This is a genomic window from Stenotrophomonas sp. STEN087 (assembly GCF_056759115.1).
The window spans coordinates 1-48940 of sequence record NZ_JBRRCR010000027.1 but is presented as its reverse complement, the minus strand read 5'-3'; the positions used below and the strand labels follow the sequence as shown (position 1 = coordinate 48940).

Here is a 48940-nt window from a genome sequence, read left to right as displayed (position 1 = left end):
GGCCCGGCGGGGGCACGGGCGCGGGCCGGGGCTGGTGAAACACCGTCCCTGGGGGGGTCGCCGGGCTTACAACACGGCGCTTTATTGGGCCGCGGGGGGGGCGGGCCCCGGCGGCGGCGTGGACCGCTGCGTTGCGCGGTCAGTTGGCCAGCTGGCAGGTGGCCGGCTTGGCGGAGGTGAACAGGCCCGGGGTGGCCCATTCCGGGTGGTCGATGAACGGGTTGCGGTTGCCCTGGAACGAGTAGATCACGTCATTTCGCGCACGCTCGGCATCGTCCGGCGGATCGGACAGGTGCCAGTCGATCAGGGTCGACAGCAGGCCCATGTAGGCCGGCGAGCTGCTGGTCTTGACGATCTTGCTGCGGTCGTCGGTCAGTTCCAGGTCCGGTTCGGACTGGCCGGTGGCCGCATCCTTGCCGCCCTCATAACGGATGGCCATGTACATCACCGCACGCGCCATGTCGCCCTTGCGCTTGCCCCACACCTCGAAGGTGCCGGTGTTGCCGTCGGGGGTACGCACCCAGTTCGAATTGCCCGGGTAGCCGCCGCTGCCGCCGCCCTGGCCGTTGTTGGCCTCGGTGGCGCGCTCGCCGCAGTTGGCATCGCACTTGCCGAACGGCTTGTTGCCGCGGTCGGCATTCCACTGCGCATCGGTCAGGTACAGCATGTGGGTGTCGGTGTACGGGGCGTACGGCAGGCCCTTGTCGCCGGTGGTGCTGGCAAAGCCCAGTGAGTTCGGCCAGGTGTGCTCGCGGTTGTAGGTCAGGCCGCTGCCCGTGCCCGCACGGCTGCTCACCTTGGTGTAGCTGTGGTTGCGGTAGGCGTCGAGGATCTTGCCGCTGTTGTTCGGATCTTCGTCGGCGATTTCCAGGATGGTCCAGGTGCTGGTGCCCGAGCCGCTGTACGGGTAAGCGGTGTGGCCCTTGATGGTCTCGTGCAGCGAGCAGCGCAGCTGGCTCGGGCTGGAGGTGTTCACCTTGGAGTAGTAGCCCGCCGGGGTACCTGGGTTGCCGGGATTGCCGGGGTCCGGATTGCCCGGGTCCGGGTTGCCGGTGGTGCTGGCCACGGTGAAGGCGATGCGGCTGTCAGCGGCCGGGCGTGCGCCCTGGCTGTCGGTGATGCGCGAGGCGCGGATGTCGAAGCGGCAGGCCTCACCGGCCACCAGGGCGGTGTTGGTCGACAGCTTCACGGTCTTGCCGCTGGCCGGCCAGGTCAGCGGCACGCTGCCGGAGGTGCCGCAGCTGAGGGCGAAGGCGCCGCTGGCCAGGTTCACCGTCTCGCTGAACACCACTTCCAGATCGGCCGCGGCCGGGAAGGTGCTGCTGCCCTGCGCCGGAGTGGTGGTGGTCACCGACGGCGGGGTGTTCGGGCCGCCCGGGGTGCCGCCACCGCCGTTGAAGGTCTGGTTGTTGTTGCAGCGGCCGAAGGTCTCACCGGCCGACTCGGCCCAGGTGAAGTGGGCGTACTGGCTGCCGCTGCCGGTCAGCTGCAGCGAGGTGCCCGGGGCGGTGCTGTTGGTTTCGGCAACCGGAATGTTCTGGCTGGTCATGCCGGCGGCGGGGCCACCGGAGGCGGTGATGGCGCCCTCGTAGCTGAGGAACTGGACCACCTTGCCGCTGGCGTCGACCAGGGCGATGCCGTCGTTGGGGCCGTTCTGCAGGCCGTTGGTCGGGTAGGTGACCACGGCGATCGTCGCGCTGCCGCAGCCGGCGGCGCTGCCAGCCGGGACCAGCTTGTTGTCGTAGACCACGGCGGCCGAGGCGTTGGCGCCGTTGTACAGGTACAGGCGGTAGCCGGACAGGTCCTCGCCGGCGGTGGCGACCACTTCGATGGCTTCGCCGACGTCACCGGCCGGGGTGCTGTCGTCGTAGTGCAGTTCGTTGATGAAGACCTCGGCCTGGGCCGGCGCGGCGACCAGCGCCAGCAGGCAGGCGGCGGCGAGCGGGGACAGCAATCGCATCGACTACTCCTTGTGATTGGGAATGCCGGGCGAGCCTAAGGCCGAACGCGTGACACTTTGTCGTAACTGAACGCCAGATATCTGGCACTGAGACGCAGTTCACCAAAATTGCCGAAACCCGTCGGTGCGCGCATCTGTTCGCCGCCGCAGCGCACCGTCGAAATTTTTTCTGCGGCGGGGCTTGAAAGGCCCGGGCACAGCTCCATCTCTGTCCTGCTCCCGACCTGTCGGGTTTTTTCGCGAGCAATGCTGGCAGTCACCTGGGGTGAGTGCTAACATCGCCAGACTTTTTTAGACCAATCAATAACTTAAGAGGTCTCACATGAGCATCAAGCCGCTGCACGACCGCGTTGTGGTCAAGCCGATCGAAGCCGACGAAATCTCCGCCGGTGGCATCGTCATTCCGGATTCGGCCAAGGAAAAGTCGACCAAGGGTGAAGTCGTCGCCGTCGGCCCGGGCAAGGCCCTGGACAACGGCACCTTGCGCGCTCCGTCGCTGAAGGTCGGCGACAAGGTCATCTACGGCCAGTACGCCGGCAGCTCGTACAAGAGCGAAGGCGTCGAGTACAAGGTCCTGCGCGAAGACGACGTGCTCGCCATCATCGGCTGAGCCTCGGCGCGACCTGCTTTCCTGTAAGACATCCCTTTTCGTCGCCGGGCCCGGCCCGGCGCAAACATCGAGGTAATCGCAATGGCTGCCAAGGATATTCGTTTCGGTGAAGACGCCCGTTCGCGCATGGTGCGCGGCGTCAACGTTCTCGCCAATGCCGTCAAGGCCACCCTGGGCCCGAAGGGCCGCAACGTCGTGCTGGAAAAGAGCTTCGGCGCTCCGACCATCACCAAGGACGGCGTCTCCGTCGCCAAGGAAATCGAACTGGCTGACAAGTTCGAGAACATGGGCGCGCAGATGGTGAAGGAAGTTGCTTCCCGCACCAACGACGACGCTGGCGACGGCACCACCACCGCCACCGTGCTGGCCCAGGCCCTGATCCGCGAAGGCGCCAAGGCTGTGGCCGCCGGCATGAACCCGATGGACCTGAAGCGTGGTATCGACAAGGCCGTCGTGGCCGCCGTTGCCGAGCTGAAGAACATCTCCAAGCCGACCGCCGACGACAAGGCGATCGCCCAGGTCGGTACCATCTCGGCCAACTCGGACGAGTCGATCGGCCAGATCATCGCTGACGCGATGAAGGAAGTCGGCAAGGAAGGCGTGATCACCGTTGAAGAAGGCTCGGGCCTGGACAACGAGCTGGACGTGGTCAAGGGCATGCAGTTCGACCGCGGCTACCTGTCCCCGTACTTCATCAACAACCAGCAGTCGCAGACCGCTGACCTGGATGACCCGTTCATCCTGCTGCACGACAAGAAGATCTCCAACGTCCGTGACCTGCTGCCGGTGCTGGAAGGCGTTGCCAAGGCCGGCAAGCCGCTGCTGATCGTTGCCGAAGAAGTCGAAGGCGAAGCGCTGGCCACCCTGGTCGTCAACACCATCCGTGGCATCGTCAAGGTCGTGGCCGTCAAGGCTCCGGGCTTCGGCGACCGTCGCAAGGCGATGCTGGAAGACATGGCCGTGCTGACCGGCGGCACCGTGATCTCCGAAGAAGTTGGCCTGTCGCTGGAAAAGGCCACCATCAAGGACCTCGGCCGCGCCAAGAAGGTGCAGGTTTCCAAGGAAAACACCACCATCATCGATGGCGTGGGTGACAAGGCTGCCGTCGACGCACGCGTCGGCCAGATCAAGACCCAGATCCAGGACACCTCCTCGGATTACGACCGCGAGAAGCTGCAGGAACGCGTGGCCAAGCTGGCCGGCGGCGTTGCCGTGATCAAGGTCGGCGCTTCGACCGAAATCGAAATGAAGGAAAAGAAGGATCGCGTCGACGACGCCCTGCACGCTACCCGTGCAGCCGTTGAAGAAGGCGTGGTCCCGGGCGGCGGCGTTGCTCTGGTCCGTGCGGTCACCTCGCTGGCTGGCCTGAAGGGCGCCAACGAAGACCAGAACCACGGCATCCAGATCGCCCTGCGTGCGATGGAAGCCCCGCTGCGCGAAATCGTGGCCAACGCCGGTGAAGAACCGTCGGTCATCATCAACAAGGTCAAGGAAGGCACCGGCAGCTTCGGCTACAACGCCGCTACCGGCGAGTTCGGCGACATGCTGCAGTTCGGCATCCTGGACCCGACCAAGGTGACCCGTTCGGCGCTGCAGAACGCTGCCTCGATCGCTGGCCTGATGATCACCACCGAAGCCATGGTTGCCGAAGCTCCGAAGAAGGACGAGCCGGCCATGGGTGGCGCGGGTGGCATGGGCGGCATGGGTGGCATGGGTGGCATGGGCGGCATGGACTTCTAAGTCCACGCGTTCCCGACGTAATGAAAAACCCCGCCGGAAGGCGGGGTTTTTTTATGCCAGCAGATCACGCCGTGCGTGGATGAACCGCCTGCGGCCTCAACCGCGCAACGCGCGCCGATCCAGCCAGACCTTGGCGATGAAAAACGTCGGAACACCGCCATACAGCACGCCCTTCACCCAGGGCAGCCCCAGCTGGTAGGCAATCAACGCCCCTGCGGCCATGCCGACCAGGCCGATGGCGGCCGCCCTGCGCTGGCGCTTCAGCTGCTGCATCTCCTCCTGCTGGCGCGCGGCGATCTGGTCACGCCGGTCGTCGGGCTGCATCACGGCGCTGGCAATGGCATCGGCTTGCGAAGGGGTCATGCGGGGTCCAGAGAGACGGGGGTCTGGTTCTTATACTGCGCCGCCCGCCAAGGTCGCGTAAATCCCGCGCCGCCTGGGTCCAGCACCCAGTAGATCCACGCCATCCGTGGATGAAGCACTACCGTCTTGGAATCCGCCTCCCTCCAAACTATGATTAGCCGCCTAATCACATCGGTGGCCGCAATGCTGGAAGCAAAACACACCGCCCTCATCGACGAAGCCGCCCGTCGCGGCCACGCCAACCTGGCGCAGCTGCGCCTGTGCTTCCAGCTGCTTTCCCTCTCCACCGCCATCGACCGCGACTGCGCCACCCGCCTCGCACCGCATGGCCTCAGCGAAGGCCGCTTCATCGTGCTGTTCCTGCTGCATGGCGCCGGCGGCACACTGCCCCCGCACGAGCTGGCTGAACGCGCAGGCGTCACCCGCGCCACCATCAGTGGCCTGCTGGATGGCCTGCAGCGCGAAGGCCTGCTGCAGCGCAGGCACGATGCCGACGACGGTCGTCGCCTGCAGATCGTGCTGACCGCCCGCGGCAAGCGCCTGGCCGAGGAACTGTTCAACCAGCACACGCAGTGGATCGGTGGACTGTTCAACGGCCTGGACGCCAGTGAACAGGCGCAGCTTTCACATCTGCTGACCAAAGTCTGGCAGCACACCGACAGCGGTCGGGACGCGACGCCGTGAGTCAGGCCATCAGCGCGGCGCGGCAGCACGAACTCGACACCGGTCTGGTCGCCAGCACGCATCTGGCCGAGTGCCTTGCGGTGGACTTCGCAACGTTGCTGCAGACGGCTGCGGCGCTGCCAGACGCCGCCGTGCAGCGCATGCGCGATGCCGCCAACAAGGGCATCACCCAGCGCATGGCCCTGGCGGCAACACTGTTGCGCGAAGCGGGGCAGGGCGATGTCACTCACTGGCAGTCGCATCCCTCCGACACCGTGCGTGGTTGGGCCTGTTACCTCATCGGCAGTGATGCCACGTTGGGCCTCAGTGAGAAGCTGCAGGCGATGCAGCCACTGGCCGATGACGCGCACTTCGGCGTGCGCGAATGGGCCTGGCTGGCGGTACGAGGCGACCTCGTAGCCGCGCCGTTGCAGTCGCTGACGCTGCTGCTGCCGTGGACAAGCGCAGCCTCGCCCTACCTGCGCCGCTTCGCCTGCGAAGCACTGCGCCCGCGCGGCGTCTGGGCCACCCACATCGCGCTCTTCAAACAACAGCCGCAGCACGCGCTTCCGCTGCTGGAAGCACTGGCCAACGACCCCGAGCGCTACGTACAGGACTCCGTGGGCAACTGGCTCAACGATGCCAGCAAGACGCAACCCGAGTGGATGCGCGACCTTTGCGCGCGCTGGCAACGCGAGCACAGCAGCGCAGCAAACGCGTACATCCGCAAGCGCGCCCAACGCTCCCTCCGGTAACGCCGCCCGCTAACCGGCAACGCCACCACGCCGGTAGTGCCGGCCGCTGGCCGGCAAACCCATCAACCCAAGGAAGGCCCCAATGCCCCACATCCTCATCGAGCACTACACCGCCACTACCGCTTGGGCAGCACTCCCGCCCGAACAGCGCAACGCCTTCTTCGCCCGCATCGGCGCCGGCATACAGCAGTTCGACGCGGCGCGCATCACGCCGTTGGCCATGGGCCGGATCGCGCGTGATGTACCGCATGGCAGCGTCGAACAGTTCTACGCCGTCTGGCAGTGCGCTAGCCGCGCCGACGCCGATGCACTGGTCGCCGGCATCAGCGCCACAGGCTGGCATGAGTACTTCACCACCACCAACACGGTAGGCGCCGTGGATGCCATGCCGCAGCACCTGCAGGACCTGACTGCGATCTGATCCGGCCACCCATGCTGTTGCCATGACGCAATGGCGGCACATGCGCCTGTCACCGATACGCGGTAAACATGACGACTGCCCATGTCCACCCGCAGGGAAGTCGATCATGCAGAGCAAGCTCCAGGTCACGCTGTACGGAACCCTTGGCGACAGCCCGGCACTGCAGTTGCCCGGGCTGGAAGGGCCGTCGGTCGCCATCCTGGAATCTACCCTGCGGCAGCTCGTCTCCGATCTCTACACCGCCCGCTCCCTGCTCAACCCCGAGCAGCTGGACGAGGCGCAGAAGGAACTGGACCGCGTGGTGGAGCGCTGGGTGGACATCCACGAAGGCCTGCTGCTGGATGTGGAAGTGCACGGTAAACGCTGACGCGGCCACTGCCTGAACAGCTCCCGCAGTTGCCGATGAAACATTTTGCACTGCGCAAAAGCTGTGCTATCAATACACCCCATGAACGCCGTCCACGCCAACTTTTATTGGTATTACTTTCCGAAGCCCCAGGCGGAGGAAGGACTGCGCTCACCCTGAAGAAACCTTCAGACGCATTCCCGAAAGCCGCCAGCGAACCTGGCGGCTTTTTTCGTGTCGCCACGCTGCGGACCCCCAACGTTCCGGAGAACCCCGCAATGCCCCCGCACACCGACGACCTTCGCATCCGCACCATCGAACCGCTGACACCGCCCGCCCAGCTGCTGGCGATGCTGCCCTGTGACGATGAAGCCTCCGACACCGTCAGCGCCTCGCGCGCGGCCCTGCACGAGATCCTGCATGGCCGTGACGACCGCCTGGCCGTGGTGGTGGGCCCGTGCTCGATCCACGACCCGCACGCCGCCATCGAATACGCCCAGCGCCTGAAGCCCCTGCGCGATGCGCTGGCCGGCGAACTGGAAATCGTCATGCGCGTGTACTTCGAAAAGCCGCGCACCACGGTGGGCTGGAAGGGGCTGATCAACGACCCGGATCTGGATGGCAGCTTCAAGATCGACAAGGGCCTGCGCATTGCCCGCGGCCTGCTGCGCGACATCAACAAGCTGGGCCTGCCGGCCGGTGTCGAGTTCCTCGATGTGATCTCGCCGCAGTACATCGCCGATCTGGTTGCCTGGGGCGCCATTGGCGCGCGCACCACCGAAAGCCAGGTGCACCGCGAACTGGCCTCGGGCCTTTCCTGCCCGGTCGGCTTCAAGAACGGCACCGACGGCAACGTCAAGATCGCGGCCGATGCAGTGGGCGCAGCGTCCAACCCGCATCATTTCCTGTCGGTCACCAAGCAGGGTGGCACCGCCATCGTGTCGACCACCGGTAATCCGGATTGCCATGTGATCCTGCGTGGCGGCAAGCAGCCGAACTACGACGCGGCCAGCGTTGGCGAGGCCTGCCAGGCGCTGGCCAAGGCCAAGCTGCCGACGCGCCTGATGATCGATGCCAGCCACGCCAACAGCCTCAAGAACCCCGAAAACCAGCCGAAGGTGATCGAGGACATCGCCACCCAGCTGGAAGACGGCGAACAGCGCATCGTCGGCGTGATGGTGGAAAGCCATCTGGTCGGCGGCCGCCAGGAACTGGTGGAAGGCCAGCCGCTGGTCTACGGCCAGAGCATCACCGATGGCTGCATTGATTGGGACACCACCGTGGACGTGCTGGAGCGCCTGGCCGCTGCCGTGCGCGCCCGTCGTGAAGTAAAGGTGTCCGAAGCCGCTTGATCGCGGCACGTGTGTGGATGGCGGCCAGCGCCTGCGGGGGTGCGGCCGCGATCAGGGTCGGTCGGAGTTGGAGGCCGACCCGTCCGCACCGGCGATGCGCCTGGCGCTGCGTAAGTGCGACAGCGCCAGGTACATCGCCGGGGTGGTGACACCGGTTCTCTGGTAGATCCACGCCACGCGTGGATATGAGCCACAATCCGGCATCCTGTCCCTTCGGCTGCCGCCATGAATGAACTGCTCATCCCTGACGCTGCACAACGCGACGAATCGTCCGTCGAGATGATCCGTGTGTGGATCGCCGAACGCGGGCTGCATGCTTCGTTGAAGGTGGGGCTGTATGAGGATCGTCCCGACATCCAGGAAGAACGTGCCTGGGGCCGGATCCTCGCCGATGTTGCCCAGCACGTGGCCGATGCGCTGGTGACCAGCCAGGGCATGGACCGGGACGCTGCCATCGCGGCCATCAAAGCGGCATTCAACGAGGAGCTGCAGGCGCCATCCAGCGGCCGGTCCGGCGGGTTCGTCGTGCGCCACTGACCGTAGATCCACGCCATGCGTGGATGAACCGCCCGCAATCACCGCTTCGCCCGAATCCTCGCCAACGCCAGATACATCGCCGGCGTCGTGTACAGCGTCAGCCACTGGCTGACCAGCAACCCGCCCACAATCGCGATGCCCAGCGGCTGCCGCAGCTCCCAGCCCTCGCCATTGGCCAGCATCAGCGGCAGCGTGCCCAGCAGCGCCGCCAGCGAGGTCATCAGGATCGGCCGCAGGCGAAGCCGTGCTGCGTCCATCACCGCGTCGTGCGCGCTCAGTCCACGTCGCTCGCCGGCCAGGGCGAAGTCCACCAGCAGGATGGTGTTCTTCATCACCACGCCCACCAGCAGGAACAATCCAAGCAGCGCGATCAGGTTCAGTTCGTTGCCGAACACCCACAGCGCCAGCAGCGCGCCGATGCCGGCCGAGGGCAGGGTGGACAGGATCACCAGCGGCTGCAGGAAGCTCTCGTACAGGATGCCCAGCACCAGGTAAACCGCCAGCGTGGCGCCCAGCACCAGCCACAACTGCCGCGCGCGCAGGCTGTCCAGGCCACCGGCTTCACCGGATAGCTTGGCCTGCACGGTGCGTGGCAGCATCAGCTTCGCCATCGCGGCGTTGATCGCCTGCGTGGCCTGTTCCAGGCCCACGCCCGGCGCCAGCGAGAACTGGATCCAGATCGAGGCGAACTGTTCGCTGTGGTAGATGCGGTCCGGCGCCATGCCGTAGCGCCAGCGGGCGATGGTCGACAGCGGAATGCGCTGGCCGCTGCCGTCCACGACCTGCAGGCGCGCCAGCGTGCCCGGGTCCTGGGTGTGCTTCGGGTCCAGCTCCATCACCACGCGGTACTGGTTGAGGCTGTCGTACAGGGTGGCGACCTGGCGCTGGCTGAAGGAGTTGTTGAGCATGTTGGCCACGGTCTTCAGGTCCACGCCATGGCGCGCGGCGGCCTCGCGGTCGATGTCCAGCACCACCTGGCGCATGCCGGCCTCGCCCTGTGCTTCCACATCCACCAGCTCGGGCAGGGCGCGCAGCGCAGCGCCGACCTTCGGGGCCCACTCGCGCAGCGGCGCCATGTCCGCCGACAGCAGCTGGAACTCGTACTGGCCGCTGCTGCCGCCGCCTTCCAGGCGGATGTCCTGGTCGACCCACAGGTACAGGTTGCCGCCGGGCAGTTTGGGCAGGCGCGCGCGCAGGCGATCGATCACCTCCTGGCTGGACACCTTGCGCTCGGCCAGCGGCTTCATCTTGATCATGATGAAGGCGTTGTTGACCCCGTTGCTGCCGCCGATATAGCCGATGATGTCCTCGATGGCCGGGTCGGACAGCAGCAGCTTGCGGTAGGCATCAATCTTCGGCTGCATGGCCTGGAACGAGAGACCATCGTCGCCACGAGCGAAGCCGCGCAGCTGTGCGGTGTCCTGCTTGGGCACCACGCCCTTGGGCACCTGCTGGAACAGCCAGGCGTTGAGCGCGATGACCGCCACGAAGGCCAGCAGCGGCCAGCGCAGCCGTCGCAGGCAGGCCTGCAGCGTGCGCAGGTAGGCGGCGCGCACGCGCTCGAACAGCGCGTTGCTGCCACGCTGCCAGCGCGAGGCGTGCTGCGCGTCATCGACGAACAGGCGCGCGCACAGCATCGGCACCAGACTCAGCGCAACGACCACCGACACGCTCATCGCCGCCACCAGGGTCAGCGAGAATTCGCGGAACAGGCGCTCGACGAAATCATCCAGGAACAGGATGGAGACGAACACTACGGCCAGCGCCACGTTCATCGACAGCAGGGTGGCGCCCACTTCGGCTGCGCCGCGCACGGCGGCCTGCCAGCGGTCGGCGCCCAGTTCGCGATGGCGGGCGATGTTTTCCAGCACCACGATGGCATCGTCCACCACCAGCACCGCGGCCACGATCAGCGCCATCAGCGAGAGCGTGTTGAGCGAAAAGCCCATCAGCGCCACCAGCGCCAGCGTGCCGAACAGCACCACCGGGATGGCAACGCTGGGCACCAGCGCCGCGTGCCAGTGGCCAAGGAAGCCAAGCACCACCAGCACCACCAGGGCGATGGCCAGCACCAGGGTCAGTTCGGTTTCGTGCAGGGTCGCGCGGATGACCGGCGAGCGGTCCATCACCAGCCGCATGTCCACGCTGGGTGGCAGCAGCGCATGCAGCTGCGGCAGCTGCGCCTGGATGGCATCGACGGTGGCGATGATGTTCGCGCCGGGCTGGCGGCTGACGATCAGCAGCACCGCCGGGCGTTCGTTGTGGAAGCCGCTGGCGTAGCGGTCTTCCACGCCATCGGCCACCACCGCCACATCGCCCAGGCGCAGGGTGCGGTCGTCGCTCACCTTCAGCGCCAGCTCGCGGTACTGCGCGGCCTGGCGCAGCTGCAGCGGCGCTTCCAGCTGCCACTGCTGGCGCTCATCCCCCACCGCACCCAGCGGGCGCACGGCGTTGGCGCGGCTGATCACCTGGGCCACGTCTTCCAGTGCCAGGCCGGCCTGGGTCAGCGCATTCGGGTCCAGCGACACGCGCACCGCCGGCAGCGCACTGCCGCCCACCTGCACTTCGCCCACGCCTGGGACCTGCGACAGCTTCTGCGCCAGCACGGTGGAGGCCAGGTCGTACAGCTGGCCCGGCGGCAGCGTGTCCGAGGTCAGTGCCAGCGCCAGGATCGGCGCCTGCGAGGGGTTCACCTTGCGGTACTGCGGCATGCCGGGCATTCCGCTTGGCAGCTGCCCGCGTGCGAGATTGATCGCCGCCTGCACTTCGCGCGCGGCCTCGTCGATATCGCGGCCGAGCACGAACTTCAGCTCGACCGACGTCTGGCCCTGGGTGCTGGCCGAATCGATGCGCGAGATGCCGGGCAGGCTGCCGAGGGCGCGTTCCAGTGGCGTGGCCACGGTGGCGGCCATCGACTCGGGCGAGGCACCGGGCAGGCTGGCGCTCACTTCGATGGCCGGGTAATCCACCTGCGGCAGCGGTGCCACCGGCAGCAGGCGCAGCGCCAGCAGGCCGGCCAGCACCAGCGCCACCGCCAGCAGGATCGTCGCCACCGGTCGCTGCACGCAGGCCTGGGCCAGGCGTGCGATGGGGCTCATGCGCGCGCCTCTTCAGGCGTGGCGAGGGTGACCGAGCGCCGGCGCTGCAGGCGGTCGAAGGCCAGGTAGATCACCGGCGTGGTGAACAGGGTCAGCACCTGGCTGACCAGCAGGCCACCGACCATCACCCAGCCCAGCGGCTGCCGCAGTTCCGCGCCCGAACCACTGGCCAGCATCAGCGGCACCGCGCCGAACAGCGCGGCCAGCGTGGTCATCAGGATCGGACGGAAGCGCAGCAGCGCCGCCTGGTGGATCGCCTCGCGCGGGGTCATGCCACGCGTGCGCTGCGCGTCCAGCGCGAAGTCGATCATCATGATCGCGTTCTTCTTCACCAGGCCGATCAGCAGCACGATGCCGATCACCGCGATCAGGTCCAGGCTGCGTCCGCTCACCCACAGTGCAGCCAGCGCACCCACCGTGGCCGAGGGCAGGGTGGAGAGGATGGTGATCGGGTGCACGAAGCTCTCGTAGAGCACGCCCAGCACGATGTACATCACCACCACCGCGGCCAGGATCAGCCACAGCGTGGACGACAGCGAACTGCTGAACGCCGCCGCCGCACCTTGCAGCCGCAGTTCGATGCTTTCGGGCAGGGCGATCTGCGTGCGCGCCGCTTCCACGGCGGCGGTGGCTTCGCCCAGCGAGGCCCCCGGTGCCAGGTTGAACGACAGCGTGGCCGCCGGGAACTGGCCGACATGGTTGCGCAGCAGGGCCGCCGGCCCGAGTTCTACCCGCGCCACCGCGCCCAGCGGCACGGTCTGGCCATCGCTGTTGCGCACGCGCAGGCCGCTGATGGCATCGGGCCCGGGCTGGCGCGACGGATCGGCTTCCAGCACCACGCGGTACTGGCTGGCCTGGGTGAAGATGGTGGAGATCTGACGCTGCCCGTAGGCGTCGTACAGCGCATCGGCCACGGCTTCCACGCTCACGTTCAGGCGCGCCGCCGCATCGCGGTCGATGTTCACCCGTGCCTGCCGGCCCTGCATCTGCAGGTCGCTGGCCACATCGCGCAGTGCCGGCTGCTGGCGCAGCGCCTGCAGCAGCTTCGGTGTCCAGGTTTCCAGCGTCTGCTGTTCCGGCGTGGTCAGGGTGAACTGGTACTGGTTGCGGCTGATGCGGTCTTCGATGCCCAGCTCCTGCACTGGCTGCAGGTACAGGGTGATGCCGGGAATCTTCGACACACGCTGCTGCAGCCGTTCCATCACCACGGCGGCGCCGTCGCGGTCGCCATGCGGCTTCAGTTCGATCAGCAGGCGGCCGGTGTTGAGCGTGGCGTTGTTGCCGTCCACGCCGATATAGGACGACACGCTGGCCACCGCCTCGTCGGCTTCGATGGCCGCCGCCAGCGCCTGCTGGCGCTCGCGCATGGCCTGGAACGAGATCGCCTGCGGGGCCTCGCTGATGCCCTGCACCAGGCCGGCATCCTGCACCGGGAAGAAGCCCTTGGGCACGGCGAAGTACAGCGCCACGGTCAGCGCCAGCGTGGCGACGGTGGCCAGCAGCATCAGCGGCTGGCGCTGCAGCACCCACTGCAGCTGGCGGTCGTAGACGGCGATGATGCGGTCGAAGACATCTTGTTTCGGGGTCAGATCCCCTTGGGGCTCTGACCCCTTCGCATGCGGCTTGAGGAAGCGCGCACACAGCATCGGCGTCAGCGTCAGCGACACCAGCAGCGAGATACCGATCGCCACCGCCAGCGTCACCGCGAACTCATGGAACAGCGCGCCCACCAGGTCGGCCATGAACAGCAGCGGGATCAGCACCGCGATCAGCGAAACAGTGAGCGAGACCAGGGTGAAGCCGATCTCGGCCGCACCCTTCAGCGCCGCCTCGCGTGGGCTTTCGCCTTCTTCCAGGTGGCGGGCGATGTTCTCCAGCATCACGATGGCATCGTCCACCACGAAGCCGGTGGCGATGGTCAGCGCCATCAGCGTGAGGTTGTTGAGCGAATAGCCGGCCAGCAGCATCACCGCGAACGTGCCGATCAGTGACAGCGGCACCGCCACGCTGGGAATGAGCGTGGCCGGCAGGTTGCGCAGGAATACCCAGGTGACCAGCACCACCAGACCGATGGCCAGCACCAGTTCCTTCTGCACGCCGCGCACGGAGGCGCGGATCGATTCGGTGCGGTCGCTCAGCACGTTCATCTGCACGCCGGCCGGCAGCGTGGCCTGCAGCTGCGGCAGCAGCGTGCGCACCTGCTCGACCACGGCGATCACGTTCGCGCCGGGCTGGCGCTGGATGTTCACCAGCACCGCCGGCGTGGTGCCGCTCCAGGCGGCCAGCTGGCGGTTCTCGGCACCATCGGTAATGGTCGCCACGTCACCCAGGCGCAGCGGCGCGCCTTCGCGCCAGGCCAGCACCAGGGAGCGGTACTCATCGACGCTGCGCATCTGGTCGTTGGCATCGAGCATCACCGCGCGGATCGGGCCATCGAAACTGCCCTTGGGCAGGTTGACGTTGGCTGCGGCAATCGCGGTGCGGATGTGGTCCATGCCCAGGTTGTTCGCGGCCAGCGCAGCCGGGTTCACCTGGATGCGCACCGCAGGCCGCTGGCCACCGGCCAGGCTGACCAGGCCGACGCCGGGCAGCTGCGCCAGGCGCTGCGCGATGCGCGTATCCACCAGGTCGTGCACCTGCGGCAGCGCCAGCGCCTGCGAGGTCACCGCCAGGGTGAGGATGGGCGTATCGGCCGGGTTGACCTTGCGGTACACCGGCGGCACCGGCAGATCGCCGGGCAGGAAGCTGCCAGCAGCGTTGATGGCCGCCTGCACGTCCTGCTCGGCCACGCCCAGAGACACATCCAGGCCGAACTGCAGGGTGATGACCGAGGCGCCGCCGGAACTGGTGGACGACAGCTGCTTCAGGCCGGGAATCTGCCCGAGCTGGCGTTCCAGCGGCGCGGTGATGGTGCGCGTGGTCAGTTCCGGGCTGGCGCCCGGGTACAGCGTAGTGATCTGGATGATCGGGTAATCGACCTGTGGCAGCGCCGCCACCGGCAGCAGGCGGTAGGCCAGCACGCCCGACAGCAGCAGCGCCACCATCAGCAGGGTGGTGGCGACCGGGCGCAGGATGAACGGGCGCGACAGGTTCATGCGCCGGCCTTGGCCGCCTTCGCTGCAGCAGCGGGCTGTTCGGCCACGATCTCCACGGCGGTACCGTCTTCCAGGCCATCGATGCCTTCGATCACCACCTGGTCGCCGGCCTGCAGGCCGGAGCGCACGGCCACGCGGCCCTCATCGGCCGGGCCTAGCACCACGGTGCGGCGCTGCGCCTTGTTGTCCTTGTCGACGATGTGCACGTAGTTGCCCTGGCTGCCGAACTGCACGGCGGCATCGGGAATCAGCAGCGCCGGCTGTTTGCCCAGCTGCAGGCGCACGTTGACGAACTGGTTGGGGAACAGCGCCAGGCCCGCGTTGTCGAACTGCGCGCGCAGTTTCAGCGTGCCGGTGGCGGTGTCGATGCGGTTGTCGACGCTGGACAGCGTGCCCTGCGCCAGCGCCTTGCTTTCACTGCGGTCCCAGGCTTCCACCGGCAGGCCGGCCTGGGCCTGCACGGCATCCAGCAGGGCCGGCAGTTCAGGTTCGGGCACGGTGAACAGCACGCTGATTGGCGCGGTCTGCGCCAGCGTCACCAGACCCTCGGTATCGCTGGCATGCACCAGGTTGCCGACATCGAGGCGGCGCAGGCCGACGCGGCCGCTGACCGGCGCGGTGATGCGGGTGTACTGCAGCTGCAGGCGCGCTTCATCCACCGAGGCCTGGTCGCTGATGCGGCGGCCCTGCAGTTGCCGCACCTTGCTCTGCTGGTCGCTCAGCTCCTGCCCGGACACGTAGTTCTGCTTCTGAAGTTCGCGGTAGCGCTGCAGCTGGCGCTCGGCATTCTCGAGTTCCGCCAGGTTCTGCTGCTGGGTGCCCTGCGCCTGCGCCAGCTTCACTTCATAGGGGCGCGGGTCGATCTGCGCGAGCAGGTCGCCGGCCTTCACCTGCTGGCCTTCCTGGAAGTGCAGGCGCAGCAGCTCGCCATCGACGCGGCTGCGCACCACCACGCTGTGCAGCGGGGTGACGGTGCCGACGGCCTTCAGGCGCAGCTGCAGGGGTTCGGCACTGGCACGGGCCACGCGCACTGGCACGGTCTTGCCCGGGCCTGCGGCCGCGGTTGCCTCGGCGCGCGGCCATGCCCACCAGGCCACCAGGCCGGCCACGATGATGACGACGGGAATCGCCCACCAGCGGCGGGAACGGGGCGGGGTGCTACGGGACGGCTCAACAGCGGACATGGGGCATCCTGCGCCCTGCGCACGCGCAGGGACATGTACGCCCGTTCGCGCATCACGCGCAGCGGGCAACGGGGGAGGGGAGTGTCTGGCGGGACCGCGACGCGGTGTGGCTGGATGCCGTCGCGCGGGCGACGGGGCGTCAATGGTAGCCAATCAGCCCGGCGATTGCCGCATGACCAAGGTCATGCCTGACCGCTCTTGTAGGGTCGAGCCATGCTCGACTGCTTCTGCCAGGAACAGTCGAGCATGGCTCGACTCTACAAGGAGCGATCAATGCACTTCGTCGTGGTACACGAACTTGGGCATTTCCCAGCGGTAATGGATCGCCAGCAGGCGCAGCGCGAAGCCACCGCCCAGGCAGCACAGGATCGCCGTGGCATCGGCCACACCCCAGCGCAGCAGCAACAGATATACCGCGCCGGTCAGCAGCGAGATGATCGCGTACAGCTCCTTCTGGAAGATCAGCGGCACCTCGTTGCAGAGGATGTCGCGCAGCACGCCGCCGAAGGCACCGGTGAGCATGCCGGCGATCAGCACGATGGGCATGGCATGGCCGGCCTCGCGTGCGATCGAGCAGCCGATCAGGGTGAAGGCGATCAGGCCCAGGCCATCGAGCACCAGGAAGGTGCGGCGGAAATGGTGCATCCAGCGCGCCACCCAGGTGGCGATCAGCGCCGCGCACACGGTGAAGCCCAGGTACTCGGGGTGCTTCACCCAGCCCAGCGGGTAATGGCCGAGCAGGATGTCGCGCAGCGAACCGCCGCCGAGGGCGGTGACGCAGGCGATCATGACCACGCCGAACAGGTCCATGCGGCGGCGGCCGGCGGACAGCGCACCGGTCATGGCTTCGGCGGAAATGGCAACGAGATAGATGATGGACAGCAGCATGGGACAGGCTCCGGGCGCGGTGGGGCCGGCCATGCGCGTATACCGCCACTGCCTGCGCAATGACGGGATGACGATGACCGGTGCCGCTCCCGCTGTCCTTTTGCCTGAGAGTTCAGCGGGATGAACCGCGTGCCCCTTCGGCGGATCGTGCCGGGCGTGCCCGGTGACCTCTCTCCAGCTCGGCGAGTCGAATGCATGGTTGGTGGGATTCCAGCCCACCGGCCTGAGCGATCATGGGAGCCTGCGCCTTCGGCGGGCGCCAGCGCGGCGCCTCTCTCCTGCATTCGGGCGGCAGTATATCCGCTGCAGTGCAGCACGCCATAATCCCCCCATGGCCCGTCCCTCCGCCCCGTGGTTCCTGTACCTGCTCGAATGCCGGGACGGCAGCTATTACGCCGGCATCAGCACCGACGTAGCCGCCCGTTTCGCCGCCCATCTGGCCGGCAAGGGCGCCCGCTACACCCGGGCCCGGCCGCCGCTGCGCATCCTCGCCGTGCGCGAGTACCCGGACCGCTCGTCTGCTTCCCGCGCCGAATGGCAGCTCAAGCAGCAGCCGCGCGAACGCAAGCTGGCCTGGCTGCAGGCCCCGGCCGAGGCCGTCCTGTAGATCCACGCCACGCGTGGATGGGGGACGCCGCCCATGCCATGATCGCCGCGCGCCCAGAGCTGGAGACCCGGATGTCCACGCTTGCCCTGTTGTTTGCGCTCTCCGCATCAACCAGCCCGGCCGCCGACCCGGCCACCCTCGCGGCCATCGAGGCCACCTGCCATGACTACGTCGATGGCCAGCTGGAAGCCGACCCGCAGCGCGTCGCGCGCTCCCTGCACCCGGACCTGGCCAAACGTGCGGTGCTGGGCGATACGCCCGACGAGCGTCTGGACCTGCGCCGGATGTCGAAGGACGAACTGGTGGCGCTGACGAAGCAGGGAGCGTTGAAGACGCCGAAGGCGCAATGGGACCGCCGCTGCACGGTGCTGGACGTGACCGGCAATGCCGCCTCGGTGCGGCTGGAAACGCCGTGGTTCGTCGACTACTTCCACATGGGCCGTTTCGACCAGCGCTGGGTCATCGTCAACGCGCTGTGGTACCCGAAACCGAAGGCGCCGTAGAGCGATGCGTGCTGCCGGCAAAGCATGGATCTCCGTCGTCGTATTGGTCGCCGCCATCGCGCTGCTGCCCGGCCTGCTCTACCTGCTCGGGCTGGCCTGGGTGGATGGTTGGCCGCAGCCGGCAGACCGTGCGCCCAGCGGCGTGGCGGCATGCAGCGGTGAACCGCGCGCGGGCTACCAGCGGATGAACCCCTGGGGCTTCGTCGCGCAGCTCTTCGACCAGGATGCGGGGAAAGCGAACGTGCCCGTGGTCGAGCAGGAGGCCTACTGGGTTGCCCGCCGCCACCTGATGCGGCAGCCGCGCCACGGCATGCTGCGCTGGCAGTTGAGCAGCACGGCGCTCACGATCTGGATCACCCGGCATTGGAGTGCCGGGCAGATTGCCGACACCGCGAGGAAGGAAGACTTCTGCCACGTGTGGCCACGCCCGCCGGGAACCGGCGGCCCGGTGAACCGGTAGATCCACGCCATGCGAGGAGGGTGTTGGGAGGCGGGGTCAGAGCCCTTCATGCCCGGGGTCAGATCCCTTTCCGCAGGAAAGGGCTCTGACCCCAGCGTAGTGCAGGCCATTACCTCGGCCGGCGATCTTCCTGGTCATCACCAAAAATGATGCGCGCGCTGCGCTGGTAGCTCCAGTACGCCACCGCCCAGTTCAGCAGCACCACCACGCGGTTGCGGAAACCGATCAGGAAGAACACGTGCGCGGCCAGCCAGAACCACCAGGCCAGCACGCCGGACAGCTGCAGCCTGCCCAGGTGCACGATGGCGGCCATGCGGCCGATGGTGGCCAGGTTGCCGTAGTCGGCGTACTTGAACGGCCCCGGTGTCGGCTTGCCATGCAGGCGCGCGCGGATGACATCGGCCACGTACTTGCCCATCTGCTTGGCGGCGGGTGCCACGCCGGGCACCGGCTTGCCGTTGGCCTGGTTCACTGCAGCCAGGTCACCAGCGACGAACAGTTCGGGGTGCCCGGGCAGGGTCAGGTCGGGCTGCACCTGCACGCGGCCGGCGCGGTCCAGTGGTACGTCCAGCGTGCGCGCCAGCGGCGAGGCGGCCACGCCGGCGGCCCAGACCACGGTGCGTGCGGGCACGAACTGTTCGCCCAGCTTGAAGCCGAGGCTGTCGATGTCGCTCACCGGGGTGCCGGTCAGCACTTCCACGCCCAGCTTCTCCAGCTGCCGGCGTGCCTTCAGCGACAGCACCTCGGGGAACGAAGACAGCACGCGCGGGCCGGCCTCGACCAGGCGCACCTTGGCGCTGGCCGGATCGATGTGGCGGAACTCGTTACGCAGGGTGTGGCGGGCGATCTCGGCCAGGGTGCCAGCCAGTTCGACGCCGGTGGGGCCGCCGCCGACCACCGCGAAGCTGAGCCATGCGGCCTTCTTCGCCGGGTCCGGTTCGGCCTCGGCGCGCTCGAATGCCAGCAGCAGTTTGCGGCGCAGGGCGATGGCATCGTCCAGCGTTTTCAGGCCCGGCGCATCGCCGGCCCACTGGTCGTTGCCGAAGTAGGCGTGGGTGGCGCCGGTGGCCAGCAGCAGGCTGTCGTAGCCCAGGGTGCTGCCGTCGGCCAGCTGCACCTGGCGGGTGGCCTTGTCGATGGCGACGACCTCGCCCAGGCGTACTTCCACGTTGCGCTGGTGGCCAAGGATGTGGCGCAGCGGCGCGGCGATGTCGGGGGCGGACAGGCCGGCGGTGGCGACCTGGTACAGCAGGGGTTGGAACAGGTGGTGGTTGCGGCGGTCGAGCAGGGTGATCCTGATCTTTTCGCGGGCCAGGGCCCGGGTGGCCCAGAGGCCCGCAAAACCGCCGCCGATGATGACCAGGTGGGGGACTGGTTCGCGGCTCATCGACGTACTCCAGAGGGGGATGGATGTCGCCCTGCATCATCGCACGTCACATGGCTGCCAGTGGCCATGGGTGATACTCCGCTCAGCCTGCAGCCCACCGAGGAAACCATGTCCGAACCGGAAAAGCGCATCGCCCTGCTGATCGACGCCGACAATGCGCCGGCCTCGAAGATCGACGAAGTCCTGGCCGAGGTCGCCCGCTACGGCGTGGCCAACGTGCGCCGTGCCTACGGCAACTGGAAAAGCCCGCGCCTGAAGGGCTGGGAATCGGTGCTGCACGAGTACGCCATCCGCCCGATCCAGCAGTTCGCCTACAGCAAGGGCAAGAACGCCTCGGACATGGCCATGGTCATCGATGCCATGGACCTGCTGTACGCGCGCAACCTCGATGGTTTCGCCATCGTCTCCAGCGATGCCGACTTCACCCCGATGGTGATGCGCCTGCTGACCGATGGGGTGAAGGTGTATGGCTTCGGCGAGAAGAAGACGCCCGAGCCCTTCGTCAACGCCTGTTCCAAGTTCACCTACCTGGAAGCCCTGGGCCAGACCCACGCCAGCGTGCCCGACGTCGAGGCCGAGGCCGGGCAGGCGCCCAGCGGGCAGGTGGCCAGTGATGAAGTGCGCCCGCGCAAGAACAGCGCGGAACTGCGCAATGACACGCGCCTGGTGAAGATGCTGCGGCGTGCCGTATCGGCCGCCGAGGGCGAGGATGGCTGGTCACACCTGGGTCCGGTCGGCAGCCAGATCGGCAACCAGGCCTCGTTCGACCCGCGCAACTATGGCTACGGCAAGCTCAGCGACCTGCTGGCGGCCATCGGCCTGTTCGAGCTGAAGAAGGACGGCAAATCGTCCTACGTGCGCGCGCTGCCGAAGAAGGGCCGGTAGCGCCGGCCGCTGGCCGGCATATCGACGCCGCGATTCAGATCACCCGCGCATCCGAACCCGCATAGCCGTCGGCAAACCCGGCGGCGAAATCCTCGACCCCGTTGAAGGCCAGCAGCAACAGCCCGGCGCATAGCAGCTGGTTGCGGCTGGAACGGCGGTAGCCCAGCACCAGCATCACCAGCCCTGCTGCCAGCAGAACGTAGTTCAACGCATCCCATGCAGTCACGTCGTCTCTCCCTGTGGATGGGCGTATCGTAGCGTTTCCGCGCCACCGTGGCGCACCGCTGCAGGCAGGGAAATCCGCAATGTTGAAGATCTGGGGCCGCCGCAATTCCAGCAATGTCCGCAAGGTGCTGTGGTGCGCCGAAGAAATCGGGCTGCCGTACGAATCCATCGAAGTGGGTGGCAGCCATGGCGGCACGCAGTCGGCCGAATACGTGGCGATGAATCCCAACAGCCTGGTGCCGGTGATCGAAGACCACGGCCTGCCGCTGTGGGAATCGAACACCATCGTGCGCTACCTGAGCGCGCGCTATTCGCTGGGCACGCTGTACGCCGAAGACGCGATGGAACGTGCGCAGGCCGAGAAGTGGATGGACTGGAGCACCTCGCGGATGGCTGCGCTGTACTCCGAACTGATCTGGGGCATCATGCGCACCGCGCCGGCCGACCGCGACGAAGCACGCATCAACGCCGCCATCGTGCGCGCCGGTGATTACCTGAAGATGGCCGATGAGACGCTGGCCAGGCAGCCGTGGCTGTCGGGCGAGAAGTTCGCGATGGGCGACATCCCGCTGGGTTCGTTGATCTATGCCTGGTTCGAACTGCCGATCCAGCGCCCCGACCTGCCGAACGTGGCCGACTGGTATGCCCGCCTGCGCGAGCGCCCGGCGTACCAGCGCGGCGTGATGTCACCGCTGACGTAAGCGGTGGCGACCGGGGTCGGAGCCCACCCTTGGGGTGGGATCCGACCCCGATAGCCAAGGGGTCGGATCCCTCTCGCAGAGAGCGCTCTGACCCCATGGCAGGCCTCAATACAGATCCGTCGGATCCACATCCAGCGACCAGCGCACCTTGCGCGCCTCCGGCAGCGCGTACAGCTGCGGCACCAGCTGGGCCAGCACGCCATGCAGCGGCGGCCGCTGCAGCGCGGACAGCAGCAGCTGCGTGCGCTGGTAGCCGGCGCGACGCGGCATCGGCGCCGGCATCGGCCCATAGGCCTCCACCACGTTCTGCTCGCCCAGCAGCTGCCGCGCCGCCAGCAGGAAGGCGTTCGCATGTTCAAGCTGCTGCGCTTCGGCACGCATCAGCGCCAGGTGTGCGAACGGCGGGAAGCCGGCGGCCTGGCGCTGGTTCAATTCGGCCTGTGCGAACGGGTGGTAGCCACCGCTCACCAGGGTTTCCAGCAACGGGTGCCCCGGGTGGTGGGTCTGCAGCCAGACCTCGCCGGGATCGCGCGCGCGACCAGCGCGGCCGGCCACCTGGATCAGCTGCTGGGCCAGCTTCTCGCTGGCGCGGAAGTCGGCCGAGAACAGGCCTTCGTCGATGCCCACCACCACCACCAGGGTCAACTTGGGCAGGTCGTGGCCCTTGGCCAGGATCTGCGTGCCGACCAGGATGCCGGGCTGGTCGCCCAGCTTCGCCAGCTGCTGTTCCAGCGCATCGCGGCGCGAGGTGGTGCCTCGGTCGATGCGCACCACCGGATAATCGGCAAAGGCGCTGACCAGGTGCTCTTCCAGGCGCTCGGTGCCGATGCCCTGCGGCTGCAGCGCGAGGCTGCCGCAGGCCGGGCAGGCCAGGGGCGCCGGCTGCCGCGCACCGCAGTGGTGGCACTGCAGGCGACGGCCGCCGCCATGCACCGTCATCGGCGCATCGCAGCGCTGGCATGGCGCGGTCCAGCCGCAGTCGTGGCACAGCAGTACCGGCGCGTAGCCGCGGCGGTTCTTGAACACCAGCACCTGCTGGCCACGCTGCAGGTGTTCGCCGATACCGGCCAGCACATCGGCGGACAGGCCATCGTGCAGCGGCCGCTTGCGCACATCGAGGATGCGCACGCGTGGCGGCCGCGCATCACCGGCGCGCTGCTTCAGGCGCAGGTGGGTGTAGCGGCCGGCATAGGCGTTGTGCAGGGTTTCCAGCGACGGCGTGGCGCTGCCCAGCAGCACCGGGATGCCCAGTGCCTTGGCCCGCACCAGGGCGAAATCGCGGGCGTGGTAACGGATGCCGTCCTGCTGCTTGTAGCTGCCGTCGTGTTCCTCGTCGACGATCAGCAGGCCGGCCTGCGGCAGCGGGGTGAACACCGCCGACCGGGTGCCGACGATCACCCGCGCTTCGCCGCGCGAGGCCGCGGCCCAGACGCGCGCGCGTTCGTTGTCGTTCAAGCGCGAATGCAGCGCATGCACTGTGATGCCGAGGCGGCCACGGAAGCGCGCCAGGGTCTGCGGGGTCAGGCCGATTTCCGGCACCAGCACCAGCGCCTGTTTCCCCTGCGCCAGGCAGTGGATGATGGCCTGCAGGTAGACCTCGGTCTTGCCGCTGCCGGTCACCCCGTCCAGCAGGAAGGCATGGAAGCCGTCGGCAGCGGTGATCGCGGCCACGGCCTCGGCCTGTTCCGGGTTGAGGGTGGGGCCGGGCAGGGGCTGCGCATGCTGCGGCGCCACGCTCAGGGCCACGCGCTCGGCCAGCTCGCGCTTGGCCAGGCTGCGTGCGGCGGTGCGCCAGTCCTCCATGCGCGCGCCCAGCACGTCTTCGTCGACCACGGCCTCGCCCAGCAGTTCGGCCAGTTGCCGCGGGCGGGTGCCGGCGCGCAGCTTTTCGCGCTGGGCCTGGCCGGCGGCGGTCAGCTGCCAGCCCCAGTGGTGGGTGTCGGGCAGGGCCTCGCCGTGCCGCAGCGGGCCGGGCAGGGCGGTGTTCACCACTTCGCCCAACGGTGAATGGGTGTAGCGGGCCAGCCACTGCAGGCTCTGCCACAGCTCGCCCTGCAGCAGCGGCTGCGGATCGCACCAGGCCAGCGCCTGGCGCAGGCCCTGGCCGTCGTCCACCTGGCCGTGGCCGGCCACCATCCCCACCAGCTCGCGGTTGCCGAACGGCACCTTCAGGCGGCAGCCGACCGGCATGGCCGGGCCCGGACCTTCCGGGGGCAGGTAGTCGAACAGGCGCGGCAGCGGGACGGGCAGGGCGACCTGCAGGGTCGGGATGGGGTCGAGCATCGGGGCAGTGTAACGGGCGGGGCGGGGGCCGATGGCAGAGGCGATCACGTCGCCCGCGCCTGCCGCGCAATCATAAATGTCACCTAAATATCGGTGGCTATTAGAGATTCAGTCTTATCCACATCTTCTGTGGATAACGTTGTGCGTTACCGGTCGACGGGGGCGTGTGAGGCCGATGGCGACGGCTTTACACTCGGGTTGGTCAAAAAATAGCCATACTTAAAACGTCAATAAAATCAATGGCTTGATTGTGAAACATTGCTGAAACAAGGTGAATCCGCGGCTTCACAACGATTCGGCCGGGGACCGCATTGATGCTGTGCACAACCTGCAGCACGAAGTGCCCGTGGGCGCAAGTCCTGCCGGCCGCCGATGGGCTGCCGCTATCATGCCCGCAGACCTTTGGAGTAACCGATGACGGCTGTGCCCGCCCCTGTTTCCTCGACCGCGGCCGGCGCGCTGTCGGCGTTCCTGCGTGGCGTCGAACGCCGCGCGCTGGTGGTTGCCGAGCTGCAGTGCGGTGACCCCGCCCGCGCCGAGCAGACCCTGGTCGCGGTGATGCGCGCTTTCTCCGCCGTGGCCAGCGACCTGCCGATGGCGCAGTGGCCGACCCGTTTCTGGACCCTGCTGGGCCAGCGCCAGGCGCTGCGCGAGCCGGCTGCCGGGCAGTGGCCGCCGTCGCTGGCCGCCCTGGGCGACATGCCGCCGCTGCCGCGCCTGGCCCTGCTGCTGCGGGTCGGTGGCAGCCTGGATGAAGGCATCGCCACCCGTGTGCTGGATATCGATGAAGACGGCTACCAGCAGCTGCTGGCCGCCGCCTGCCCGCGCGACGCCCACGGCCAGCCCGACGCCGCGGCGTGGCGTGGCCTGGCCGAGCAGGTGCAGCTGCGCATCCGCGATCTGCCGGCCAAGCGCCTGCAACAGCTGCAGCAGCCCTCGGCACCGGCCGCGAACAACCAGCCCCCTACGGCCAGCTGGCGCACGCCGGAGCGCGACGAGCGCAGCGCGCCCAAGCGCCGCCGCCCCAACACCGGTGCGCCGCGCTGGCGCGGCCCGGTCATCCTGCTGGTGACGGTGGCAGTACTGCTGGCGGCCGCCCTGGGCTGGCGCTACTGGCAGCACCACGCGACGGCCAGCGATGCGCCGCTGCCGGAAGGCGTGGTCGCCGAGTCCGGCCCGGTCACCGTTGAATCCCTGCCGGCCAGCGAGGTACAGCCGACCGCTGCCGCCGATGGCCACGCGGCCGAGGACGCCGCCATGCTGGCCGACCGCGACTATCCGCTGGCCGCCGACGCCGACCTGTATGCGTGGAGCGCCGCGGGCGGCCCGCTGCCGGTGGATGAATCCGAACCCAAACCGACCCGCCCCGAGCCGGTCGGTGCCGCGCTGGAAACCGCTGCTGCCGATGAATAAATTCCTGCTTGCCAGCGTGCTGCTGGCCCTGCCGTTGTCGCTGGCCGCCGCGCCGCCCTCACTGGACGTACCGCTGCCGCCGGCAGCGCCCGGTGCAACGCCGGCGCCGGTGGCCGATACGGGTTCGCCCGCTGCCTTTGCCCAGCTCAGCCCGGAGCAGCAGCGCCAGCGTCGCGCCGACTATGCGTCGTTGAAGGCGTTGCCGGAGGGCGAGCGCGAGCGCATCCGCCAGGCGGCCGCCCGCTTTGCCGCGCTGCCGGCCGAACAGCAGCAGCGCCTGCGCGAGCAGTTCCAGGCCCAGGACCAGTCCTTCCGCGATGGCTGGCGGCTGGGGCCGCAGCTGGGCATGCAGTTCCCCAAGCTGCACGGCCTGTTCGGCCTGGTGCCGCCGGAGCAGCGCGAGGCCGCACTGGCCGCGCTGCGCCAACTCAGCCCCGCGCAGTTGACGCAATTGACGCTGGTGGCCCAGCGCACCCCGCCGCAGGAACGCGATGCCGTGCGCAGCGCCTTCCTCGCCGTGCCGGCCGCCGAACGCGACGCCTGGCTCAAGCGCCAGGCCGGCCAGTAGCGTCGACCGTTGGTCGACAAACGCGCAACAAGCGCGTGTTGCCGGGGTCACGTGAAGAGCAGTCGACCAACGGTCGACGCTACCCAGCGGGCGGCACCGTTTGGCCGTAAAATAGCCGGCCGCAACCCGGTGCCTGTGCCCTTCGCGCGCAACCGTAGTTGGCGTCCTGTACTTCCATGTCTACCGCAACCTCCACGCCGCGCTTCCGCAAGGAAGTGGGCGCGACCGGTCTGCTCGCCCTGCCGTTGGTGCTGGGCCATGTATCCACCGGTCTGATCTCCTTCGTCGATAACGTCATTGCCGGCCACCACGCCACTGCCACGCTGGCTGCGGTGACCATCGGTACGGCCCTGCTGTGGCTGCCGATGCTGATCCCGATCGGCACGCTCATCTCGCTCACCGCCTCGGTGTCGCAGCTGCACGGCGCCGGCCGCGAGCGCGAGATCGGCCCGCTGTTCCGCCAGGCGCTGTGGCTGGCGCTGGGCCTGGGCCTGATCATGTTCACCTTCCTCACCGTGGTGCCGCCGCTGCTGCCGGCCTTCGGCATCGCCCCGGACATCGTGCCGGGGGCCACCGCTTTCCTGCATGCGGTGCGCTGGGGTGGTCCGGCGCTGACCCTGTACTTCTGCATGCGCTACCTCAGCGAGGGCATGCACTGGACGCTGCCGACCATGCTGCTCGGCTTCGGTGGCCTGCTGGTGCTGGCGCCGATGGGCTACGTGCTGGCCAACGGCAAGCTCGGCTTCCCGGAAATGGGCGCCGAAGGCCTGGGCATCGCCTCGGCGGTGATGATGTGGCTGCAGGCCATCGCCTTCGCCACCTACCTGTGGTTCACCAAGCGCTTCGCCCACCTGCAGCTGTTCTCGCACTTAGAAGGCCCGCGCCCGGCGGCGATCTGGGACCTGCTGCGCACCGGCCTGCCGATCGGCATCACCGTGCTGATGGAAGGCGGTCTGTTCATCGTCACCGCCCTGCTGATCGGTCGCCTGGGCGCCAATGAGGCGGCCGCGCACCAGATCGCGATCAACGTGGCGCAGCTGTGCTTCATGATCCCAATGGGTGTTGCCGAAGCGACCACTGTGCGCGTCGGCCATGCGGTCGGCCGTGGCGATGGCTTCGGCGTGCGCCGCGCGGCCTGGGCCGGTTACGCCATCATCATGGGTACCCAGACCCTGTCGGCGGCCGTACTGCTGTTCGGCCACGATGCCATCGTCGGGGTCTACACCAACGATCTGGCCGTGGCCGGGCTGGCGTCCACCCTGCTGCTGTACGCGGCTACGTTCCAGTTCCCCGATGGCATCCAGGTGCTGTCGGCCGGCGCGCTGCGCGGGCTGAAGGACACGCGCGTGCCGATGTTCATCGCCATGTTCGCGTACTGGGGCCTGGGCATGCCGCTCGGCGCCGGGCTCGGCCTGGGCCTGGGCATGGGCCCGCAGGGCATGTGGATCGGCCTGATCGTCGGCCTGACCGCCGCCGCCATCCTGATGGGCTGGCGCCTGCGTCGCAGCAGCCTGCGCATCGGTCAATCGGCCCTGGAATGATCGTCGTGCCCGTCACGCCAGACCGTGACGGGCGAACCCCTGACTTGTGTCCGATGCCGCCTTACACGGCACCGGCTATGCTGTTACCACGGCAAGAAGCCATCCGGAGCGCTCCATGAACCAACCCGTGCCCCCGCTGCCCCCGGCGCATCGCAATCCCATCGCCGGTTTCTTCATCGGGCTGTGGGACGTGATGAATTTCACCCGCAGGCTGATCCTCAACCTGGTGTTCTTCGGCCTGCTGCTGTTCGTGGTGGTGATGTTCATCGTCGCTGCGGGCATGGGTGCCGGCGCCAGCAAATCCCTGCAGGACCGCACCACGCTGGTCATCGCGCCGGAAGGCCGTCTGGTCGAGCAGTACAGCGCTGATCCGGTCAGCCGCGCGCTGGCCAAGGCGGTCGGCGACAACGGTGCCGAGGAAGTGCAGCTGCGCGACCTGCTGCGCGTGATCGAATCGGCCAAGGCCGACAAGAAGATCGAACGCGTGGTGCTGGAACTGGACAAGCTGCAGCCGTCCGGCTTCGCCTCGCTGCGTGAAGTGGCCGGTGCGCTGCAGGACCTGCGCGCCTCGGGCAAGCAGATCGTGGCCTTCAGCCAGAGCATGGGCCAGTCGCAGTACCTGCTGGCCGCGCAGGCCGACGAGGTCTACCTGGACCCGATGGGGTCGGTGGTGCTCGAGGGCCTGGGCCGTTACCGCCAGTACTTCCGCACCGGCCTGCAGGACAAGCTGGGCGTGGACGTGCACCTGTTCAAGGTGGGCGAGTACAAGTCCGCCGCCGAACCGTACGTGCTGGATGCGGCCTCGCCGGCGTCCAAGGAAGCCGACCTGTTCTGGATGAACGACGTGTGGCAGCGCTACCTGGGTGACATCGCCAAGGCGCGCCGCCTCGATCCGGCACAGCTGGCTGCGGGCATCGATACGCTGCCCGAAGGCGTGGCCGCGGCCGGTGGTGACCTGGCCAAGTTCGCCCTGCAGCAGAAGCTGGTGACCGCGCTGAAGACCCGCGAGGAATTCGAGGATCTGATGATCGAGCGCGGCGTGGCCGACGAAGACGCTGATGGCGGCTTCCGCAACATCGATTTCGCCTCGTACATGGGTCAGCTCGACGCGCGCCGCAACCCGGTGGACAACCGTCCGCAGGTGGCCGTGGTGGTGGCCTCCGGTGAGATCAGCGGCGGCGACCTGCCGGCCGGTCGCATCGGTGGCGAGTCGACTTCGGCCCTGCTGCGCGCCGCGCGCGACGACGACCAGGTCAAGGCCGTGGTGCTGCGCGTGGATTCGCCGGGTGGTGAAGTGTTCGCCTCCGAGCAGATCCGCCGCGAAGTGGTGGCCCTTCAGGCCGCCGGCAAGCCGGTGGTGGTGTCGATGGGCGACCTGGCCGCCTCCGGTGGTTACTGGATCAGCATGAACGCCGATCGCATCTACGCCGATCCGTCGACCATCACCGGTTCGATCGGCATCTTCGGCATGATCCCCAACTTCAGCCGCGCGCTGGACAAGTTCGGCGTGCACACCGATGGCGTGGGCACGACCCGTTTCGCCGGTGCCTTCGACGTCACCCGCCCGATGGACCCGGCCGTGGGCCAGGTCATCCAGTCGGTGATCAACAAGGGCTATGCCGACTTCACCGGTCGCGTCGCCGAGGCCCGCAAGAAGCCGGTCGAAGCCATCGACGAAGTGGCCCGTGGCCGCGTCTGGAGCGGTGCGCAGGCCAAGGAACGCGGCCTGGTCGACGCCTTCGGCGGCATGAAGGATGCCGTGGCCGACGCCGCCAGCCGTGCCAAGCTGGGCAATGACGAGAAGTACCGCGTGCGCTACATCGAGAAGCCCGCCACTCCGTTCGCGCAGTTCATCAGTGGTTTCGCCGGCAGCCATGCCGGTGCCTGGATGCTGGCCGATTCGGGTGTCGCGCGGATGATGCTGGCGCGCACGATGCCGGAAGTGGACACCCAGCTGCGCTTCGTCGAGAACGCCGCGCGCGAGAAGGGCAACGGTGCACCGGTGAAGGCACTGGCGTACTGCTTCTGCGGGTTCTGACCGGCGCTTGCCGCCAATGAAAACGCCCGGCTCCGGCCGGGCGTTTTTGTCTGTGCGGGGTCGGATCCCTTTGCATCGCAAAGGGCTCCGACCCCTGGCGTCATTGCGTTGCTTCAGCCTCGGCCTTGCGCTCGCGCTCGGCACCGGCGTCCACGGCCTTCTGCACGTCCTTGGCGCGGTCCAGCGGCTGGTTGATGGCCTTGGCCAGCGCCTGCGGCTCCGGCGGCTTCTCGGGGTTGGGCGGGGCGGGCTTCTGGCAACCGGCCAGCAGTGCGACCGACAGGCAGGCGGGAATCAGCAGACGCATCGTGGTGCTCCGGGGCGGGTGATGCGGCAGTGTCGCACTGTCGGCAACGCCCTGCTGTGACGCGTATCCTTGCGGCATCGAAATACAGCGGGCGCGGCCCCGGAGAACACATGAACCAGCAACGGTGGCGCCTTGACGGGCAGACGGCCCTGATCACCGGTGCCAGCGCCGGCATCGGCCTGGCGATCGCACACGAACTGGCCGGTTTCGGCGCCGACCTGATGATCGTCGGCCGCGATATCGACATGCTGGAAACCGCGCGCGACGAACTGCTGGACGTGCATCCGCAGATGCAGGTGCATGCGCTGGCCGCCGATGTCTCCGATGACGAAGACCGCCGGCAGATCCTGGACTGGGTGGAGGACCACAGCGACGGCCTGCACATCCTGGTCAACAACGCCGGCGGCAACGTCACCAAGGCGGCGACCGAGTATTCCGAGGACGAGTGGCGCCAGATCTTCGAGACCAACCTGTTCTCGGCCTTCGAGCTGTCGCGCTACGCGCATCCGCTGCTGGCCCGGCACGCCTCCTCGTCCATCGTCAACGTCGGCAGCGTTTCGGGCCTGACCCATGTGCGCAGCGGCGTGGTGTACGGCATGACCAAGGCGGCGATGCACCAGATGACCCGCAACCTGGCGGTGGAGTGGGCCGAGGACGGCATCCGGGTGAACGCGGTGGCGCCGTGGTACATCCGCACCCGGCGCACGTCCGGCCCGTTGTCCGATGCCGACTACTACGAAGAAGTGATCGCACGTACGCCGATGCGCCGCATCGGCGAGCCGGAAGAAGTGGCCGCAGCGGTGGGCTTCCTGTGCCTGCCGGCGTCGAGCTACGTTACCGGTGAGTGCATCGCGGTCGACGGCGGCTTCCTGCGGTACGGGTTCTGACCCTGACCCTGACCGGGGTCGGATCCCTTTCCGCAGGAAAGGGCTCTGACCCCATCAACGCCGGGCGGCAGCGCCTACTCCGGCACCCGGCAATCACTCGCAGCCAGCACCGCCTGCAGGCGCTCGCGTTCGGCACGGGCGGCATCGCGGTTTTCCTCCGAGGCAAAGCGCTCGCGACCGCGGGCATTGCGGAAGCGCTGTTGCCAGCTGCCACAGCGCTGCGCCTCGGCCACTTCGCTGCAACGGTCGCTGACCACTTCGCAGCTGGCCGCATTTACCGGCGTGGCACCGCCCAGGCCGCTGACGTTCATCAGCTCGCAGCGGCCCGGCGCGGCTTCGTACTCGTGCAGGTACTGGCCGCCCTGTGAATCCTGGCACTGGAAGATCGGCGGCAGAGGCGGCTTGGGCGGCGCGTTCTCATCGACCGCGGCATCACCGGGGCGGGGCAGCAGGGCGCTGTCGAGGATGGCATCGCCGCCCTCGCGCTCGACCATGTAGGCCTCGCTGATGATGCGCTCCTGGCCCGCGCGCGGCGGTGTGGGAGCGACGGGCGCTTCCGTGGCGGGCGCTGCAGGCGCGGGGTCGGCGGCGACCGGCGCTGGCGTGGGAGCGGCCGCGGGGGCTGCAGCCGGCGTCGACGGCGCGGAGCCGGGCAGCTTCACGATCTCCTGCTTCATGCCGGCCGAACAGGGCATGCGCTGCACGGTGGGAACATCGCTGCTGCCGGTGCAGCGGTAGATCACCATCTCCTCGGCCGCGGCAGCGCCGGGCAGCAGGCACAGCGCCAGCCAGATCAGTTTCTTCATGCCAGCAGCCTACAGCAGCGGCCGCCGCCTGGTAGATGCCAACCTTGGTTGACGCACGCGATGGCCGGTGCCCCGGTAGATGCCAACCTTGGTTGGCGCTGGCAGACAGCGTTGCCCACCAAGGTGGGCATCTACCAGAGCAAGCGCGCTCAGCCGCCGCTGCAGTCCTGCGACAGGCGTGCGTCGATGCCGCGCTGCTCGTTGCTGATCGCGGTGCGTTCGCTCTGCAGCGCGCTGTTGTAGCGGCGGTCCAGCTCCCAGCGGCGGTCGCGCAGGCGCGAGCAGACTTCGCGCGGCGGCAGCAGGCTGCAGGCGTCGCGCACCAGCACGTTTCCGCCGGGCACGTTGACCCCGTAGCCGAGCGGCGGCCGGTGCACCGGGATGCCGCCGGCCCCCGGCGGAGGCCCGATGCCGATGGCGCCGCCTCCCGGGCCCGGTCCCGGCGGACGCGGGCGCGGTCCGCCATGGGGGTCCGGTCCGTACCAGACCGTGGTCCATACCGGCACCCAGCGCGGATTACCCTCGTTGTTGTCGCTGGTATAGCGGCTGCCGTCGTCGCGCACGCACTCGTACATCGGCTGCGGCGGCTGGATGTAGACGTGGCGGACCTCGCGCACGCCCATGTCCGGCGTCGCTGCGGGCGTCGGCGGCGGGGTATCGGTGCTGACCGTACGCGGCGGCGGGTCGCGCGGGCGCTGCAGGTCGCGCACTTCCTGACGGCCGCTGCTGCAGGGCTTGTCCTGCAGCGCAACGGCGCCGTTGCTGCCAACGCAGCGGTAGACCCGCACGTCATCGGCAGCGAAAGCCACCACGGGCATCGACAGAGCCAGGCAGAGGGCAGGGCGCAGCAGGTTCATGGCTGCAGCCTGCGCGAATTGCCGCGGCACTGCAATCGGCGCATCAGGAGCGCAGGATGCTGCCGCTGAGCGCGTCGCGGATGGGCGTCGGCTGGGCCAGGCCGCCGGTCTGGCCATCGAGGATGCCGTCGAGCAGTCGCAGCAGACGCGGGTCCAGTTCTTCGCGACTGCGCGCCGGCGGTTCACCGGCCAGGTTGGCGCTGGTGGACACCAGCGGACCGCCCCAGGCGCGGCACAGCGCCGCCACCAGCGGGTGGGCGCTGATGCGCACGGCGATGCCGCTGTGTTCACCGGTCACCCACGGGCGCGCACGGGGGCCGGCCGGCAGGATCCAGGTGTTGGCGCCGGGCCAGCTGGCCAGCACCGCGCGCTGGCGGGCGTCGGGCAGCGCGTCCAGCCGTACCCAGCCTTCCAGCTGCGGCAGGTCGGCGGCGACCAGGATCATGCCCTTCTCGACCGGGCGCTGCTTCAGGCGCAGGACCATGTGCACCGCCGCCTCATGGGCAGGGTCGCAGCCCAGGCCCCAGACAGCTTCGGTCGGGTAGGCGATCACGCCCCCCGCGCGCAGCGTGGCCACAGCAGTATCGAGGGTGAGTTCTTTCATGGGGAAGGCCGGCCCGACGTGGGGCTTCATTATCCCCCCGTGGCGTGCAGAACGGGTGGTGGGTGCCGACGGTGGGCACGGGCGGTACGGTGGGTGCGGACCGTTGGTCCGCACATCCCGGCGTGTTGAAGCGGTGGGTGCGGACCGTTGGTCCGCACATCCCGGCAAATCATCCACGCATGGCGTGGATCTACTTCTTGGCTGCGGCCTTCTTGACGGCCTTTTTCACTGCCTTCTTCGCCGCCTTCTTGGCCGGCGCCTTCTTCGCAGCTGCCTTCTTCGGCGCGGCTTCCTTCTTCACCGCCGCCTTCTTGGCCGGCGCCTTCTTCGCGGCGGCCTTCTTGGCGCCAAAGCCCTTGCGCACCGGCTTGCCGGTTTCTTCCATCAGCTGCTGCACTTCGGCCAAGGTCAGCGATGCCGGCTCGCGATCCTTGGGGATCTTGCCGTTCATCTTGCCGTCGCTGATGTACGGGCCGAAGCGGCCGTTCAGCACCTGGATGTCGCTGCCCTCGAACTCCTTGATGATCCGGTTGCGCGCGATCTCTTCCTTCTCTTCGATCAGGAACACTGCGCGGGCCAGGTCGATGGTGTACGGGTCGTCTTCCTTCTTCAGCGAGGCGTAGGTGCTGCCGCGCTTGGCGAACGGGCCGAAACGACCGATGCCGACGCTGACGTCCTCATCCTTGTCCTGGCCCAGTGCGCGCGGCATCAGGAACAGTTCCAGCGCGTCTTCCAGCGAGATGGTGTGCATCGACTGGCCGGGGCGCAGCGAAGCGAACTTCGGCTTTTCCTCGGCGTCCTCGGCGGTGCTGCCGATGGCGGCATACGGCCCGAAACGGCCCAGGCGCACGCTGACCGGCTTGCCGGTCTTGGGGTCGGTACCCAGTTCGCGGGCACCGCTGGCCTCGGCGCGGTCGACCGATTCCTTCTTGTCTTCCACCAGCTCCTTGAACGGTTCCCAGAAGCGGGCCATCAGCGGGATCCACTCTTCCTCGCCGCGCGAGACGGCATCGAGCTCGTCTTCCAGCTTGGCGGTGAAGTCGTAGTCCACGTACTGGGTGAAGTGGCTGGACAGGAACTTGGACACCGCACGGCCGACGTCGGACGGACGGAAGCTGCGGCCTTCCATTTCCACGTACTTGCGGAACAGCAGGGTCTGGATGATCGAGGCGTAGGTCGAGGGACGGCCGATGCCGTACTCTTCCAGCGCCTTCACCAGCGCCGCTTCGGTGAAGCGCGGCGGCGGCTGGGTGAAATGCTGTTCGGCCAGGATGCGTTCCAGCGGAATGCGGTCGCCCGGCTTCATTGCCGGCAGCTTGCGGCCTTCGTCCTCGTCCTCGGCGCTCTTGTTGTCCTTGCCTTCCTCGTACACGGCCAGGAAGCCGGGCACGACGACGGTGGTGCCGCTGGCGCGGAACACGTGTTCGCTGCCGGCCGACAGGTCGACGCTGACGGTGTTGAGGGTGGCCGGGATCATCTGGCAGGCGACGGCGCGCTTCCAGATCAGCTCGTACAGTCGGCGCTCGTCGTCGGTGAGGAAGCGCGACACCTGGGCCGGGGTCCGCAGGGCCGAGGTCGGGCGCACGGCTTCGTGGGCTTCCTGGGCGTTCTTGGACTTGGTCTGGTAGGTGTTGGGCTGGTCCGGCAGCGAGGCGATGCCGTAGTCACGGGCGATCACGTCGCGGATCTCGGCCAGCGCGTCCTGCGACAGGTTCACCGAGTCGGTACGCATATACGAGATCAGGCCGACGGTGCCTTCGTCGCCGATGTTCACGCCTTCATACAGCTTCTGCGCCACCTGCATGGTCTTGCGGGTGGTGAAGCCGAGCTTGCGCGAGGCTTCCTGCTGCAGGGTGGAGGTGGTGAACGGCGGCGCCGGGCGGCGCTTGCGCTCCTTGCTGGCCACGTCGGTGACGTGCAGCGAGCCCTGCGCGGCCTGCTGGATGCGCAGGCGGGCGGCCTCGGCGGTGTCGCCGTCGGTGACGGTGAACTGCTCGAACTTCTGCCCGTCCAGCTTGATCAGCTTGGCGTTGAAATGCTGGCTGGGGTGCGCGCACTCGGCAGCGATGGACCAGTATTCGCGGGCGATGAAGGCTTCGATCTCTTCCTCGCGCTCGACGATCATGCGCAGCGCCGGGCTCTGCACGCGGCCGGCGGACAGGCCGCGCTGCACCTTGCGCCACAGCACCGGCGACAGGTTGAAACCGACCAGGTAGTCCAGCGCGCGGCGCGCCTGCTGGGCGTCCACCAGGTCGCTGGCGATGGCGCGCGGCTGGTTGATGGCTTCCTTGATGGCGCGCGGGGTGATCTCGGTGAAGACCACGCGCTGCATCGGCTTGTCCTTGACCAGCCCACGCTCCTTCAGGATCTCGGCGATGTGCCAGCTGATCGCTTCACCCTCGCGATCCGGGTCGGTCGCCAGCAGGATGTCGTCGGCGCCCTTGGCGGCCTTGGCGATGGCATCGACGTGCTTCTCGTTCTTGTCGATGACGTCGTAATGCATGGCGAACCCGTTGTCCGGGTCGACCGCGCCTTCCTTCGGGATCAGGTCGCGCACATGCCCATACGAGGCCAGGACGGTGTAGTCCTTGCCGAGGTATTTGTTGATCGTCTTGGCCTTGGCCGGCGATTCGACGATGAGCAGGTGCTTGGGCATGTCGGGAAAGGTCTGTGGGCGGACCGGGGGAAGGGGCCGCTAGGGTGGAGCAAACGGCCGCATTAGTGAAGCGGCCACGGGCAAATCCATAAACTGAACGCCCGGTAGTGTGCCGGGCGTTCAGGTTTCCTTATTAGAGGAATCACGCCCGGAGGGCCCCTGTCAAGGGGCGGGGCGTGATGACGGCCGCCTGCCGGCGCCGTCGGCCAGGCTCAGCTGGCCATGTTGGCGATCACGCCCACTGCGATGATCGAGATGATCACGCCGCCCAGGACCATCAGGCCGCCGATGACCAGCATCACGATGGTGACCGTGCCCAGCTCGCGCCGCTGCAGGTGAGGCTGGTCGGTGAAGGCCCAGCGGTCGACCACGACGGTGTCGCAGACCATGTCGTGCAGGGCCTGCTTGCGGTCGGTGAACGCCGCCATCAGGTAGCCGATGCACAGGATGATGCTGCTCAGGATCGTGGCGAAGTAGCGGCCGATGCTGCGGCCCAGGGTCAGGCGCTCACCGTTGCCGCGCACGACCTTGATGCCGACGGCCATCTTGCCCGGCGTGGCGCCGCCGGCCGAGGCGTGGAACCAGGCGTAGTACACCATCGAGATGGCCAGGCCGGCCAGGCCGCTGACCAGCTGCGCGGCCACGCCCGTGGCCGTATCGCCGCCGCCTGCCGCGCCCATGCCGAGGCCGATGCCCACGCCGAGGACCATGCCGATGATCCAGCTGGGGATCAGCAGGATGAAATAGTCGATCAGGTAGGCCGCGAAGCGCTTCCAGAAGCCGGCATAGACCACCTCGCCGCCCTGCACGGCCTGGCTGTAGTCGCCGCTGGCCGCGCCCGGGGCGCTGTAGGGCGAGCTGCTGAGTGCGCCGGTGCCCGGCAGGGGGGCGGTGCCGTTGTCGATGGCGGCATAGTCGCCGCGCAGGTCGAAGCCGCCCGCGGCGCTGCTGTCGCTGGCCTCGGCCAGGGTCTGCAGGCCCAGTTCGTCCACGACCTGGCGCAGGGCGGCCCACTGGCCCATGCCCTCGCGCCACACCAGCGTGTCCAGGGTCAGCTGCCCGCGCTGGAAGCGCTGGCGGATCTCGGTGACCGGGAACGGTCCCTGGCGTTGCTGTCCTTCGGCGAAATACCACTCAGTCATTGCGTTCCCCTGTTGGGTCATCCTTGGATTTCAGGCTGCCTGCGCGGCCGGCGGCTCAGCCGCGGCACTGCACGGGCAGGTATTTGTTGTCGCTTTCGCCGGTGCATTCCCAGCGGCCGCTGTCGCGGTCGTATTCCTGCCACAGCAGGTCGCCGTCGATCGCCTTGCCGGGGACGGCCAGGGTGGCTTCGATACCGCAATGGCCGTTGTTGAAGCGGCCGATGTGCACGGCAGACAGCCCCTGGCTGGCGAAACTGCCTGCTTCGGGGAAGCCGGCGTCGTTGGCGCCCGGGCAGCGGCCCTGGTCGTCGGCGAAGCGCTGGACCTGTTCCTTCAGCGGCTGCAGGGCGGTAATCGCGCCGGCGACCTTGGACTTGATCACGTAGTCGTTGTAGGCGGGCAGGGCGATCGCGGCCAGGATGGCCAGGATCGGCACCAGGACCAGCAGGGCGACGCCGCCGATGATGGCGGTCAGCGCGCAGCCGGACAGGCCCTTCTTGGGCGGCGGCAACGCGGTGCTGGCGCTGGCGTGGTAAGGCGCTTCCGGCGGCAGGATGGGCGGTTGCGGGGCCGCCGGCGGTGGCGGCGCGCTGGCCGGTGCATCGACGGCCGGCACGATCAGCCCCAGTTCGTCGACCACGCTGCGCAGGGGCTGCCATTGCGGCAGCCCGTCGCGCCAGACCAGGGTGTCCAGGGTGATTTCGTTGCTGCGGAAAAGCTCGATCAACTGCTCCGCCGGCAACGGGCCTTGCTGGCGGTTGCCTTGGGCGTGAAACCAATCACTCACGGGGACGCTCCTGAATGCGCTTGGTCCCCAAGTGTACGGTCAGTGAAGGGGTTCTGGCTCGTCCATGAACATCTGCGTTTCCATCCAGGCATACGCCGCCTCGGCGCCGGGCTGGTTGAACAGCACCATCAGCACGACCCACTTCAGGTCGTCCAGGTCCAGTTCGTCCTGGTCCAGGGCCATGGCACGGTCCAGCACCAGCTCGCGCTGGTCGGCATCGAGGATGCCGTGCTGTTCCAGATAGAGCAGGAAACCGCGGCATTCCACGTCCAGCTTGTCCAGCTCGGGGCCGTGGAAAATGCGCACGGGACCGTCGACCCGGGCCTGCGCCACGCTCGGCCGCTGGGCAGCCAGCGCATCGAGCCAGTCGAAGGCCTTGTTGATCTCGGTAGGGCTGAAACCGGCCTGGATCAGGCCATTCTGCAGCGAGTCGCGGTCACGGATCAGGTCCGCATCTTCGCTGAAATAGTGTTCAAACAGGTACAACAGTACGTCAAGAATGCTCTCTTTCATTGCCCCTCGGCCTGCGTCGCGCGACGCTGTGGAGGTGAAGAAACTAGGGAGTTCGACAGTAGCGGCCGTGTACGCACACCACGATTCCCGCCAGTTCCATGGCCAGCAGCATGGAGGACACCTCAGGCGCCGTCAATCCACAACGCGTGATCAATGAATCCATACCGCTTGGGTTGTGGTCCAGTGCCCGCCACAAGCTCTGGTAGTCAGGGTCGTTCGCCCACCGGTCCGGTAGGTCTGCCGGCGATGCCTGTTCAGTGGGGGTGGCCAGGCGGCTTTGCAAGCCGGGCAGTTGCTGGCGCAGGGCAGGGGCCAGCAGTTCCAGCACATCTTCGGGGCGTTCGACCAGGGCCACGCCCTCGCGGATCAGCCGATGGCAGCCGGCCGCACGCGGGTTCAGCACCGAGCCGGGCACCGCGCCGACCTCGCGCCCGGCCTCGGCGGCCAGGCGGGCGGTGATCAGGGCGCCGGAGCGCTGGGCCGCCTCGATGACCACCGTGGCCAGGGCCATCCCGGCCACCAGCCGGTTGCGCGCCGGGAACTGCCCCGCCCGCGCCGGGGTGCCCGGCGGGTACTCGCTCAGCACGACGCCTTCGGCGGCGATGCGGGCCTGCAGGCGGGCATTGCCGGGCGGGTACGCCTGGTCCGGGCCGGTGCCGATGACCGCCACCGTGCGCCCGCCCGCATCCAGTGCGGCGGCATGGGCGGCGGCATCGATGCCGGCAGCCAGCCCGCTGGTCACCGCCAGGCCGGCCTCGACGAAGCAGGTGGCAAAGCGCGCCGCCAGTGCGCGCCCGGTGGGGGTCGGCGAGCGGCTGCCGACCACCGCCACTGCCGGGTGCCAGGCCAGGCTGGCGTCGCCGGACACGAACAGTGCCAGCGGCGGCTGCGGGATGTCCTGCAGCAACGGCGGAAAGGCCGGATCGGAGCAGCCCAGCAGCTGCCGGCCGGGCTGCTGCAGCCAGCGCAGGGTGGCGGCCAGTGCCGCAGAATCGGGCTGCTGCAGGGCGGCGCATTGTTCAGCAGAACAGCCGTGCGCGCGCCAGCCGGCCACGCCCAGGGCGAGCGCGGCGGGGGCATCGCCGCTGGCCAGCAGCAGGGCGCGGCGGGGCGCCAGCGGTCCGCCGGCCAGGACCAGGCGGGCGAGTGCATCGAGGGCAGTGTCGGGGCGGGGCATCGCCCGACTATCGGCCACGGATGACGAAGGCGCCCTAGGGCGCCTTCGCGTTCTGCTGTCAGGGGAGTCCGCCTCCGGCAACCGCCTGCGGTGCGGTGCCGCCCGGCTGGAACCGGCGGGGTAGAGTCGACCGTTGGTCGACTACCGCGGACGGATTGAAGCGCAGTCGACCAACGGTCGACTCTACTTCGCGTCCGGGTGCTGGGCGCTGTAACCCACGTTCACCGGCTTCACGCCCTGCATCACCAGCGCGTAGCTGACGTTGTCGAAGGTGCGGAACACCATCGCGTGGGCGGCGTATTCGTCCGGCAGGCTGACCCGGCCCGCACCGGTGGACGGCGAATCGTCCATGCGCGAGGAGTTCGGGTATTTCATGCGGTGGGCGACATGGCTGCCCTGGCGCCACAGCGAGAACACTGTGCCGTTGTCCACGCCCTGGCTGCGGCCGGCAGAGATGGCGATGACGTCGCGCGGGCCGCCGGCATTGAACATGTCGGCAACGGCCAGCACGCGCACATCCAGGCCTTCCAGGCTGGCGGCGGGCACATGCGGGAAGAACTGCAGGTCGTAAGGCTGGGCCTCCACCGGCACCAGGCGGTCACCGGCACGCACTTCACGGCCGTCGCCGTTGGCGTCCAGCATCAGCGTGGAGGCTTCGGTCTTGCCGCCGGCCACCTGGGTGATGGTGCCGAGGCCGACCTGGGCCAGCTCATAGCCCAGCACGCCGCGGCGATGGTTGGGCGCGTTGTAGGCCTTCCACAGGTTGCCGCTGCCTGGGGTGACGTCGCCGTTGGCGGTCAGGTCCTCGGTCGGCTTGGGCTGGCCGTAGCGCACGGTCGGGCGGACCACGGCCCAGCGCTGGCCGACCTGGGCATCGGCCAGGCGGACATAGGCGGCCTGGCCACTGGTGGCGCGCAGGCGGTTCCCTTCCAGGCCGACCACGTAGGGCAGCTGGTCGATGCTGTCGACCACGCTCAGCTGCTTCAGGAAGGGTTCGACCTCCGAGAGCGGCACGCCGGTCACCGGGGCTTCCGTGCGCGGGCCGGGCTGGGCCGTCACGCGGTCCAGATAGGCCAGGCTGAGCACGTCACCCGGGTAGATGAGATGCGGGTTGGCGATCTGCGGGTTGGCCTGCCAGATCTCCGGCCACAGCCAGGGCTTCTGCAGGAACCGGCCTGCAATGTCCCACAGCGTGTCCCCTTTGCGGACCACGTAGGTGTCCGGGTGCCCGCCATTCACTTCAACGGCGGTAGCATAGGCAGCCACGGTCAGCATCGCCGCAGCGACGACCGTACGAAAACGAAGCAACATAGGTGCGAAGCCCTGATTCCCCAACAGGTTCGCGCACTATAGTCCAGAAACCGGGGCGCAAGGCAAGCGTTGCAGATAGAATCTGCGACGTATGCCGGCGTATCCCCGGCCCCAACCCGGAAACAGCCATGGCCCTGCTCCCCATTCTTGAGTTCCCCGATCCGCGCCTGCGTACCAAGGCTGCGTTGATCGACGCCGCCGAGGTGACCACCCCGGCCTTCCAGACCCTGCTCGACGACATGTTCCAGACCATGTACGACGCTCCCGGCATCGGCCTGGCCGCCAGCCAGGTGGACGTGCACAAGCGCTTCATGGTCATCGACGTGAGCGAAGAGAAGAACGAGCCGCGGGTGTTCATCAACCCGGAGATCGTCGCCAAGGACGGGGGCCAGGTGTACCAGGAAGGCTGCCTGTCGGTGCCCGGCATCTTCGCTGACGTGACCCGCGCCGATTCCATCACGGTGAAGTTCCTGGACCGCCAGGGGCAGCCGCAGGAGCTCACCACCGACGGCCTGCTGGCGGTGTGCGTGCAGCACGAGATGGACCACCTGGACGGCAAGCTGTTCATCGACTACCTGTCGCCGCTGAAGCGCGAAATGGTCCGCAAGAAGCTGGCCAAGCAGCGCAAGCACGTGGCCTGACCGCCATCGCGGGCCGCCCGTCGCGGTGGCCCCTGCCTGCGCGTCCCGCGCGGGCTGCACGGCGCCGGCCGACGGCGCCGTTGTTCTTTCTGCACGTATCCATCCTGCAAGTGGGGTAGCCATGAGGATTGTCTTTGCCGGTACGCCGGAATTCGCGGTGTCGTCGCTGCGCGCGGCCGCGCGCCATCACGAGGTCGTGGCCGTCTACACCCAGCCGGACCGCCCGGCCGGCCGTGGCCGTGGCCTGGCACCGTCGCCGGTCAAACTCGAAGCGGTTGCCCGTGGCATCCCGGTCTACCAGCCGGAAACCCTGAAGGACCCGGCCGCCCAGCAGCAGCTGCGCGACCTGCAGCCGGACCTGATGGTGGTGGTGGCCTATGGCCTGATCCTGCCCAGGGCCGTGCTGACCATCCCGACCCACGGCTGCTGGAACGTGCACGCCTCGCTGCTGCCGCGCTGGCGCGGCGCCGCGCCGATCCAGCGCGCGATCCAGGCCGGCGATGCCACCACCGGCGTGTGCCTGATGCAGATGGAAGCAGGCCTGGATACCGGCCCGGTGCTGCTGCACCAGGAGCTGGCCATTACCGACACCGCCACCGGTGGCGACCTGCATGACGCGCTGGCCGCGCTGGGCGCGCAGGTGCTGTCCGACGGCCTGGGCCTGCTGCGCGCGGGCATCAAGCCGATCGCACGGCCGCAGCCGGAACAGGGCGTGACCTACGCGCACAAGCTGGACAAGGCCGAAGCGAAGCTGGACTGGGCGCAGGACGCGCAGGCGCTGGCGCGCACCGTGCGTGCGTTCAACCCGTGGCCGATCGCCGAGGCGCAGCTGGCCGGCGAGCGCGTGCGCATCCATGGCGCGGTGGCGCTGGACCTGGCCCACGGCCAGGCCCCGGGCACCGTGCTGGCAGCCGGCCGCGAAGGCATCGACATTGCCTGCGGGCAGGGCGCGCTGCGCCTGCGCGTCCTGCAGCGCGAGGGCGGCAAGGCGATCACCGCCGCCGACTACCTCAATGCGCGTCGCGACCTGCGCGTGGGAGCGTAATCCGGTGTCGAAGCAGAACGATTTCTCCATTGCCAAGGCCGCGCCGGGCGCCGCCACCCGCATGCTGGCCGCACGCGTGCTGGCCCAGGTGTTCACCCGTGGCCGTTCGCTGAAGGCCGAACTGGCCTGGGCCCTGCCCAAGCTGGCCGACACCCGCGACCGCGCGCTGCTGGAAGCCCTGTGCTTCGCCGTGCTGCGCCGTCGCAGCACCTATGACGCTGCGCTGCAGGCGTGGATGCAGAAGCCGCTGTCGGCGCGCGATGCCGACCTGCGGACGCTGCTGATGGTCGGTTTCGCCCAGCTGGACGTGCTGGAGCTGCCCGCCCATGCGGCGCTGTCGGCCACCGTCGATGCGGCGCGCGCGCTCGGCCGCGAGCGCCAGGCCGGCCTGGTCAACGCCATCCTGCGCCGTGCGCAGCGCGAGGGCTTCCCGGAACAGCCCGCGCGCGACGCGTTCCCGGCCTGGCTGGCCGAGGCGGTCGAGCGCGACTGGCCGCAGCAGGCCGAGGCGATCTTCAGCGCCAGCCTGCAGCCGGCACCGCTGTGGCTGCGCGCCAACCGCCAGCTCGGCGGCCGCGACAAGGCGCTGGCCGCGCTGGCCGAAGCCGGCACCGCTGCCGAGCCCAGCCCGCTCAGCGCCGATGCGCTGCGCCTGGCCGAGCCCAGCCCGGTCAACCAGCTGCCGGGCTTTGCCGACGGCGCATTGTCGGTGCAGGACCTGTCGGCGCAGTGCGCGGCCGATGCCCTGTCGCCGCCGGCCGGTGCACGGGTGCTCGATGCCTGCGCCGCCCCCGGTGGCAAGTCGGCGCACCTGCTGGAACGCGACCCGAGCCTGCGCCTGCTGGCGCTGGACATCGATGCGCGGCGCCTGGCCCGGGCCAAGGACACCTATGCCCGTACCGGCGTGGGCGAACACGTGCAGACCCAGGTGGCCGATGCCAGCGATACCGCGGCCTGGTGGGACGGCACCCCGTTCGACGCCATCCTGCTGGATGCCCCGTGCTCGGCCACCGGCGTCATCCGCCGCCAGCCCGACGTGATGTTCCACCGCCGTGCCGAGGACATCGAGGCGCTGGTGGGGGTGCAGGCGCGCCTGTTGGAAGCCTGCTGGGCGATGCTGCGCCCCGGTGGCGTGCTGCTGTACGCCACCTGTTCGATCCTGCGCGCCGAGAACGTCGACCAGGTGCGGGCCTTCCTGAAGTGGCATCCGGACGCCCAGGCGGCGCCGCTGGGTGACGCTTTCGGCGTGGACTGCGAGGGCATCGCCCGCCAGCGCCTGCCCGGTGAAGACGATGCTGACGGTTTCTTCTACGCGCGTCTGCTAAAAACAGCCTGATCCCGTCGCTGTCCGAGTTCCCATGCTGAAAACCCGCGCGTCACGCGAGACGTGGTTGTTCGTAGTGATGGCCTTGCTGGTGCTGGGTGCGGGGCTCGGACTGCGCGACCCCTGGCCCTCGGACGAGCCGCGTTTCGCCCTGGTCGCCAGGCAGATGGTGGACAGTGGCCAGTGGCTGTTCCCGCATCGGGGGCTGGAGCTGTATTCGGACAAGCCGCCCATGCTGATGTGGTGGCAGGCCACCCTGTACAGCGTGATCGGCAACTGGCGGGTGGCCTTCCTGCTGCCCTCGCTGATCGCCGCGCTGGGCACGCTGTGGTGCGTGGTCGACCTCGGCCGACGGCTGTGGACGCGCCGGGTCGGCCTGTATGCCGGCTGGGCGCTGCTGTTCGCGCTGCAGTTCACCTTCCAGGCCAAGAAGGCGCAGATCGACCCGCTGGTGGTGCTGTTCGTCACCCTGGCCAATTACGGGCTGCTGCGCCACCTGCTGCTTGGGCCCGCCTGGCGCTGGTGGTGGGCCGGCTGGTTCTTCGCCGGCATCGGGGTCATCACCAAGGGCGTGGGCGTGCTCGCGCTGCTGATGATCCTGCCGGCGGCGATCGCCTCTGCACTGCACTGGCCGCGGGTGCGCCTGCATGCGCGCGACCTGCGTTTCTGGCTGGCGCCGCTGGCCTTCGTGCTGGCCGTCGCGCTGTGGCTGGTGCCGATGGTGATGACCGCGCTGGCGACGAAATCGGGCGAGTACCAGGCCTACCTCGACGACATCCTGTTCCGGCAGACCGCCAAGCGCTACGTGCAGTCGTGGGACCACCACCAGCCGTGGTGGTACTTCCTGGGCACGATGCCATCGATGTGGATCCCGGCGTTCCTGGCCCTGCCGTGGGCGATCCCGGCGTGGCGTCGGCGGCTGCAGCGGCGTGATCCGCGCTACCTGCTGCCGCTGGCCTGGTGGCTGCTGATCGTGCTGTTCTTTTCCCTTCCGCACGGCAAGCGCGATGTCTACATCCTGCCGTCGCTGCCGATGTTCTGCCTGGCCCTGGCGCCGCTGATGCCGGGCCTGCTGCGCCGGCGCGACGTGCAGTGGGTGCTGGGTGGCTTCACCCTGCTGCTGTCGCTGGGGACGCTTGCCGCCGGTGCGTCGGCGCTGCTCGGCAACCCCGGTTTCGAAGTTCGGCTGGTGCTGGAGCGCGGGCTGGAGCCGGGGGCGGTGGTGGTGATGGCCTGGGCGGTGCTGGCCATGGGCGCTGCGGGCGTGGCCGGCCTGCTGCTGTTCGGCCCGACGCGGCGCCACCTGGCGCTGGTCTCGATGCTGACCGTGGTGTGGGTGCTGTACAGCCTGGTCGGCTACCCGGTGTTGAACGATTCCAGTTCGGCTCGCGGCCTGATGCGCTCGGTCGATGCGCGCCTGGGGACCGATGCCGAGCTGGGCCTGGTGGCCTGGAAGGAGCAGAACCTGCTGATGGCCGGGCGCCCGGCGGCGACCTTCGGCTTCAACGTGCCCTGGCATCAGCAGCTGCAGGCCGGGGTGCAGTGGCAGCAGCTGTCCGCGCAGCGGCGCTGGCTGCTGGCCCACGAGGACGCGCTGCTGGGCTGCGTGGACCGCAATGGTGCGGTGTTGGCCGGTGTCGCCAACCGTCGCCGTTGGTGGTTGGTGCCGGCATCGGCGGTGCACGGACCCTGCGTGCCCAGCGAAGCCGAACTGAAACGTGAACGGCGGTTGCAGAGAAACGAGCAATAACGTGGCCGCTGGCTTGTCCAGACTGCCCAAGCGTGCACAAAGGCAGTAAAACATCAGGCGGGCGGCCTGCCACAGGGCCGCCGTTTTCTTCCGCATGACCGCAGCGATCATTCCCCACGTGCCAGCTTCACCGGACAACCTGAGCCTCGCCCGCGCCGAGCCGCTGCCCGCGCCTGCCGGCGGTCGCCTTGGCGCTGCGCACCGGATCGCACAGATCGGCCTGTTCTGCATGCCGGCACTGGTACTGACCGTACCGGTGAACCTGTTGCCGTATGCGCTGACCCTGCTGGTCAGCACCCTGCTGGCGCCGGAGCTGCTGTGGCGCGCGCGCGGCATGGGCGGCACGCCGGTGCGCGCGCTGACCTGGCTGATGCTGGCGGCGGTAGCGCTGGGCCTGGTCTCGGTGGTGCTGTTCGAGCAGGGCCTGCGCGACGTCGACAACCGTTCGCGGTTCCTGGTCATCCCATGGATCGCACTGTGGGTGTGCGCGCTGCGGCCGGACATGCGCTGGCTCTGGCGGGGCGCACTGGCGGGGCTGGTGGGCAGCTTCCTGCTGTCACTGCTGCAGGTCCTGCAGGGCGCGCCGCGCGCCGAGCTGACCACCAATGCCATCGTGCTGGCCGACATCGTGGTCATGCTGATGGTGCTGCTGGTGTTCTGCCGCCCGTCGCGGCGCTGGTCGCTGGTCATCGTGGGCATGGCCGCCGGCTGCGGCACCATCGTGCTGACCGGCAGCCGTGGCGTGTTCGCCGCGCTGCTGGCGCTGCTGGTGGTGCTGGCGCTGAGCCTGCGCTGGCGCACCGGCGTGGCCCGGCTGTCGGTGCTGGCCGGCATGCTGGCCATCGGTGCCACGCTGCTGCTGTCGGTGCCCGAACTGCGCCACCAGGTGCGCCTGACCGAACTGCACAGCGACGTGCAGAAGCTGGAACAGGGCGACGTCGATTCCTCCGCCGGTGCGCGCGTCGAGCGCCTGCAGGTGGCCTGGCAGACCTTCCTCGATCATCCGCTGACCGGTGTTGGTATCGGCCACTTCGACAGCGCCATGCAGCGCGTGCCGGTGTGCCGCGACGATCCTGCCGAAGTGCGTTGCCACCTGGGCCATGCGCACAACGACGTGGCCGAATGGGCCGCCACCCAGGGCCTGCCGGGCGTGTTGATGCTGATCGCCGTGTATGGCGTGCCGCTGTGGGTGTTCGTTTACCTGCACCGGCGCAGCGGCCGCGTCACCTTCCGCGGGCCGGCGGCGGCAGGGGTGATGATCGTCATCGCCTACGTGCTGTGCGGCTTGACCCAGTCGATGTTCGCCCACCAGATGACGGCCAGCTTCTACGTGACCATCGTCGGCCTGCTGACCGGCCTGTCACTGCTGGAAGGCGCCCGCCATCGGGCGAAGGCCTGACGCCTGGCCGCCGGGCATGGCCCGGCGCTACCGGTAGGTGCCCACCGTTGGTCGGCACGGACGCCGGATCATTCGCTGCGCGGGTCGGCCACGGCCTGGCCGTTGCCCAGCATCCACAACATGATGGTCTTCTGCCGCACGTAGTTGGCACGTACGTAGGCATACACCAGGCCGTGCCAGCCATCGCGGAACCCGCCGCGGAACACGAAGCCGCGCCAGAACCGCCAGGCCGGCGCCAGGACCAGCTTGCCCAGGGTGGCCCGCTTGCCACGTGCGAACTCGTGCTCGGCCATCATCCGCGCGTACTTCTCGGTCTTGGCCAGCTGCTGCTGCAGTGAGCGGTAGGGGTAGTGGATGAGGTCACCGCGCAGGGTGCCGACGCTGCCATCGACGCTGGCCGCCTCGTGGATCTCGCGTTTGCCGCGCCAGCCGCCCTGGCGGCGGTCGAACAGCCGCATCACCCGGTCCGGGTAGGCGTTGCCGTGGCGCAGGAATTTGCCGAAATACTCCGAGAGGCGGGCGAAACGGTAGCCGGCGTGGCCGCTGAAGCCGCCGTCGCGGGCCTGCTCGATGGCCGTGCGCAGCTCGGGGCTGATGCGTTCGTCGGCGTCCAGGCACAGCACCCAGTCGTGGCTGGCCTGCTCGACGCAGAACGCCTTCTGGCTGCGGAAACCATCGAACGGGCGCTGCAGCACGCGGGCACCGGCGGCTTCGGCGATGGCCACCGTGGCATCGGTGGACTGCGAGTCCACCACCACGATCTCATCGCAGAAGGCCAGCGAGGCCAGGCAGTCGCCGATGCGCCCGGCCTCGTTGAACGCGATAATGCACGCCGAGATGCGAGGCCGTTCGATGGGAGCGGTCGTGGAGGACATGATGGCCGGGTACCTGTTGTTTGCGACGGAGCGCTATGCGCTGCCTATTCTCGCCCCGTTGGCGCAGGCCTTGCACGCGTCCGGGCAGGAGGTGGCCGCCTGGTTCGAGGGCGGTGCGGCCGGCAGCAGCCTGCCGGGAGTGCCCAACATCGGCCTGAAGCAGGCCCTGGCGATGCGCCCGCGCGCGGTGTTCAGCGCCGCCAACTGGGTGCCGACCTTCCTCTCCGGGGCCAAGGTGCAGCTGTTCCATGGCTTCAACGTGGAGAAGCGCGACAGCGCCCGCGGCCACTTCCGGGTGCGCGGCATGTTCGACCTGTACTGCACGCAGGGGCCGGCCACCACCGCACCGTTCCGGCAGATCGCCGAGCAGCAGGGCCACTTCGCCGTGGCCGAGACCGGCTGGCCGAAGCTGGACCCGCTGTTCCGCGACGATGGCGGCGAGAGTGCCTCGCTGCGTGCACCAGCCGGCGGACGTCCGGTCATCCTGTTCGGCTCGACCTTCACCGAGCGCCTGAGCGCGGCCCCGCACCTGCTGGAGCCGATCGCCGCGGACATCGCCGCCGGTGAGCGCTACTGGCTGCTGACCCTGCACCCGAAGTGCCCGCCGGAACTGTTCGAGCGCTACCGCGCGCTGGCCGGTGCCAATGCGCGCTTCATCGAGCCGGAGCAGGTGATGGCCGCGCAGCGTGCGGCCGACGTGCTGGTGTCGGATACCTCGTCGATCGTTTCGGAGTTCATCGTCCAGCACAAGCCGGTGGTGACCTTCCGCAACCGCGTGCCGAAGCCGCACATGATCGACTTCGACGAGGCCACGCAGCTGCCGGCGGTGCTGCAGCGCGCGCTGCACCCGGAGCCCGCGCTGCAGGCGGAGATCGTGTGCTATGCCGATGACATCCACCCGTTCCGCGATGGCCGCTCCAGCGAGCGGGTGATCGCCGCGACCGAGGATTTCCTGTCCGGCGAAATGGGCGCGCTGCGCCGCAAGCCGTTTGGCAGCTGGGTGCGCGACCTGCAGATCCGCAAGGATCTGGGGTACTGGGGCCCCTCGCAGCGGTGATGGGGCAGTGGCCGGGGGGGGGGGGGGCGCCCCCGGGGGGGGGGGGGGGGGCGCCCCCCCCCCCCCCCCCCCCCCCCCCCCCCCCCCCCGCCCCCCCCGCCCCCCCCCCCCCCCCCCCCCCCCCCCCCCCCCCCCCCCCCCCCCCCCCCCCCCCCCCCCCCCCCCCCCCCCCCCCCCCC

General features: G+C 68.7%; 44 protein-coding genes and 2 riboswitches. Of the genes, 24 read left to right on the top strand and 20 right to left on the bottom strand.

Annotated elements, in window-relative coordinates; genetic code table 11:
• Positions 1-139 precede the first annotated feature (139 nt).
• The gene (locus ACVOK1_RS09615; RefSeq protein WP_481561879.1) at positions 140-1960 is read right to left on the bottom strand and encodes an endonuclease; all 1821 of its coding nucleotides are present in this window, start codon (positions 1958-1960) and stop codon (positions 140-142) included.
• A gap of 322 nt (positions 1961-2282) precedes the next feature.
• On the opposite strand from ACVOK1_RS09615, the gene ACVOK1_RS09610 reads away from it, so the two are divergent.
• Both ACVOK1_RS09610 and groL read left to right on the top strand, forming a co-directional pair.
• A complete protein-coding gene (locus ACVOK1_RS09610) occupies positions 2283-2570 on the top strand; it encodes a co-chaperone GroES (RefSeq protein ID WP_481561878.1) in 288 nt (95 codons plus the stop codon).
• 81 nt (positions 2571-2651) lie between these two features.
• Positions 2652-4310: a chaperonin GroEL gene (gene groL, locus ACVOK1_RS09605; protein ID WP_481561877.1), complete on the top strand. Its 1659-nt coding sequence runs from the start codon at positions 2652-2654 to the stop codon at positions 4308-4310.
• Positions 4311-4406: 96 nt separating this feature from the next.
• Here the strand turns inward: groL and ACVOK1_RS09600 are convergent, their stop codons facing one another.
• On the bottom strand, positions 4407-4673 hold the full coding sequence (locus tag ACVOK1_RS09600) for a hypothetical protein (protein ID WP_481561876.1): 267 nt from the start codon (positions 4671-4673) through the stop codon (positions 4407-4409).
• Between the two features lie 183 nt (positions 4674-4856).
• Here ACVOK1_RS09600 and ACVOK1_RS09595 point away from each other — a divergent pair, with 183 nt between their 5' ends.
• From ACVOK1_RS09595 to ACVOK1_RS09570, 6 genes are all read left to right on the top strand, one after another.
• Entirely contained in the window at positions 4857-5357 is a 501-nt protein-coding gene (locus tag ACVOK1_RS09595) for a MarR family winged helix-turn-helix transcriptional regulator (RefSeq protein ID WP_481561875.1), read from the top strand.
• Positions 5354-6091 (top strand): DNA alkylation repair protein, encoded by a 738-nt coding sequence (locus ACVOK1_RS09590; RefSeq protein WP_481561874.1) that lies wholly within the window; start codon positions 5354-5356, stop codon positions 6089-6091. The genes ACVOK1_RS09595 and ACVOK1_RS09590 overlap by 4 nt, the downstream gene beginning before the upstream one ends.
• Before the next feature lie 82 nt (positions 6092-6173).
• The gene (locus tag ACVOK1_RS09585) at positions 6174-6512 is read left to right on the top strand and encodes a DUF6616 family protein (protein ID WP_481561873.1); all 339 of its coding nucleotides are present in this window, start codon (positions 6174-6176) and stop codon (positions 6510-6512) included.
• A gap of 106 nt (positions 6513-6618) precedes the next feature.
• Positions 6619-6879, top strand: a complete 261-nt coding sequence (locus ACVOK1_RS09580; protein WP_108770152.1) for a hypothetical protein — start codon at positions 6619-6621, stop codon at positions 6877-6879.
• Between the two features lie 257 nt (positions 6880-7136).
• The gene (locus ACVOK1_RS09575) at positions 7137-8210 is read left to right on the top strand and encodes a 3-deoxy-7-phosphoheptulonate synthase (RefSeq protein WP_108770151.1); all 1074 of its coding nucleotides are present in this window, start codon (positions 7137-7139) and stop codon (positions 8208-8210) included.
• Positions 8211-8435: 225 nt separating this feature from the next.
• Positions 8436-8747: a DUF5076 domain-containing protein gene (locus tag ACVOK1_RS09570; RefSeq protein WP_108770150.1), complete on the top strand. Its 312-nt coding sequence runs from the start codon at positions 8436-8438 to the stop codon at positions 8745-8747.
• Between the two features lie 38 nt (positions 8748-8785).
• On the opposite strand, the gene ACVOK1_RS09565 is transcribed toward ACVOK1_RS09570, so the two are convergent.
• From ACVOK1_RS09565 to ACVOK1_RS09550, 4 genes are all read right to left on the bottom strand, one after another.
• The gene (locus ACVOK1_RS09565; RefSeq protein ID WP_481561872.1) at positions 8786-11845 is read right to left on the bottom strand and encodes an efflux RND transporter permease subunit; all 3060 of its coding nucleotides are present in this window, start codon (positions 11843-11845) and stop codon (positions 8786-8788) included.
• Positions 11842-14940, bottom strand: coding sequence for a multidrug efflux RND transporter permease subunit (locus ACVOK1_RS09560; RefSeq protein ID WP_481561871.1), 3099 nt, complete (start codon positions 14938-14940; stop codon positions 11842-11844). Before ACVOK1_RS09560 ends, ACVOK1_RS09565 begins: the two co-directional genes overlap by 4 nt.
• Positions 14937-16124 carry an MdtA/MuxA family multidrug efflux RND transporter periplasmic adaptor subunit gene (locus ACVOK1_RS09555; RefSeq protein ID WP_481561870.1) on the bottom strand — a complete coding sequence of 396 codons (1188 nt, stop codon included), beginning with the start codon at positions 16122-16124 and terminating at the stop codon, positions 14937-14939. Before ACVOK1_RS09555 ends, ACVOK1_RS09560 begins: the two co-directional genes overlap by 4 nt.
• A gap of 270 nt (positions 16125-16394) precedes the next feature.
• A complete protein-coding gene (locus tag ACVOK1_RS09550; protein ID WP_079223669.1) occupies positions 16395-17012 on the bottom strand; it encodes a trimeric intracellular cation channel family protein in 618 nt (205 codons plus the stop codon).
• Positions 17013-17094: 82 nt separating this feature from the next.
• A riboswitch (glycine riboswitch) is annotated at positions 17095-17200 on the bottom strand.
• Positions 17201-17213: 13 nt separating this feature from the next.
• Positions 17214-17303: riboswitch (glycine riboswitch) on the bottom strand.
• A gap of 40 nt (positions 17304-17343) precedes the next feature.
• Between ACVOK1_RS09550 and ACVOK1_RS09545 the strand changes: the two genes are divergently transcribed.
• From ACVOK1_RS09545 to ACVOK1_RS09535, 3 genes are all read left to right on the top strand, one after another.
• Positions 17344-17619, top strand: a complete 276-nt coding sequence (locus tag ACVOK1_RS09545) for a GIY-YIG nuclease family protein (protein ID WP_200752129.1) — start codon at positions 17344-17346, stop codon at positions 17617-17619.
• A gap of 71 nt (positions 17620-17690) precedes the next feature.
• Complete coding sequence (locus tag ACVOK1_RS09540; protein ID WP_481561869.1) at positions 17691-18122, top strand: nuclear transport factor 2 family protein; 432 nt, start codon at positions 17691-17693, stop codon at positions 18120-18122.
• Positions 18123-18126: 4 nt separating this feature from the next.
• A complete protein-coding gene (locus ACVOK1_RS09535) occupies positions 18127-18582 on the top strand; it encodes a hypothetical protein (protein ID WP_481561868.1) in 456 nt (151 codons plus the stop codon).
• 109 nt (positions 18583-18691) lie between these two features.
• On the opposite strand, the gene ACVOK1_RS09530 is transcribed toward ACVOK1_RS09535, so the two are convergent.
• Positions 18692-19969, bottom strand: a complete 1278-nt coding sequence (locus tag ACVOK1_RS09530; protein ID WP_406234453.1) for an NAD(P)/FAD-dependent oxidoreductase — start codon at positions 19967-19969, stop codon at positions 18692-18694.
• Between the two features lie 108 nt (positions 19970-20077).
• Here ACVOK1_RS09530 and ACVOK1_RS09525 point away from each other — a divergent pair, with 108 nt between their 5' ends.
• A complete protein-coding gene (locus tag ACVOK1_RS09525) occupies positions 20078-20854 on the top strand; it encodes an NYN domain-containing protein (RefSeq protein ID WP_481561881.1) in 777 nt (258 codons plus the stop codon).
• Between the two features lie 34 nt (positions 20855-20888).
• On the opposite strand, the gene ACVOK1_RS09520 is transcribed toward ACVOK1_RS09525, so the two are convergent.
• Positions 20889-21080 carry a hypothetical protein gene (locus tag ACVOK1_RS09520; RefSeq protein ID WP_159097564.1) on the bottom strand — a complete coding sequence of 64 codons (192 nt, stop codon included), beginning with the start codon at positions 21078-21080 and terminating at the stop codon, positions 20889-20891.
• Between the two features lie 79 nt (positions 21081-21159).
• On the opposite strand from ACVOK1_RS09520, the gene ACVOK1_RS09515 reads away from it, so the two are divergent.
• On the top strand, positions 21160-21780 hold the full coding sequence (locus ACVOK1_RS09515) for a glutathione S-transferase family protein (RefSeq protein WP_200752125.1): 621 nt from the start codon (positions 21160-21162) through the stop codon (positions 21778-21780).
• Positions 21781-21885: 105 nt separating this feature from the next.
• On the opposite strand, the gene ACVOK1_RS09510 is transcribed toward ACVOK1_RS09515, so the two are convergent.
• Complete coding sequence (locus tag ACVOK1_RS09510; protein ID WP_481561867.1) at positions 21886-24063, bottom strand: primosomal protein N'; 2178 nt, start codon at positions 24061-24063, stop codon at positions 21886-21888.
• 414 nt (positions 24064-24477) lie between these two features.
• Here ACVOK1_RS09510 and ACVOK1_RS09505 point away from each other — a divergent pair, with 414 nt between their 5' ends.
• The 4 genes from ACVOK1_RS09505 to sppA all read left to right on the top strand — a co-directional run bounded on the left by ACVOK1_RS09505 (position 24478) and on the right by sppA (position 29623).
• A complete protein-coding gene (locus ACVOK1_RS09505; RefSeq protein ID WP_108770141.1) occupies positions 24478-25476 on the top strand; it encodes a hypothetical protein in 999 nt (332 codons plus the stop codon).
• Positions 25469-26044, top strand: a complete 576-nt coding sequence (locus ACVOK1_RS09500; RefSeq protein ID WP_481561866.1) for a DUF3106 domain-containing protein — start codon at positions 25469-25471, stop codon at positions 26042-26044. Before ACVOK1_RS09505 ends, ACVOK1_RS09500 begins: the two co-directional genes overlap by 8 nt.
• A 176-nt stretch (positions 26045-26220) precedes the next feature.
• Positions 26221-27585: an MATE family efflux transporter gene (locus ACVOK1_RS09495; RefSeq protein ID WP_481561865.1), complete on the top strand. Its 1365-nt coding sequence runs from the start codon at positions 26221-26223 to the stop codon at positions 27583-27585.
• A 115-nt stretch (positions 27586-27700) separates the two neighbouring features.
• A complete protein-coding gene (gene sppA, locus ACVOK1_RS09490; RefSeq protein WP_481561864.1) occupies positions 27701-29623 on the top strand; it encodes a signal peptide peptidase SppA in 1923 nt (640 codons plus the stop codon).
• 100 nt (positions 29624-29723) lie between these two features.
• Here sppA and ACVOK1_RS09485 read toward each other — a convergent pair whose 3' ends face one another.
• Positions 29724-29930, bottom strand: coding sequence for a hypothetical protein (locus tag ACVOK1_RS09485; RefSeq protein ID WP_481561863.1), 207 nt, complete (start codon positions 29928-29930; stop codon positions 29724-29726).
• 110 nt (positions 29931-30040) lie between these two features.
• On the opposite strand from ACVOK1_RS09485, the gene ACVOK1_RS09480 reads away from it, so the two are divergent.
• Entirely contained in the window at positions 30041-30817 is a 777-nt protein-coding gene (locus ACVOK1_RS09480; RefSeq protein WP_481561862.1) for an SDR family oxidoreductase, read from the top strand.
• Between the two features lie 74 nt (positions 30818-30891).
• Here ACVOK1_RS09480 and ACVOK1_RS09475 read toward each other — a convergent pair whose 3' ends face one another.
• The 9 genes from ACVOK1_RS09475 to ACVOK1_RS09435 all read right to left on the bottom strand — a co-directional run bounded on the left by ACVOK1_RS09475 (position 30892) and on the right by ACVOK1_RS09435 (position 40670).
• Entirely contained in the window at positions 30892-31623 is a 732-nt protein-coding gene (locus tag ACVOK1_RS09475) for a hypothetical protein (RefSeq protein ID WP_481561861.1), read from the bottom strand.
• Between the two features lie 149 nt (positions 31624-31772).
• Positions 31773-32480, bottom strand: coding sequence for a DUF4124 domain-containing protein (locus ACVOK1_RS09470; RefSeq protein WP_481561860.1), 708 nt, complete (start codon positions 32478-32480; stop codon positions 31773-31775).
• A gap of 43 nt (positions 32481-32523) precedes the next feature.
• The gene (tsaC, locus tag ACVOK1_RS09465; protein ID WP_108770134.1) at positions 32524-33114 is read right to left on the bottom strand and encodes an L-threonylcarbamoyladenylate synthase type 1 TsaC; all 591 of its coding nucleotides are present in this window, start codon (positions 33112-33114) and stop codon (positions 32524-32526) included.
• A gap of 160 nt (positions 33115-33274) precedes the next feature.
• The gene (locus ACVOK1_RS09460; RefSeq protein ID WP_108770133.1) at positions 33275-35740 is read right to left on the bottom strand and encodes a DNA topoisomerase I; all 2466 of its coding nucleotides are present in this window, start codon (positions 35738-35740) and stop codon (positions 33275-33277) included.
• Positions 35741-35952: 212 nt separating this feature from the next.
• A complete protein-coding gene (locus tag ACVOK1_RS09455; RefSeq protein ID WP_481561859.1) occupies positions 35953-36882 on the bottom strand; it encodes an RDD family protein in 930 nt (309 codons plus the stop codon).
• Positions 36883-36937: 55 nt separating this feature from the next.
• Complete coding sequence (locus tag ACVOK1_RS09450) at positions 36938-37669, bottom strand: GYF domain-containing protein (protein WP_481561858.1); 732 nt, start codon at positions 37667-37669, stop codon at positions 36938-36940.
• Between the two features lie 39 nt (positions 37670-37708).
• A complete protein-coding gene (locus tag ACVOK1_RS09445; protein WP_108770130.1) occupies positions 37709-38182 on the bottom strand; it encodes a DUF494 family protein in 474 nt (157 codons plus the stop codon).
• A 43-nt stretch (positions 38183-38225) separates the two neighbouring features.
• The gene (dprA, locus tag ACVOK1_RS09440) at positions 38226-39359 is read right to left on the bottom strand and encodes a DNA-processing protein DprA (RefSeq protein ID WP_481561857.1); all 1134 of its coding nucleotides are present in this window, start codon (positions 39357-39359) and stop codon (positions 38226-38228) included.
• A 183-nt stretch (positions 39360-39542) separates the two neighbouring features.
• Positions 39543-40670: a LysM peptidoglycan-binding domain-containing protein gene (locus ACVOK1_RS09435; RefSeq protein ID WP_200752113.1), complete on the bottom strand. Its 1128-nt coding sequence runs from the start codon at positions 40668-40670 to the stop codon at positions 39543-39545.
• A 128-nt stretch (positions 40671-40798) separates the two neighbouring features.
• Here ACVOK1_RS09435 and def point away from each other — a divergent pair, with 128 nt between their 5' ends.
• From def to ACVOK1_RS09410, 5 genes are all read left to right on the top strand, one after another.
• Entirely contained in the window at positions 40799-41311 is a 513-nt protein-coding gene (def, locus tag ACVOK1_RS09430; RefSeq protein ID WP_108770127.1) for a peptide deformylase, read from the top strand.
• 121 nt (positions 41312-41432) lie between these two features.
• On the top strand, positions 41433-42356 hold the full coding sequence (gene fmt, locus ACVOK1_RS09425) for a methionyl-tRNA formyltransferase (protein ID WP_200752112.1): 924 nt from the start codon (positions 41433-41435) through the stop codon (positions 42354-42356).
• Positions 42357-42360: 4 nt separating this feature from the next.
• Positions 42361-43692, top strand: a complete 1332-nt coding sequence (rsmB, locus tag ACVOK1_RS09420) for a 16S rRNA (cytosine(967)-C(5))-methyltransferase RsmB (protein WP_406234473.1) — start codon at positions 42361-42363, stop codon at positions 43690-43692.
• 22 nt (positions 43693-43714) lie between these two features.
• Positions 43715-45430, top strand: a complete 1716-nt coding sequence (locus tag ACVOK1_RS09415; protein ID WP_481561855.1) for an ArnT family glycosyltransferase — start codon at positions 43715-43717, stop codon at positions 45428-45430.
• 94 nt (positions 45431-45524) lie between these two features.
• The gene (locus ACVOK1_RS09410) at positions 45525-46829 is read left to right on the top strand and encodes an O-antigen ligase family protein (protein ID WP_481561853.1); all 1305 of its coding nucleotides are present in this window, start codon (positions 45525-45527) and stop codon (positions 46827-46829) included.
• Between the two features lie 68 nt (positions 46830-46897).
• On the opposite strand, the gene ACVOK1_RS09405 is transcribed toward ACVOK1_RS09410, so the two are convergent.
• Entirely contained in the window at positions 46898-47704 is an 807-nt protein-coding gene (locus ACVOK1_RS09405; protein WP_108770123.1) for a glycosyltransferase family 2 protein, read from the bottom strand.
• Here ACVOK1_RS09405 and ACVOK1_RS09400 point away from each other — a divergent pair.
• The gene (locus ACVOK1_RS09400) at positions 47703-48761 is read left to right on the top strand and encodes a CDP-glycerol glycerophosphotransferase family protein (RefSeq protein ID WP_481561880.1); all 1059 of its coding nucleotides are present in this window, start codon (positions 47703-47705) and stop codon (positions 48759-48761) included. The genes ACVOK1_RS09405 and ACVOK1_RS09400 overlap by 2 nt on opposite strands.
• Positions 48762-48940 lie beyond the last annotated feature (179 nt).

What these genes read in the sequence shown, in the direction of transcription:
- ACVOK1_RS09500 (WP_481561866.1), top strand. Translation starts at nt 25,469, where the DNA reads ATGAATAAATTCCTGCTTGCCAGCGTGCTGCTGGCCCTGCCGTTGTCG.
- tsaC (WP_108770134.1), bottom strand. Translation starts at nt 33,114, where the DNA reads ATGAAGCCCCACGTCGGGCCGGCCTTCCCCATGAAAGAACTCACCCTC.
- ACVOK1_RS09530 (WP_406234453.1), bottom strand. Translation starts at nt 19,969, where the DNA reads ATGAGCCGCGAACCAGTCCCCCACCTGGTCATCATCGGCGGCGGTTTT.
- ACVOK1_RS09565 (WP_481561872.1), bottom strand. Translation starts at nt 11,845, where the DNA reads ATGAGCCCCATCGCACGCCTGGCCCAGGCCTGCGTGCAGCGACCGGTG.
- fmt (WP_200752112.1), top strand. Translation starts at nt 41,433, where the DNA reads ATGAGGATTGTCTTTGCCGGTACGCCGGAATTCGCGGTGTCGTCGCTG.
- sppA (WP_481561864.1), top strand. Translation starts at nt 27,701, where the DNA reads ATGAACCAACCCGTGCCCCCGCTGCCCCCGGCGCATCGCAATCCCATC.
- ACVOK1_RS09400 (WP_481561880.1), top strand. Translation starts at nt 47,703, where the DNA reads ATGATGGCCGGGTACCTGTTGTTTGCGACGGAGCGCTATGCGCTGCCT.
- groL (WP_481561877.1), top strand. Translation starts at nt 2,652, where the DNA reads ATGGCTGCCAAGGATATTCGTTTCGGTGAAGACGCCCGTTCGCGCATG.
- ACVOK1_RS09505 (WP_108770141.1), top strand. Translation starts at nt 24,478, where the DNA reads ATGACGGCTGTGCCCGCCCCTGTTTCCTCGACCGCGGCCGGCGCGCTG.
- ACVOK1_RS09470 (WP_481561860.1), bottom strand. Translation starts at nt 32,480, where the DNA reads ATGAACCTGCTGCGCCCTGCCCTCTGCCTGGCTCTGTCGATGCCCGTG.
- ACVOK1_RS09445 (WP_108770130.1), bottom strand. Translation starts at nt 38,182, where the DNA reads ATGAAAGAGAGCATTCTTGACGTACTGTTGTACCTGTTTGAACACTAT.
- ACVOK1_RS09410 (WP_481561853.1), top strand. Translation starts at nt 45,525, where the DNA reads ATGACCGCAGCGATCATTCCCCACGTGCCAGCTTCACCGGACAACCTG.
- ACVOK1_RS09615 (WP_481561879.1), bottom strand. Translation starts at nt 1,960, where the DNA reads ATGCGATTGCTGTCCCCGCTCGCCGCCGCCTGCCTGCTGGCGCTGGTC.
- ACVOK1_RS09460 (WP_108770133.1), bottom strand. Translation starts at nt 35,740, where the DNA reads ATGCCCAAGCACCTGCTCATCGTCGAATCGCCGGCCAAGGCCAAGACG.
- def (WP_108770127.1), top strand. Translation starts at nt 40,799, where the DNA reads ATGGCCCTGCTCCCCATTCTTGAGTTCCCCGATCCGCGCCTGCGTACC.
- ACVOK1_RS09525 (WP_481561881.1), top strand. Translation starts at nt 20,078, where the DNA reads ATGTCCGAACCGGAAAAGCGCATCGCCCTGCTGATCGACGCCGACAAT.
- ACVOK1_RS09610 (WP_481561878.1), top strand. Translation starts at nt 2,283, where the DNA reads ATGAGCATCAAGCCGCTGCACGACCGCGTTGTGGTCAAGCCGATCGAA.
- ACVOK1_RS09495 (WP_481561865.1), top strand. Translation starts at nt 26,221, where the DNA reads ATGTCTACCGCAACCTCCACGCCGCGCTTCCGCAAGGAAGTGGGCGCG.
- ACVOK1_RS09435 (WP_200752113.1), bottom strand. Translation starts at nt 40,670, where the DNA reads ATGTTGCTTCGTTTTCGTACGGTCGTCGCTGCGGCGATGCTGACCGTG.
- ACVOK1_RS09575 (WP_108770151.1), top strand. Translation starts at nt 7,137, where the DNA reads ATGCCCCCGCACACCGACGACCTTCGCATCCGCACCATCGAACCGCTG.
- ACVOK1_RS09560 (WP_481561871.1), bottom strand. Translation starts at nt 14,940, where the DNA reads ATGAACCTGTCGCGCCCGTTCATCCTGCGCCCGGTCGCCACCACCCTG.
- ACVOK1_RS09585 (WP_481561873.1), top strand. Translation starts at nt 6,174, where the DNA reads ATGCCCCACATCCTCATCGAGCACTACACCGCCACTACCGCTTGGGCA.
- dprA (WP_481561857.1), bottom strand. Translation starts at nt 39,359, where the DNA reads ATGCCCCGCCCCGACACTGCCCTCGATGCACTCGCCCGCCTGGTCCTG.
- ACVOK1_RS09540 (WP_481561869.1), top strand. Translation starts at nt 17,691, where the DNA reads ATGTCCACGCTTGCCCTGTTGTTTGCGCTCTCCGCATCAACCAGCCCG.
- ACVOK1_RS09600 (WP_481561876.1), bottom strand. Translation starts at nt 4,673, where the DNA reads ATGACCCCTTCGCAAGCCGATGCCATTGCCAGCGCCGTGATGCAGCCC.
- ACVOK1_RS09545 (WP_200752129.1), top strand. Translation starts at nt 17,344, where the DNA reads ATGGCCCGTCCCTCCGCCCCGTGGTTCCTGTACCTGCTCGAATGCCGG.
- ACVOK1_RS09550 (WP_079223669.1), bottom strand. Translation starts at nt 17,012, where the DNA reads ATGCTGCTGTCCATCATCTATCTCGTTGCCATTTCCGCCGAAGCCATG.
- ACVOK1_RS09510 (WP_481561867.1), bottom strand. Translation starts at nt 24,063, where the DNA reads ATGCTCGACCCCATCCCGACCCTGCAGGTCGCCCTGCCCGTCCCGCTG.
- ACVOK1_RS09535 (WP_481561868.1), top strand. Translation starts at nt 18,127, where the DNA reads ATGCGTGCTGCCGGCAAAGCATGGATCTCCGTCGTCGTATTGGTCGCC.
- ACVOK1_RS09555 (WP_481561870.1), bottom strand. Translation starts at nt 16,124, where the DNA reads ATGTCCGCTGTTGAGCCGTCCCGTAGCACCCCGCCCCGTTCCCGCCGC.
- ACVOK1_RS09455 (WP_481561859.1), bottom strand. Translation starts at nt 36,882, where the DNA reads ATGACTGAGTGGTATTTCGCCGAAGGACAGCAACGCCAGGGACCGTTC.
- ACVOK1_RS09515 (WP_200752125.1), top strand. Translation starts at nt 21,160, where the DNA reads ATGTTGAAGATCTGGGGCCGCCGCAATTCCAGCAATGTCCGCAAGGTG.
- ACVOK1_RS09485 (WP_481561863.1), bottom strand. Translation starts at nt 29,930, where the DNA reads ATGCGTCTGCTGATTCCCGCCTGCCTGTCGGTCGCACTGCTGGCCGGT.
- ACVOK1_RS09415 (WP_481561855.1), top strand. Translation starts at nt 43,715, where the DNA reads ATGCTGAAAACCCGCGCGTCACGCGAGACGTGGTTGTTCGTAGTGATG.
- ACVOK1_RS09595 (WP_481561875.1), top strand. Translation starts at nt 4,857, where the DNA reads ATGCTGGAAGCAAAACACACCGCCCTCATCGACGAAGCCGCCCGTCGC.
- ACVOK1_RS09475 (WP_481561861.1), bottom strand. Translation starts at nt 31,623, where the DNA reads ATGAAGAAACTGATCTGGCTGGCGCTGTGCCTGCTGCCCGGCGCTGCC.
- ACVOK1_RS09570 (WP_108770150.1), top strand. Translation starts at nt 8,436, where the DNA reads ATGAATGAACTGCTCATCCCTGACGCTGCACAACGCGACGAATCGTCC.
- ACVOK1_RS09480 (WP_481561862.1), top strand. Translation starts at nt 30,041, where the DNA reads ATGAACCAGCAACGGTGGCGCCTTGACGGGCAGACGGCCCTGATCACC.
- ACVOK1_RS09405 (WP_108770123.1), bottom strand. Translation starts at nt 47,704, where the DNA reads ATGTCCTCCACGACCGCTCCCATCGAACGGCCTCGCATCTCGGCGTGC.
- ACVOK1_RS09580 (WP_108770152.1), top strand. Translation starts at nt 6,619, where the DNA reads ATGCAGAGCAAGCTCCAGGTCACGCTGTACGGAACCCTTGGCGACAGC.